The 57,671-nt window shown below is 72.8% G+C and carries 45 protein-coding genes and 2 pseudogenes (2 of these 47 running past the window's edge); 19 read left to right on the top strand and 28 right to left on the bottom strand.

What is annotated here, in order from left to right; translation table 11 throughout:
• The 7 genes and pseudogenes from KYY02_RS20995 to KYY02_RS20965 form a co-directional block, all read right to left on the bottom strand.
• Window positions 1-471, bottom strand: the 5' portion of a protein-coding gene (locus tag KYY02_RS20995) for a prolyl oligopeptidase family serine peptidase (RefSeq protein WP_371240091.1). Its footprint begins 1,494 nt before the window's first position; 471 of the gene's 1,965 nt are visible here — the first part of the coding sequence; it begins with the start codon at window positions 469-471; the stop codon falls past the left edge of the window.
• Window positions 472-475: 4 nt separating this feature from the next.
• Window positions 476-1,780: a M20/M25/M40 family metallo-hydrolase gene (locus KYY02_RS20990; protein ID WP_371240089.1), complete on the bottom strand. Its 1,305-nt coding sequence runs from the start codon at window positions 1,778-1,780 to the stop codon at window positions 476-478.
• Complete coding sequence (locus KYY02_RS20985; RefSeq protein WP_371240087.1) at window positions 1,773-2,606, bottom strand: M55 family metallopeptidase; 834 nt, start codon at window positions 2,604-2,606, stop codon at window positions 1,773-1,775. The genes KYY02_RS20990 and KYY02_RS20985 overlap by 8 nt, the downstream gene beginning before the upstream one ends.
• Window positions 2,607-2,708: 102 nt before the next feature.
• Window positions 2,709-3,433 (bottom strand): annotated as a pseudogene (locus KYY02_RS20980) (class I SAM-dependent methyltransferase).
• Window positions 3,434-3,569: 136 nt separating this feature from the next.
• The gene (locus tag KYY02_RS20975; protein WP_371240085.1) at window positions 3,570-6,053 is read right to left on the bottom strand and encodes a SpoIIE family protein phosphatase; all 2,484 of its coding nucleotides are present in this window, start codon (window positions 6,051-6,053) and stop codon (window positions 3,570-3,572) included.
• A gap of 145 nt (window positions 6,054-6,198) precedes the next feature.
• On the bottom strand, window positions 6,199-8,598 hold the full coding sequence (locus tag KYY02_RS20970) for an MFS transporter (RefSeq protein WP_371240083.1): 2,400 nt from the start codon (window positions 8,596-8,598) through the stop codon (window positions 6,199-6,201).
• A gap of 155 nt (window positions 8,599-8,753) precedes the next feature.
• Window positions 8,754-9,197, bottom strand: a complete 444-nt coding sequence (locus tag KYY02_RS20965) for an SRPBCC family protein (RefSeq protein ID WP_371240081.1) — start codon at window positions 9,195-9,197, stop codon at window positions 8,754-8,756.
• A gap of 170 nt (window positions 9,198-9,367) precedes the next feature.
• Between KYY02_RS20965 and KYY02_RS20960 the strand changes: the two genes are divergently transcribed.
• The 4 genes from KYY02_RS20960 to KYY02_RS20945 all read left to right on the top strand — a co-directional run bounded on the left by KYY02_RS20960 (window position 9,368) and on the right by KYY02_RS20945 (window position 13,126).
• Window positions 9,368-10,414 (top strand): Rv2578c family radical SAM protein, encoded by a 1,047-nt coding sequence (locus KYY02_RS20960; protein WP_371240079.1) that lies wholly within the window; start codon window positions 9,368-9,370, stop codon window positions 10,412-10,414.
• Between the two features lie 148 nt (window positions 10,415-10,562).
• On the top strand, window positions 10,563-12,143 hold the full coding sequence (locus KYY02_RS20955; protein ID WP_371240077.1) for an alpha/beta hydrolase: 1,581 nt from the start codon (window positions 10,563-10,565) through the stop codon (window positions 12,141-12,143).
• A 54-nt stretch (window positions 12,144-12,197) separates the two neighbouring features.
• Window positions 12,198-12,596: a RidA family protein gene (locus KYY02_RS20950; protein WP_371240075.1), complete on the top strand. Its 399-nt coding sequence runs from the start codon at window positions 12,198-12,200 to the stop codon at window positions 12,594-12,596.
• 20 nt (window positions 12,597-12,616) lie between these two features.
• Window positions 12,617-13,126 carry a GNAT family N-acetyltransferase gene (locus tag KYY02_RS20945; RefSeq protein ID WP_371240117.1) on the top strand — a complete coding sequence of 170 codons (510 nt, stop codon included), beginning with the start codon at window positions 12,617-12,619 and terminating at the stop codon, window positions 13,124-13,126.
• Here the strand turns inward: KYY02_RS20945 and KYY02_RS20940 are convergent.
• The gene (locus KYY02_RS20940) at window positions 13,123-13,698 is read right to left on the bottom strand and encodes an adenylosuccinate lyase (RefSeq protein WP_371240073.1); all 576 of its coding nucleotides are present in this window, start codon (window positions 13,696-13,698) and stop codon (window positions 13,123-13,125) included. The genes KYY02_RS20945 and KYY02_RS20940 overlap by 4 nt on opposite strands.
• Window positions 13,699-14,050: 352 nt before the next feature.
• Between KYY02_RS20940 and KYY02_RS20935 the strand changes: the two genes are divergently transcribed.
• The 9 genes and pseudogenes from KYY02_RS20935 to pssA all read left to right on the top strand — a co-directional run bounded on the left by KYY02_RS20935 (window position 14,051) and on the right by pssA (window position 25,170).
• A complete protein-coding gene (locus KYY02_RS20935; protein WP_371240071.1) occupies window positions 14,051-15,856 on the top strand; it encodes a 3-hydroxyacyl-CoA dehydrogenase family protein in 1,806 nt (601 codons plus the stop codon).
• Window positions 15,857-16,019: 163 nt separating this feature from the next.
• Window positions 16,020-16,835 carry a TetR family transcriptional regulator gene (locus tag KYY02_RS20930; RefSeq protein ID WP_371240069.1) on the top strand — a complete coding sequence of 272 codons (816 nt, stop codon included), beginning with the start codon at window positions 16,020-16,022 and terminating at the stop codon, window positions 16,833-16,835.
• 402 nt (window positions 16,836-17,237) lie between these two features.
• Window positions 17,238-18,581, top strand: a complete 1,344-nt coding sequence (ccrA, locus tag KYY02_RS20925) for a crotonyl-CoA carboxylase/reductase (RefSeq protein ID WP_371240067.1) — start codon at window positions 17,238-17,240, stop codon at window positions 18,579-18,581.
• Between the two features lie 163 nt (window positions 18,582-18,744).
• Window positions 18,745-20,766 (top strand): annotated as a pseudogene (locus tag KYY02_RS20920) (ethylmalonyl-CoA mutase); the annotation flags it as partial.
• Entirely contained in the window at window positions 20,763-21,776 is a 1,014-nt protein-coding gene (locus KYY02_RS20915; protein WP_371240065.1) for an HpcH/HpaI aldolase/citrate lyase family protein, read from the top strand. The pseudogene KYY02_RS20920 and the gene KYY02_RS20915, both read left to right, overlap by 4 nt.
• 5 nt (window positions 21,777-21,781) lie before the next feature.
• A complete protein-coding gene (locus KYY02_RS20910; protein ID WP_371240063.1) occupies window positions 21,782-22,294 on the top strand; it encodes a MaoC family dehydratase in 513 nt (170 codons plus the stop codon).
• A 2-nt stretch (window positions 22,295-22,296) separates the two neighbouring features.
• Entirely contained in the window at window positions 22,297-23,502 is a 1,206-nt protein-coding gene (locus KYY02_RS20905; RefSeq protein ID WP_371240061.1) for an acyl-CoA dehydrogenase family protein, read from the top strand.
• 170 nt (window positions 23,503-23,672) lie between these two features.
• Window positions 23,673-24,329 (top strand): phosphatidylserine decarboxylase, encoded by a 657-nt coding sequence (locus KYY02_RS20900; RefSeq protein ID WP_073931230.1) that lies wholly within the window; start codon window positions 23,673-23,675, stop codon window positions 24,327-24,329.
• 22 nt (window positions 24,330-24,351) lie between these two features.
• Window positions 24,352-25,170, top strand: coding sequence for a CDP-diacylglycerol--serine O-phosphatidyltransferase (gene pssA, locus KYY02_RS20895; protein ID WP_371240115.1), 819 nt, complete (start codon window positions 24,352-24,354; stop codon window positions 25,168-25,170).
• 323 nt (window positions 25,171-25,493) lie between these two features.
• Here the strand turns inward: pssA and KYY02_RS20890 are convergent, their stop codons facing one another.
• Window positions 25,494-26,612, bottom strand: a complete 1,119-nt coding sequence (locus tag KYY02_RS20890) for a glycerate kinase (RefSeq protein ID WP_371240113.1) — start codon at window positions 26,610-26,612, stop codon at window positions 25,494-25,496.
• Window positions 26,613-27,257: 645 nt separating this feature from the next.
• On the opposite strand from KYY02_RS20890, the gene KYY02_RS20885 reads away from it, so the two are divergent.
• Both KYY02_RS20885 and KYY02_RS20880 read left to right on the top strand, forming a co-directional pair.
• Window positions 27,258-27,761 (top strand): NUDIX domain-containing protein, encoded by a 504-nt coding sequence (locus KYY02_RS20885; RefSeq protein WP_371240059.1) that lies wholly within the window; start codon window positions 27,258-27,260, stop codon window positions 27,759-27,761.
• Window positions 27,762-27,820: 59 nt separating this feature from the next.
• Window positions 27,821-28,546, top strand: a complete 726-nt coding sequence (locus tag KYY02_RS20880; RefSeq protein WP_371240057.1) for an SIR2 family NAD-dependent protein deacylase — start codon at window positions 27,821-27,823, stop codon at window positions 28,544-28,546.
• 8 nt (window positions 28,547-28,554) lie between these two features.
• On the opposite strand, the gene KYY02_RS20875 is transcribed toward KYY02_RS20880, so the two are convergent.
• The 3 genes from KYY02_RS20875 to KYY02_RS20865 form a co-directional block, all read right to left on the bottom strand.
• On the bottom strand, window positions 28,555-29,037 hold the full coding sequence (locus KYY02_RS20875; RefSeq protein ID WP_371240055.1) for a methylated-DNA--[protein]-cysteine S-methyltransferase: 483 nt from the start codon (window positions 29,035-29,037) through the stop codon (window positions 28,555-28,557).
• Window positions 29,038-29,059: 22 nt separating this feature from the next.
• Window positions 29,060-30,529, bottom strand: a complete 1,470-nt coding sequence (locus tag KYY02_RS20870) for an AlkA N-terminal domain-containing protein (RefSeq protein WP_371240111.1) — start codon at window positions 30,527-30,529, stop codon at window positions 29,060-29,062.
• A 68-nt stretch (window positions 30,530-30,597) separates the two neighbouring features.
• Entirely contained in the window at window positions 30,598-32,550 is a 1,953-nt protein-coding gene (locus tag KYY02_RS20865; RefSeq protein ID WP_371240053.1) for a heavy metal translocating P-type ATPase, read from the bottom strand.
• Window positions 32,551-32,584: 34 nt separating this feature from the next.
• Between KYY02_RS20865 and KYY02_RS20860 the strand changes: the two genes are divergently transcribed.
• Window positions 32,585-32,944 (top strand): ArsR/SmtB family transcription factor, encoded by a 360-nt coding sequence (locus KYY02_RS20860; protein WP_371240051.1) that lies wholly within the window; start codon window positions 32,585-32,587, stop codon window positions 32,942-32,944.
• Here the strand turns inward: KYY02_RS20860 and KYY02_RS20855 are convergent.
• From KYY02_RS20855 to KYY02_RS20795, 13 genes are all read right to left on the bottom strand, one after another.
• The gene (locus KYY02_RS20855; protein ID WP_371240049.1) at window positions 32,925-33,779 is read right to left on the bottom strand and encodes a DUF72 domain-containing protein; all 855 of its coding nucleotides are present in this window, start codon (window positions 33,777-33,779) and stop codon (window positions 32,925-32,927) included. The two genes, KYY02_RS20860 and KYY02_RS20855, sit on opposite strands and share 20 nt — an antisense overlap.
• Before the next feature lie 41 nt (window positions 33,780-33,820).
• Complete coding sequence (locus KYY02_RS20850) at window positions 33,821-37,738, bottom strand: glycoside hydrolase family 2 TIM barrel-domain containing protein (protein ID WP_371240047.1); 3,918 nt, start codon at window positions 37,736-37,738, stop codon at window positions 33,821-33,823.
• Window positions 37,739-38,103: 365 nt separating this feature from the next.
• Window positions 38,104-39,402 (bottom strand): RICIN domain-containing protein, encoded by a 1,299-nt coding sequence (locus tag KYY02_RS20845; RefSeq protein WP_371240045.1) that lies wholly within the window; start codon window positions 39,400-39,402, stop codon window positions 38,104-38,106.
• Window positions 39,403-40,132: 730 nt separating this feature from the next.
• Complete coding sequence (locus KYY02_RS20840; RefSeq protein WP_371240043.1) at window positions 40,133-40,645, bottom strand: O-acetyl-ADP-ribose deacetylase; 513 nt, start codon at window positions 40,643-40,645, stop codon at window positions 40,133-40,135.
• A complete protein-coding gene (locus tag KYY02_RS20835) occupies window positions 40,642-42,051 on the bottom strand; it encodes a phytoene desaturase family protein (protein ID WP_371240041.1) in 1,410 nt (469 codons plus the stop codon). Before KYY02_RS20835 ends, KYY02_RS20840 begins: the two co-directional genes overlap by 4 nt.
• 99 nt (window positions 42,052-42,150) lie before the next feature.
• The gene (locus KYY02_RS20830; protein ID WP_371240039.1) at window positions 42,151-42,996 is read right to left on the bottom strand and encodes an inositol monophosphatase family protein; all 846 of its coding nucleotides are present in this window, start codon (window positions 42,994-42,996) and stop codon (window positions 42,151-42,153) included.
• A gap of 100 nt (window positions 42,997-43,096) precedes the next feature.
• Window positions 43,097-44,926: a gamma-glutamyltransferase family protein gene (locus KYY02_RS20825; RefSeq protein ID WP_371240037.1), complete on the bottom strand. Its 1,830-nt coding sequence runs from the start codon at window positions 44,924-44,926 to the stop codon at window positions 43,097-43,099.
• Between the two features lie 67 nt (window positions 44,927-44,993).
• Window positions 44,994-46,325 carry an MFS transporter gene (locus KYY02_RS20820; RefSeq protein ID WP_371240035.1) on the bottom strand — a complete coding sequence of 444 codons (1,332 nt, stop codon included), beginning with the start codon at window positions 46,323-46,325 and terminating at the stop codon, window positions 44,994-44,996.
• A 3-nt stretch (window positions 46,326-46,328) separates the two neighbouring features.
• Window positions 46,329-47,177 (bottom strand): ABC transporter ATP-binding protein, encoded by an 849-nt coding sequence (locus tag KYY02_RS20815; protein ID WP_371240033.1) that lies wholly within the window; start codon window positions 47,175-47,177, stop codon window positions 46,329-46,331.
• Window positions 47,174-48,226, bottom strand: a complete 1,053-nt coding sequence (locus KYY02_RS20810) for a FecCD family ABC transporter permease (RefSeq protein ID WP_371240031.1) — start codon at window positions 48,224-48,226, stop codon at window positions 47,174-47,176. Before KYY02_RS20810 ends, KYY02_RS20815 begins: the two co-directional genes overlap by 4 nt.
• Window positions 48,223-49,266, bottom strand: coding sequence for a FecCD family ABC transporter permease (locus KYY02_RS20805; protein WP_371240029.1), 1,044 nt, complete (start codon window positions 49,264-49,266; stop codon window positions 48,223-48,225). The genes KYY02_RS20810 and KYY02_RS20805 overlap by 4 nt, the downstream gene beginning before the upstream one ends.
• Window positions 49,263-50,312: an iron-siderophore ABC transporter substrate-binding protein gene (locus KYY02_RS20800; RefSeq protein WP_371240027.1), complete on the bottom strand. Its 1,050-nt coding sequence runs from the start codon at window positions 50,310-50,312 to the stop codon at window positions 49,263-49,265. Before KYY02_RS20800 ends, KYY02_RS20805 begins: the two co-directional genes overlap by 4 nt.
• 225 nt (window positions 50,313-50,537) lie before the next feature.
• Window positions 50,538-51,308 (bottom strand): helix-turn-helix transcriptional regulator, encoded by a 771-nt coding sequence (locus KYY02_RS20795; protein WP_371240025.1) that lies wholly within the window; start codon window positions 51,306-51,308, stop codon window positions 50,538-50,540.
• Between the two features lie 178 nt (window positions 51,309-51,486).
• Between KYY02_RS20795 and lplAB the strand changes: the two genes are divergently transcribed.
• The 3 genes from lplAB (at window position 51,487) to KYY02_RS20780 (ending at window position 54,594) form a co-directional block, all read left to right on the top strand.
• The gene (gene lplAB, locus KYY02_RS20790) at window positions 51,487-52,551 is read left to right on the top strand and encodes a lipoate-protein ligase LplAB (protein WP_371240109.1); all 1,065 of its coding nucleotides are present in this window, start codon (window positions 51,487-51,489) and stop codon (window positions 52,549-52,551) included.
• A gap of 182 nt (window positions 52,552-52,733) precedes the next feature.
• A complete protein-coding gene (locus tag KYY02_RS20785) occupies window positions 52,734-53,399 on the top strand; it encodes a hypothetical protein (protein ID WP_371240023.1) in 666 nt (221 codons plus the stop codon).
• A gap of 346 nt (window positions 53,400-53,745) precedes the next feature.
• Window positions 53,746-54,594: a CAP domain-containing protein gene (locus tag KYY02_RS20780; protein WP_371240021.1), complete on the top strand. Its 849-nt coding sequence runs from the start codon at window positions 53,746-53,748 to the stop codon at window positions 54,592-54,594.
• A 111-nt stretch (window positions 54,595-54,705) separates the two neighbouring features.
• Here the strand turns inward: KYY02_RS20780 and KYY02_RS20775 are convergent, their stop codons facing one another.
• The 3 genes in view from KYY02_RS20775 to KYY02_RS20765 are tightly spaced (at most 34 nt apart) and all read right to left on the bottom strand, a layout consistent with a single transcriptional unit that may run on beyond the window.
• Window positions 54,706-55,707: a TIGR03842 family LLM class F420-dependent oxidoreductase gene (locus KYY02_RS20775; protein WP_371240019.1), complete on the bottom strand. Its 1,002-nt coding sequence runs from the start codon at window positions 55,705-55,707 to the stop codon at window positions 54,706-54,708.
• A gap of 11 nt (window positions 55,708-55,718) precedes the next feature.
• The gene (hydA, locus tag KYY02_RS20770) at window positions 55,719-57,122 is read right to left on the bottom strand and encodes a dihydropyrimidinase (protein ID WP_371240017.1); all 1,404 of its coding nucleotides are present in this window, start codon (window positions 57,120-57,122) and stop codon (window positions 55,719-55,721) included.
• Window positions 57,123-57,156: 34 nt separating this feature from the next.
• A protein-coding gene (locus KYY02_RS20765; RefSeq protein ID WP_371240015.1) for an aspartate aminotransferase family protein crosses the window boundary here: on the bottom strand, window positions 57,157-57,671 show its final stretch. It continues 772 nt past the right edge of the window; 515 of the gene's 1,287 nt are visible here — the last part of the coding sequence; its start codon lies off the right edge, out of view — the gene reads right to left on this strand; it ends in the stop codon at window positions 57,157-57,159.

Genomic DNA, 57,671 nt, shown 5'->3' with positions numbered 1-57,671 from the left:
TACGTCGCTGGGGCCGTCGCCGGTGAACTCCTCCAGGACGCACCACACCTCGCCGCGCTCCGGCAGCAGCACCGGCTCGGCCCAGCGCAGCCCCTGCCCGACCGGGGACACGGGGGTGAGCGGGCGGGGCTCGCCGCCCGGCTCGTACCGGTAGAGGCGCTGGTCGGCGAAGTTCGCGAACACCACCAGCGGGACACCGCCTCGCACGACGCCGGCCCAGGGCCGGCCGCCGTACTCGATGACCCGGCTCCGCACGTTCCACGGCGCGGGCAGGACGGACTCCTCGGTGCCGTCGGCGTGCCGCCGCACCAGGCCGCGCCGTCCGGCCTCGGCGGGCCGGGGCTCGGTCCACCACACCTCGTCGCCGACGAAACCCACGAACTCGGGGCTGCCGTCGTGGGCCGCGGCCGTAACCGCGTCGATGGGCGAGGGCCACTCGCCGTACGCCAGGGTCCGCACCGTCTCCCCCACTCGCTCAGGCCGTCCGCAGGAACCGGTCGAGGACACGGACACCGAAGTGGAGCGCCTCGACCGGGACGCGCTCGTCGACCCCGTGGAAGAGGGCCTGGTAGTCGAAGCCCTCCGGCAGTTTCAGCGGCGCGAATCCGTAGCCGGTGATGCCCAGCCGGGAGAACTGCTTGGCGTCCGTGCCGCCCGACATGCAGTACGGCACCACGTGCCCCTCGGGCGCGAACTCCTGGACGGCGGCCCGCATCCGCGCGTACGTCGGCGAGTCCAGCGGCGCCTGGAGCGCCACCTCGTGGTGCTCGAACTCCCAGTCGACGTCCGGTCCGGTGAGCCGGTCCATGGTCGCGCGGAACTCGTCCTCGGCGCCCGCCAGATACCGTCCGTCGACGTGCGCCACGGCCTCTCCCGGAATCACGTTGACCTTGTAGCCGGCGTTCAGCATGGTCGGGTTGGCGCTGTTGCGGACGGTGGCCTCGACGAGCCTGCCCGCCGTGCCGAGCTTGTCCAGCAGGGCGTCCACGTCGGACAGGTCCGTCCCGATGCCGTACACCGCGGCGAGTTCGGTGAGCGCGGCCCGCACGGTCGGGGTGAGCCGCAGCGGCCACTGGTGCTCGCCGATGCGGGTGACGGCGGCGGCCAGGCGGGTCACCGCGTTCTCCTGATTGACCTTGGAGCCGTGCCCGGCCCGGCCGCGCGCGGTGAGCCTCATCCAGGCCGTGCCGCGCTCGCCGGCGGCGATCGGGTAGATCTGCCGCCCTCCGCCGTCGTGGAAGGTGAACGCGCCCGACTCGCTGACGCCCTCGGTGCAGCCCTCGAAGAGGTGCGCGTGCCGGTCGGCGAGGAATCCGGAGCCGTCCTCGGCGCTGGCCTCCTCGTCGGCGGTGAACGCGACGACGACGTCCCGCCGGGGCCGCACGCCCTCGCGCGCCCAGGCCCGCACCACGGCGAGGATCATCGCGTCCATGTTCTTCATGTCGACCGCGCCGCGGCCCCAGACGACCCCGTCGCGGACCTCGCCGGAGAAGGGGTGCACGCTCCAGTCGGCGGCCTCGGCGGGGACGACGTCCAGGTGCCCGTGGACGAGCAGCGCGTCGGCCGACGGGTCGGTGCCCTCCAGACGGGCGACGACGTTGGTGCGGCCCGGCGTGCGCTCCAGGAGCACCGGCTCGAGCCCCGCCTCGGCGAGCCGCGCGGCGGCGTACTCGGCGGCGGGCCGCTCCCTGCAGTCGCCCCCGCCCCTGTTGGTCGTGTCGATCCTGATCAGGTCGGACGTGAACGCCACGACCTCGTCCAGGGCCCGCTCGTCAGCCATACTGCTCCTCCACCGCGGCCGAGACGATCGTGGTGACCGCCTTGAAGGTGCGGATCCCGTCGTACATGGTCCCGCTGGTGTACGCCACTTTCCGCTCGCCGGCGCGGGTCACGCCCGGCACGACGGTGGCGGCCATCGCCAGGTGCTCGGCGTCGAACTCCACCGCGACGGTGAACGGCCCGCCGTCGACCGGCTCCCGGCGCACCGCCAGCGCGGCCGCCTCCCTGGCCGCCGCGCGGATGTCGGCGGCCGTGCGGGCCGGGGTGCGGCACACCGCCGCGTACCGGGACACGTGGTCCTTGACGGCGACCTTCAGCGCCTCGGGCGCGTAGCCGAGCGCGTCCTCGCAGGCGACGTCGTCACCGGTCACCAGGACCACCGGCACTCCGTACTCGGCGACCACGTGCGCGTTGAGCAGACCCTCGCTGGCCCGTACGTCGTCGACCCAGACCCCGGTGATGGAGTTGGCGAGGAAGGTGTGCGCGAGCACGCCCTCCATGCCGGCGCCGGCGTGGTAGCCGACGAACGCGATGCCGTCCACGTCGCCGTGCTGCACGCCCTCGACCATGGACAGGGCCTTGTGCCGCCCGGTGAGCATCTGCGCCCGCTCGTCCAGCTGTTCGAGCAGCAGGTTGCGCATGGTCCAGTGCGCCTCGTTGACCAGCACCTCGTCGGCGCCGCCGGCGAAGAACCCCTGCACGGCGGCGTTGACGTCCGAGGTGAACATGGACCGGCACCGCTCCCACTGGGGCGTCCCCGGCAGCACGTCGGCCGGCCAGGTGACACCGGTGGCGCCCTCCATGTCGGCGCTGATGAGGATCTTCATGCGGCACACGCTACGTGGTTCCGCCGGATCCCGGCCAGCCTGTGGACATCTCTCGCCGGTCCGGACCGGTGGAGGTCCCCGCGCCCTTCGCCGGGCGTTGTCCTACGCGGCGCGTCCGGTGACGGACCAGAGGGACGGCGGTGTGACACGGGTGCCGTCGGGGCCGCGTTCCGTGGTGGTCAGCGGCAGGGCGCCGCTCGCCAGCACGGCCAGTCCGGCTTCGGTCAGGAACTCGGGCACGGCCGCGTCGTCGACCTCGCCGGGGGTATGCCGTGCCGCAGGACCGGCGCGAGTCCGGACGGCGGCCCGCCGGGCCCGGTCGCGAGAGCCCGCAGGATCGCTCCTGCGGCCTCGGAGGGCTCGACGAGGAAGGCACGGCCGCGGTCGCCGACCACCGTGGCGATGCCGTCCACCAGTGCCTGCCGGTCGTCCGCCGCGCACTGGTGCAGCACACCGCGCATGTACACGTTGGCGTCGCCGAGTTCGGCCTGCAGGACCTGCGACTCGGCCTTCTCGGCGGCGTCCAGCCGCCGGTACGCCGCCCGCCCGTCCGGGTCGGCGCCGCGGGCGCGGTCCAGGGCCGCGGCGGAGAGGTCGGCGCCGTGGACGTACGGGAGGCGGTCGGCGAGGAAGCGGGTCTGGGTGCCGTTGCCGCACCCCAGGTCGATCAGGGGCAGACCGGGGTCGGTCAGGCGCGGTTCGAACACGGCGAGATGACGGACCGCGGTGAGGACGGGTTCCGCGTCCCAGAACACGGCTCCCGGCTCCTTCGGCGTCGCACGCCGGAAGCCCTCCCAGGCCTCCCGATACCGACTGGTCACGCTCATGCCCGACTCCCCGGGGTGCGACGCCGCCCCGTGCGGCGGGCCGGTACGGTGTACCGCGCCCCGAGCGCGCGGACAAGCACGCGGCGCGTTCCTCCGCGACTCGTTCGCCCCGGAGTGCGCCGTGCTCCACCGGCGCTCAGCGCCGTCGCGGCAGCGTCAGCTCGAACCACACGCTCTTGCCGGCCGTCGTCCGGCTGGTGCCCCACTGGCGGGCGAGGGTGCTGACCACGCGCAGTCCGCGCCCGGACTCGTCCTCCGGCCGCGCGTCGACCAGCGTCGGCAGTTCGTGGTCGTCGTCCTCCACCTCGCACAGCAGCGTGTCGCCGCGCACCAGCCGCAGGGCGACGGGGCGGGCGTGGGAGTGCAGCACGGCGTTGGTGACGAGTTCGCCCACCATCAGCTCGGCGCTGTCGACGAGCTTCGGCAGCCCCCAGTCGTACAGCTGCTCGCGGACCGCCGTGCGGGCCCGTCCGACCTCGGACGGCTCGGGGACGAGCCGCCATTCGGCGACGTCCTCGGGTCCGATGCCGCCGAGACGGGCCATCAGCAGGGCCACGTCGTCCTTGCGGTCACCCCGTCCCGCTTCCGAGGACGTCGCGGCGAGCGCGCGGACGATGGTGTCGCAGGCGTCGTCCATGGAGGCGGCCGGATGGGCGGCGGACTCGCACAGCGCGGCCAGCCCGACACCGATGTCCTCGCCGCGCACCTCGACCAGTCCGTCGGTGCACATCACCAGCCGGTCGCCGGGCTCCACGGGTACGCGCACCGCTTCGAAGGGCACTTTGCCGACGCCGACGGGCGCCCCGGTGGGCAGGTCGAGCAGTTCGCCGCGTCCGTCGGCGGCGCGGACCAGGACCGGCGGGACGTGTCCGGCGTTGGCGAGGCTCAGCTCGCCCGCGATGGGGTCGTAGACGGCGTACAGACAGGTCGCGAGGTGGGTGTCGCCGAGCCGCTGGGCCAAGTCGTCCAGGTTGCGCAGGAGTTGCGCGGGCGGCAGGTCCAGCGCGGCCATGGTCTGCACGGCGGTGCGCAACTGGCCCATCATCGCCGCTGAGTTCAGTCCGTGCCCCATGACGTCGCCGACGACGAACGCGGTGCGGGCACCGGGCAGCTTCACCGCGTCGAACCAGTCGCCGCCGACCCGTCCGAGCAGGGTGCCCGGCAGATAGCGGGTGGCGATGTCGCAGCCCGCCATGCGCGGCGGGATGTGCGGCAGCATGCTGTCCTGGAGCGTCTCGGCGACGTTCTCCTGGTAGGTGTACATGCGCGCGTTGTCGAGCACGAGGCCCGCGCGGGCGGCGAGTTCGGCGCCGGTGACCCGGTCCATGTCGTCGAAGACCTGCCGCTCCGGATGGCGCAGCAGGATCATGAAGCCGAGGACGGCGTGGCGTGCCTTCAGCGGGACGACCAGCATGGAACGGCCGGTGATCAGCGGCCGGATGTCCCGCTTCTCGAACTGCGAGGCGATGGCGTGGCCCATCTCCTCGCTGATGCGGGGCACCAGGACGGGTTCGCCGGTGGTCATGCACCGGAAGAACGGGGTGTGCGCCGGGAAGGACATGGCCTCGCCGACGGGCACGACGTCGTCCCAGCGGCCGGGTTCGTCGGTGTGCTCCAGGGCGACCCGGTGCCACAGGGTGGTGGTGTCCGGCACGCCCTCGTCGAACCCCTCACCGGAGACGACCTGTTCACGCAGGTAGGTGCCGGCCACGTCGGTGAAGCGGGGCACGACCGCCTTGCTGACCTCGACGACGGTGCGCGCCAGGTCGAGGGAGGTGCCGATCCGGGAGCTGACCTCGTTGAGGAACTCCAGGCGCTCGCGGACGGCGGCGTACTCGAGGTCCTCGCCCTCGTCCCGCAGTTCCTCGGGCACCGGTTCGCCGGCCGCCGACACCCGGGCGGCCCGCTCACGGCGTTCGCGGCGTCCGGCACGCCGGGGCACGCCCCAGTCCGGGGTGACCGGCACCCGGTCGTTCTGACTGAACTCCAGGATGGGGTAACCCAGCTCGAGGACCTGTCCGACGATGCGGGTGCTGTCGCCGACGCTCATGCCGGGGAGGATCTCGGGGAGCCTGCGGGCGAGGTCCTCGGCGCCGGGGAAGTCGGTGTGCAGGGCGAAGCCGGGCGTGATGCGTTCCGACACCCCGGCGCCGTCCGTGCGCAACCCGTCCGCGTCGGCGGCCAGCACCAGCAGCCGCTCGCTTCCCGGGCCCACCAGCGGGTAGGCCCACCACAGTACGTCGACCCGCCCGGCCCCGTCCGCGGCGAGCCGGGCTCGGCCCGCGGCCGGGTAGGACAGCCCTCCACCGAGCGAGGCGCCGAAGCCGGGGCCCGGACCGTCACAGGCGGCGTACGTCCCGTACGGGGCGGCCTCCTCGTCCTCGGGTTCCTCGGGCAGCGCCCCGGACACGGGCAGCAGGTCGACCGCCGGACGGCCGAGCGCCTCCTCCTTGGTGAGGGAGAACAGACGTCGCGCGCCCCTGCTCCAGTGGGAGACGAGCCCTTCGCGGTCGACCACGACCACGGCCAGGGGGATGCGGCCGGCGCCGTCCTGCCCGGTCGCCGCGCCGTCCCCCGCCCGGCGATCCGGAGGTGCGTCCCGCTCGGTGCCACGGTCCATGGCCCAGGCCCTCTCTCCCCCGGCTGTGCAAGATCTGTACCGCCGGTCACCACCGTACGGCCGCGGTCGGGCGCGATGTGCGCCAACGCGGGAATTGCCCGCCGGTGCTCGCACCGGCGTGCGTTCCCGCGCGTGACCGACCGTTTCAGTCCTCGTGCCCCAGCTGGAGGTCGCGTTCCGTGCGCCCTCCGCCGGCCACCTGGAGCACGGTCGCGACCGGCGGGTAACCGGCGGCGATGACGGTGTACTCGCCCGACGCCAGGTCGACGAACCGGAAGGTGCCGTCGGGGCCGGTGGTGAGGGTGTCGACGACGTTGCCCGCCGCGTCCAGCAGGGTCACGCGCGCCTCCTCGACCGGCCGCCCGCCGCCGGCCCGCACCGTGCCGCGCAGCACCGCGCCGCCGGCCAGCTCGACGTCCTGGCGAGTCTCGCGGGCGGCCTGGACGGTGACGGGGAGGGCGGCCGGACGGAAGGCGGGCGCGCTCGCGGCGAGCGTGTACTCGCCCGCCACCAGCTCGCTGATGACATAGCCGCCCTCCCTGCCGCTGCGGGTGCTCGCGACGACCTCCCCGTGGACGTTGGTGAGCGTGACGGCCGCGTCCCGCACCGGTGTGCCGTCGGCGGTGACGACAGTGCCGGCCAGACGGCCCGCGCCGCCGAGGACGACGTCGAGTTCGACGGGCCGTTCGCCGACGGTCACCGAGACCGCCTGCGGCTGGTGGCCGCCCGCGGCGGCGATCAGGACGTACGAACCCGGGCCGGGGGTGGCCAGCGCGTACCGCCCGTCCTCGCCGCTCGCGCCCCGTCCGGTCTGCTGTCCGGAGACGTCGATGAGGGTGAGCGCCGCGCGCGGTACGACGGTCCCGTCGGGGTGCTGCACGGTCCCGCAGACGGGGACGCCGCCGGTGTGGGCCGAACGGGCGTGCGGCACGCGTGCGGTGGAGCGGGGTGCTTCCTGTACCGGGTCGGCGGTGGGGGCGTGGTGGGACACCAGTGGTCTCTCCTTGAGGAAGAAGGCGATGAGCAGGCCGAGGACGAGCACCGGCACCAGGTGGAGGAAGATGCGCGGCATGGCGTCGGCGTAGGCCTGCACGTAGGCGTCGCGCAGCTCGGGCGGCAGCGCGTGCACCAGCTCGGGGGTGATCGACTCGGCGTCGGGCGGGGCTCCCGCGCCGGCGGGCAGGCGGTCCTCGAGCGCGTCGGTGAGCCGACCCGCGAAGAGGGCGCCGAAGACGGCGGCGCCGACGCTGCCGCCGATCTGCCGGAAGTAGGTGTGGGCGCTGGTGGCGGTGCCGAGATCGGCGGGGCGCGCGGAGTTCTGCACGGCGAGGACCAGCACCGGCATCACCATGCCGATGCCGGCCCCGAGGACGGCCGTCCAGATGCCGTAGTGCAGCCGGGGGGTGCCGGTCTCCAGGCGGGACAGCAGCCACATCCCGACGGCGCAGAGGGCGGTGCCGACGACGGGGTGCCACCGGTAGCGGCCGGAGCGGCTGACGAGGTGACCGGAGACGATCGAGGCGCCGACGATCCCTCCCGTCATGGGCAGCATCAGCAGTCCGGACCCGGTGGCGGACACCCCGTCGACCATCTGCAGGTACGTCGGCAGGTAACCGGCGACGCCGAACAGGGCGACGCCGGTCACCAGGCCCACCAGGCCGGTGACGTTGAAGACGGAGTCCCGGAACAGCCGCAGCGGGACCAGGGGTTCGGCGGCGAAGCGCTCGACGACGAGGAAGAGGACGCCGGCCGCGGCGACGCCCGCGCCGAGTCCCAGGACGACGCGGGAGTTCCAGGCGTACGTGGTGCCGCCCCAGCTGGTCAGCAGCACCAGGCAGGTGGAGGCGGCGGTCAGCAACAGGGTGCCGAGGACGTCGAAGCGTCCCCGGGCGGCCGGTTTGGGGAGTCTGAGCACCAGGGCGACGACGACCATGGTGACGACGCCGAACGGCACGTTGACGTAGAAGCACCAGCGCCACGAGAGGTGATCGGTGAAGTAACCGCCGAGCAGCGGCCCGGCGACGGACGCGAGGCCGAAGGCGGCGCCGACCAGCCCCATGTACCGGCCGCGTCGGCGCGCGGGCACGATGTCCGCGATGATCGCCTGGACGCCGATCATCAGGCCGCCCGCGCCGACGCCCTGCACCGCGCGGTAGGCGATCAGCTGGTCCATGGTCGACGCGCGGCCCGCCAGCGCGGAGCCGACGACGAACACGAGGATCGCGAACTGGAAGACGCCCTTGCGACCGAGCAGGTCGCCGAGCTTTCCGTAGACCGGCAGTCCGACGGTGGCGGTGAGCAGGTAGGCGGTGATCGCCCAGGACATCCGGTCCAGGCCGTGCAGTTCGCCGACGATCCGGGGGAGCGCGGTGGCGACGATCATCTGCTCCAGGGCGGCGAGCAGCAGCGCCGTCATCAGCGCGAGGAGGACCAGCCGGACCCGGCGCGGGCTCAGGTCCGGCTCGACGACCGGCACCGGGGGCGGCGGGCCCCCGGCCGGCGGTGCCGCGACCGGCTCGTCCTGCGTCAGAGTGATCCCGCCCACGTGCCGCTCCCCTCGTCGCACCGCCGGACAACTCCCGCGTGAAAGCGACAACTACGGGCAAGCACGGCGAGTTACGGGACAGGGAAGGGCCACAACGAGATCACTCGAACCGGTGAGGAACCAACTCCGCACGCCTCACGAGAGGTTGCCGCCTCTCACTGCTCGACCTCCGCGGCCAGCCTGGCCAGCAGGGCGTCGTGGATACGGACGAGGCCCTTGGGCGCGAAGGTCTTCTCGAAGAAGCCGCCGATGCCGCCGGCGCCGTTCCAGACGGTGGTCACGACGACGCGGGAGCGACCGTCACCGGCCGGGGTGACCCGCCAGGTGGTGACCATGGAGGAGTTGCGGTCCTTCTCGACCAGTTCGCCGTCGGTCGGCTCGGTGACCTCCAGGAGGCAGTCACGGACGCGCTTGCTGGTGGCCTGGAGCTTCCAGTGCACGAGGGTGCCCTCGCCGTCGCCGCCCTCGCGGACCTCGTACTCGCTGAACTGCTCGGGCAGCACTTTCGCGCGGGTGCCGCTGTAGTCGGCGAGGGCGTCGAACACCGTCTCCGCGTCCGCCGCGACGATCCGCTCCGTAGTGGCTTCGACCTGCGCCATCGCTTACCTCCAGGGCATGGGTTCTCAGGGTCGGGGCAAGCCAACCACCCCCGCGTGCGGCCGCCCAAATCGGGGCTTCGGATGTGGTCGGAGGGTGGCCGGAAATGTCGTCCGCACGATCACGGGAACGCTTGTTCTATTCTGTGGCGCAGCGACACCGAGGAGGCGTCATGCGCTGGGAGAACCTCTCACCGGGCTCCGAACACAGCCGGGCCGACACCGTGCTGTTCGGCGCGGAGGCGGTCACGACCCGCACCTTCGACGCCCCGGAGTTCCGTGGCGTCACCTTCCACGAGGTCCGGGCCCGCTCGATCGTCAACCGGGTGCCGGGGGCCTCCCGCATGCCGTTCGAGTGGACGGTGAACCCCTACCGGGGCTGCACGCACGCGTGCGTCTACTGTTTCGCGCGCAGGACCCACAGCCGTCTGGGCCTCGACACCGGTCTCGGCTTCGACAGCCAGATCGTGGTCACGGTGAACGCGCCCGAGCTGCTGCGCCACCGGCTGGCCTCCCCCGGCTGGCGGGGCGAGCACATCGCGATGGGCACGAACGTCGACTGCTACCAGCGGGCGGAGGGCCGCTACCGGCTGATGCCGGGCATCCTCGCCGCCCTGCGCGACCACGCCAACCCGTTCTCGATCCTCACCAAGGGCACGCTGATCCTGCGGGACCTCCCGCTGCTGAAGGAGGCCGCCCGGGTGACCGACGTGGGCGTCTCGGTCTCGGTGGGGTTCACCGACGAGGGGCTGTGGCGGACGGCCGAGCCGGGCACCCCTGCCCCGGAACGGCGGCTGGACGTGGTCCGGACGTTCACCGGGCACGGCATCGACTGCGGGGTCCTGATGGCGCCGGTGATCCCGTTCCTGGGCGACCGCCCGGACCAGTTGCGGGCGGCGGTGCGGGCGGTCGCGGCCTCGGGCGCCACCTCCGTCACCCCCCTGGTGCTGCATCTGCGGCCGGGCGCCCGCCAGTGGTTCATGTCCTGGCTCGGGCGGCACCATCCGTATCTGGTGGCCCGCTACGAGCGGCTGTACGCGGACGGCGCCTACGCCCCGAAGTGGTACCAGCGCCGCATCACCCGCCAGGTGCACGAACTGGCCGAGGAGTACGGCATCGGCCCCGCCCGGGCGGGGACGCCCCGCCGGATCCGCGCCGTCGGGCCCGCCGGGCCGGCCGGGCCCCCGGCGGTCGAGCCGACCCGACTGACGCTCCTTTAAGAGCGTTTAAGAGCGTTCGAGCGCATCCGGCGACCCGATCGGGTCAAGAATCGCCAGAACGGGTTCGGATGGGGCCCCATACCGGGACGATGCCGCGTGAACCGTGAGCCCGCGGTCCGCCGCACCTCCGTCCTGGGAGGACCCCGCCATGAGAAAACGCGCAGCCGTGCTGTGCGGTGCCGCCGTCGTCCTGGCCGGATGCCTCACGGCCGCGCCCGCCGAGGCCGGCTCCCCGCGCGCCGCGAAGACCCCGCACGCCGCGAAGCCGGTGTGGAAGGAGTGCGGCACCGACGACTACCCGACGCTGCAGTGCGCGTCCGTCGAGGTGCCGCTCGACCACACCGACCCCGCCGGGCGGAGGATCACGCTCGCGCTGTCCCGCGTCCCGCACACCGCGGAGCGGTACCAGGGCCCCCTGGTGGTGAACCCGGGCGGCCCCGGCGGCAGCGGTCTGACGCTCGCCGGGTTCGTCGCGGCGGCGCTGCCGAAACGGGTGGCCGCCCAGTACGACGTCATCGGTTTCGACCCGCGCGGGGTGGGCGCGAGCGAGCCGGCGCTGGACTGCGCACCGGGCCACTTCGGCCCGGTGCGCCCGGACCCGGTGCCGACCTCGCCCGAGGTCGAACGGGCGAACCTCGCGCGCGTGCGGTCGTTCGCCGCGGCCTGCGGACGCGAGTACGCCGATCTGCTGCCGCACATCGACACGGACAGCACGGTGCGCGACCTGGACGCGATCCGGCGGGCGCTGGGCGCGGAGAAGCTCAACTACTTCGGGTACTCCTACGGCACCTACCTGGGCGCCGTCTACGCCAAGCGGTTCCCGGAGCGGGTGCGGCGCCTGGTCCTGGACTCGGTCGTCGACCCCACCAGGGTCTGGTACGACGCCAACCTCGACCAGGACCACGCCTTCGACGACCGCCACCGCGCCTTCATGGCCTGGGTCGCCGAGCACGACCCGGCGTACGGGCTGGGCACCGACCCGGAGAAGGTCGAGGCCGCGTGGTACGCGATGCGCGCGGCGCTGAGGAAGGACCCGGCCGGCGGGAGGGTGGGCGCCGCCGAACTGGAGGACACCTACCTCCCGGGCGGCTACTACAACGGCTACTGGCCCTACCTCGCGGAGGCGTTCTCGGCGTACGTGAACCAGCGGGACGCCGAACCGCTGATCGAGGCGTACGAGAACTTCGGCGCGAGCGACGCCGCCGCCGGCAACGGCTACAGCGTCTACACCGCGGTGCAGTGCCGGGACGCCGCCTGGCCGCGTGACTGGCGGCAGTGGCGCAAGGACACCTGGGAGGTGTACGCGCGGGCGCCCTTCATGGCCTGGAACAACGCCTGGTACAACGCGCCGTGCGCGTTCTGGCCGGCCGGGTCGCTGCGGCCGGAGCGCGTCCGCAACGACGGGCTGCCGCCGGTGCTGCTGTTCCAGGCGACGCACGACGCGGCGACCCCGTACCAGGGCGGTGTCACCGTCCACCGGCTGCTGGCGCGCTCCAGCCTGGTGGTCGAGTCGGGCGGCGGCAACCACGGCATCACGCTGAGCGGGAACGCCTGCCTGGACCGGCATCTGACGGCCTACCTGACCGACGGGACCGTGCCGCGCGGGAGCGGCGGCGAGGCCGACGCGGTGTGCGCGGCGCTGCCCGACCCCGAGCCGCTGACGTCGAAGGCGGCGCCGACGACGGCGCGCGGTTCGACGCTGCACGGTCTGCTCGGCTTCCGGAGCTGAGGCATGACGACCCCTCGGGGCGGGTTGTAGTACCCCATGGTCCATCATGAACGCATGAGCGCCCTGACCCGCATCCCCGCCCCCGACGGTGTGGCCCCCGCCGCCCAGTACACCCACGTGGTGACGGGCACGGGCCGCTTCGTCGTCGTCTCCGGCCAGCTCGCCCTGGACGAGGACGGCGAACTCGTCGGCGCGGGCGACGCCGGGGCCCAGGCCCGCCAGGTGTTCGAGAACCTGCGGCGCTGCCTGGCCGCCGCCGGGGCGACCTTCGACGACGTCGTGAAGCTCACCTTCTTCGTGACCGACATGGCGCACATGCCTGCCATCCGCGCGGCCCGCGCCGAGCACATACCGGACGACCGGCTGCCGGCCGCGTCCGCCGTGCGGGTCGCCGGGCTGGTCCGCCCGGAGTTCCTGATGGAGATCGAGGCCTTCGCCGTGGTGGGAGCGTGAGCGGGCTCGTGCTGCGGCCCATGACCGCCGACGACTGCGAGGCCGTCGCCGGGATCCGGACACGCGGGTGGCAGCACGCGTACCGGGGTCTCGTCCCGCAGCCGTACCTCGACGGCCTCGACGCCGGGGCCGACGCCGAACGGCACCGCGCCCGTCTGGCCGACGGCGACGGCACTGTGGTGAACCTGGTCGCCGAGGCCGACGGCGGCGAGCTCGCGGGATGGGCCGCGTTCGGTCCGTACCGGGACGGCGACGTGCGTACCGAGGACGCGGAACTGTACGCCCTCTACCTGCCTCCCGAGCGCATCGGCCAGGGCGTGGCACGGACCCTGCTGACCGAGGTGACCCACCGCTGCGCCGCCGCCGACCACCCGCGCATACGTCTGTGGGTCCTCGGGGGCAACGCCCGCGCCCGCCGTTTCTACGAGCGGGCGGGGTTCGGCGCGGACGGGGCGGAGGAGTCCTTCGAGGTGGACGGGGTGGTGGTGCCCGAAGTGCGGTACACGAAGGAGCTCACCGGGCGGCCCTAGCGCGGCCGGGGGATCCGGGCCAGCGCGTGCACGGCCGCCTCGGCCAGCGCCGGATGGGCGAGGGCGTCGTCGAGCACGGGCACGGCGCGCGGGTCGCCGAGTTCGCCCAGCCCTTCCACGCAGGCCAGCGCGACCCGGCGGTACGGGTCGTGGGGGCGCAGACGCCGCCGCAAGGTGGTGATCAGGGCCGGGACCGCCTCGGGAGCGCGCAGTGCGGTCAGCAGGCGGACGGGGTACAGGGCGTAGGCGACGCGGAGTTCGTTGGTGGCGAGGGCGGCGGCGGCGCGGGCGGTGCGCGGGTCGCCGAGGCGGGCCAGGGCGTGGGCGGCGGAGGCGCAGCGCGGCGGGTCCCGGTGGTTGAGGAGCAGCACCAGCGCCTCGAAGGCCCGCCGGTCCCCCGCCACCCCCAGCCGGAACGCGGCCAGTTCCCGCGCCCACAGCGGCTGCCCGGCTTCGGTGAGGACGCCGGCCAGGGTGTCGAGGTCGTCCGTGTCCAGGAGACGGTCGTACACCGTCGATCCGCCAGCCTCCGTCCGTAAGCGTTCCGTGAGCGATCGCAGCTCTTCGTCCATGGTGCAGAGGTTAGGGGTGTGCGGGGCCCTTCGGGACGTACCTCACAAAGCCGAGGGCTGGTGCGCTCGTTACCCGCGGGTTAAGCTCAGACGAGCGAGTTACCCACTCGCGATCCTCCTCATGGCGGTCTGGTGACGCGGCCGCCCTGAGTGGCAGTCGGTTCGGTACCCCGTGTACCGCAGTACGGCTCGGCCCCGGGACAGGGCCGGCCGGGCGGGCCGTCGTCCACCGACGGCACCGGGCGTGTGCGCTCGCAGCCCGGACCCCGCCCGCATCCCGCACGCGCCCGGTGCGCCCTTCGGTGCATCGGGGCGTGGCTCCCGTCGTCACCCTCATTCCTGGAGTCCCGCGATGGCCACTCCCCTCTCCGACACCCCTCTGTCCCCGCTCCGGACCGTCGCCGTGGTCGGTCTCGGCACGATGGGCACCGGCATCGCCGAGGTCCTGGCCGGCGCCGGCCGCGATGTCATCGGCATCGACATCAGCGAGGCCCAGACCGCCCGGTGCGTCGCCGCCCTGGAGGCCTCCACCGCCCGCGCCGTGGAGCGCGGCCGGCTCACCGAGGAGCGGCGTGCGGACCTCCTCGCCCGCGTGACCACCTCCACCGACCTCACGGCGGCGGCCGACGCCGACCTGGTGATCGAGGTGGCGCCGGAGTCGTACGGGATCAAGCAGCAGATCCTCCGTGAACTCGACGGGATCGTGGGGCCGAGGACCCTTCTGGCGACCGGTACCAACGCCCTGTCCGTCACGCGTCTCGCCGCCGAATCGGCCCGCCCCGAGCGGGTGCTGGGCATGCACTTCTTCAACCCGGCGCCGGCGATGAAGCTGGTGGAGGTCGTCTCCTGCGTGCTGACCGCCCCCGCGGCCGTCACCGCGGTCACCGATCTCGCGCTGGACCTGGGCAAGGAGCCCGTGGCGGTCGGCGACCGGCCCGGATTCGTCGCCGACGGGCTGCTGTTCGGCTACCTCAACCAGGCCGCCGCGATGTACGAGGCCAACTACGCCTCCCGGGAGGACATCGACGCCGCGATGCGGCTGGGCTGCGGACTGCCCATGGGCCCGCTGGCACTGCTGGACCTGATCGGCGTCGACACCGCGCGCACGGTCCTGGAGGCCATGTACGCCGAGTCCGGTGACCGGCTGCACGCCCCGGCCCCGATCCTCAAGCAGCTCAGCGAGGCGGGCCTGACGGGCCGCAAGGCGGGGCGCGGTTTCTACACGTACGAGGCTCCGGGCAGCAACGCCGTCGTGCGGGACGCCCTGACCCCGCCGGAAGGCGGCTCCCCCACCGCCGGCCGTCCGGTGCGTTCGGTGGGCGTCGCGGGCTCCGGCACCATGGCCTCCGGTATCGCCGAGGTCTTCGCCAAGGCCGGCTACGAGGTGGTCCTGGCCGCCCGCAGCGCGGAGAAGGCGCAGGGCGCCAGGGCCCGGATCGGGAAGAACCTGGCGCGCTCGGTCGACAAGGGCCGGATGACCGCCGGGGCCGCCGCCCGGGCCCTGGAGCGGGTGCGTCCGACGGGCGCGTACGACGACTTCGCCGACGTCGATCTCGCGGTCGAGGCGGTCGCCGAGGACCTGGACGTCAAGCGGCAGCTGTTCACGACGCTGGACAAGGTCTGCAAGCCGGGCGCGGTCCTCGCCACCACCACCTCCTCCCTCCCGGTCGTCGCCTGCGCCCGTGCCACCTCGCGCCCGCAGGACGTGGTCGGCATGCACTTCTTCAACCCCGCGCCGGCCATGAAACTGGTCGAGGTGGTGCGTACGGTGCTGACCGCCGACGACGTGCACGCCACCGTGCACGAGGTCTGCGGCACGATCCGCAAGCACGCCGTGGACTGCGGCGACCGGGCCGGGTTCATCGTGAACGCGCTGCTGTTCCCGTATCTCAACAACGCGATCAAGATGGTGCAGGAGCACTACGCGTCCCTCGACGACGTCGACACCGCGATGAAGCTGGGCGGCGGCTACCCGATGGGGCCGTTCGAGCTGCTCGACGTCGTCGGCCTGGACGTCTCGCTCGCCATCGAGAGGGTGCTGCACCGCGAGTTCCGCGACCCGGGTCTCGCGCCGGCGCCGCTGCTGGAGCACCTGGTGGCCGCGGGCTGCCTCGGCCGCAAGACCGGCCGCGGCTTCCGCGAGTATGCCAAGCGCTGAGCGGCGCCCCGGCGACCGGTTCGAGGGCGGTGCGCAGTGGGGCGGGCTGCTGGGCCCCGACCGGTTCCCGCCACCGGCCCGTAGCGTCCCTCCCCCGCCCGGTAGGGGCGGGGGAGCCTGCGGTCATGCGCACCGAGCTGCGCACATGCAGTACGTTCAGGGCATGTCCCAGCCCGCCAAGTCCGCACGTACACCAGCCACGACCGAGCAGCAGCCGGAAAGCGCCGCAGGCTCCCGTGCCGCCGCCCAGCGGCTCAGAATGCGCCGGGAACTGGCGGCCGCCGCGATGGAGCTGTTCGCGACCAAGGGGTACGAGGCGACCACCGTCGACGAGATCGCGGCCGCCGCCGGGGTCGCCCGCCGCACCTTCTTCCGTCACTTCCGCTCCAAGGAAGAGGCGATCTTCCCCGACCACGACGACACCCTGGTCCGCGCCGAGGCGGTGCTCAACGCCGCCCCCGCACACGAGCATCCGCTCGACACGGTGTGCCGCGGCATCAAGGAGGTCATGAGGATGTACGCGGCGCGGCCGGAGATCTCGGTCGCCCGCTACCGGCTGACGCGCGAGGTGCCCACCCTGCGCGAGGCGGAGATCGCGTCGGTGGCCCGCTACGAGCGCCTGTTCACCCGCTATCTGCTCGGTCACTTCGACGAGCACGCGCACGACGACGACGCCAACGACGACCCGCTGCTGGCGGAGGTCGCCGCGTCCGCCGTGGTCACCGCCCACAACCACGTGCTGCGACGCTGGCTGCGGGCCGACGGGCAGGGCGACGTGGAGGCCCAGTTGGACCACGCCTTCGCGATCGTCCGCAAGACCTTCGGCAGCGGGATCATGGCGGGCCGGCGCACCGCGCCGCCGAAGCCGCCGACCGTCTCGGCGTCCGCGCACGGCGAGGTCCTGGTGACGGTCGCCCATGTGGACGCCCCGCTGGACGAGGTGATGCGGACCATCGAGCAGGCGCTCAAGCAGCGCTGAACAGCCCTCGAGGAGCGCGGAACAGACCGCTCGACGCTGTGATGACGGCCACCCCACCGGGTGGCCGTTTCGCCATGTCAGGAGCGCTTTTCACGCCCGTTTCCGGGCCGGTTCGATCGATCATCGCTCACCTGATGGGTAAAGGTTTCACCTGAGCCAAAGTTCTGGCACGCAGTGCCTTGCCGGATGACACGGCGTGCCATACGTTGAAGATGTCCGGGCGAGTCCCGGCGGGCCCACCGCCCGCACGCCCGGACGCCTGCGTCACAGGCAACCTCCCGCGCACACCAAGCGCTGCCGAAGCACCACCGCCGGACCGACGGCATCCCCGACCCCTCAGCAGCACACCGACGTAACCCTCAGCGCCCCTCCCTCAGGGCGCTCATCGCCGGAGGCAACACCGTGACCGTGAAGGACATCCTGGCCGCGATCCAGTCGCCCGACTCCACGCCGGAGGACTTCGCCGCCCTGCCGCTCCCCGAGTCGTACCGCGCGATCACCGTGCACAAGGACGAGACGGAGATGTTCGCGGGCCTCGAGACCCGTGACAAGGACCCCCGCAAGTCGATCCACCTCGACGACGTGCCGCTGCCCGAACTGGGGCCGGGCGAGGCCCTGGTGGCCGTCATGGCCTCCTCGGTCAACTACAACTCGGTGTGGACCTCGATCTTCGAGCCGCTGTCGACGTTCGGCTTCCTGGAGCGTTACGGCCGGCTCAGCGAACTCACCAAGCGCCACGACCTGCCGTACCACATCATCGGCTCCGACCTCGCGGGCGTGGTGCTGCGCACCGGCCCCGGCGTCAACGCCTGGCGCCCCGGCGACGAGGTCGTCGCCCACTGCCTCTCCGTCGAGCTGGAGTCCAGCGACGGCCACAACGACACGATGCTCGACCCCGAGCAGCGCATCTGGGGCTTCGAGACCAACTTCGGCGGCCTCGCCGAGATCGCACTGGTGAAGTCCAACCAGCTGATGCCCAAGCCGGACCACCTCAGCTGGGAGGAGGCCGCCGCGCCGGGCCTGGTCAACTCCACCGCGTACCGGCAGCTGGTGTCCCGCAACGGCGCCGGCATGAAGCAGGGCGACAACGTCCTCATCTGGGGCGCGAGCGGCGGACTCGGCAGCTACGCCACCCAGTTCGCGCTGGCCGGCGGCGCCAACCCGATCTGCGTCGTCTCCAGCGACCAGAAGGCGGACATCTGCCGGTCGATGGGTGCCGAGGCGATCATCGACCGCAACGCCGAGGGCTACGAGTTCTGGAAGGACGAGAACACCCAGGACCCGAAGGAGTGGAAGCGCTTCGGCAAGCGCATCCGCGAACTCACCGGCGGAGAGGACATCGACATCGTCTTCGAGCACCCCGGCCGCGAGACCTTCGGCGCCTCGGTCTTCGTCACCCGCAAGGGCGGCACCATCACCACCTGCGCGTCGACCTCGGGCTACCTGCACGAGTACGACAACCGCTACCTGTGGATGTCCCTGAAGCGCATCATCGGCTCCCACTTCGCCAACTACCGCGAGGCGTGGGAGGCCAACCGCCTGATCTCCAAGGGCAGGATCCACCCGACGCTCTCCAGGACGTACCCCCTGGAGGACACCGGACAGGCGGCGTACGACGTCCACCGCAACCTGCACCAGGGCAAGGTCGGCGTGCTGTGCATGGCGCCCCAGGAGGGCCTGGGCGTGCGCGACCACGAGAAGCGCGCGAAGCACATCGACGCCATCAACCGCTTCCGCGACATCTGAGGGCCGGGAGATGACAGAGCGTCGGACCGCGCCCGCGGCGCAGGGCGCGCCGTCCACGGCGGAGCCGCCGGCCGGCCCGGCGGAGGAGACGGGGACAAGGGGGCGCAGTGACCACGGGCCGGGGAACCTCGGCACCGGCACGGAGCGCCCTGCGTCGCAGGCGCAGAAGGGGAAGGACCGTCCGTGGCTCATGCGGACGTACGCCGGTCACTCGACCGCCGAGGCGTCCAACGAGCTGTACCGGCGCAACCTCGCCAAGGGACAGACGGGGCTGTCGGTCGCGTTCGACCTGCCGACCCAGACCGGGTACGACCCCGACCACATCCTCGCCCGCGGCGAGGTCGGCCGGGTCGGCGTGCCGGTCGCGCACCTCGGTGACATGCGCCGGCTGTTCCAGGACATCCCCCTGGAGCAGATGAACACCTCGATGACGATCAACGCCACCGCCATGTGGCTGCTGGCGCTCTACCAGGTCGTCGCCGAGGAGCAGGGCGCGGACGTCAGCCGGCTCCAGGGCACGACCCAGAACGACATCGTGAAGGAGTACCTGTCCCGGGGTACGCACGTCTTCCCGCCGGGCCCGTCGCTCCGCCTCACGACGGACATGATCGCGTACACGGTCTCCCGCATGCCGAAGTGGAACCCGGTCAACATCTGCAGCTACCACCTGCAGGAGGCCGGGGCCACGCCGGTGCAGGAGATCGCGTACGCGATGTCCACCGCGATCGCCGTGCTCGACGCGGTGCGCGACAGCGGGCAGGTGCCCCGGGAGCGCATGGGCGACGTGGTCGGCCGCATCTCCTTCTTCGTCAACGCGGGCGTCCGCTTCGTCGAGGAGATGTGCAAGATGCGCGCCTTCGGCCGCATCTGGGACCAGGTCACCCGCGAGCGGTACGGCATCGAGAACCCCAGGCACCGCCGCTTCCGCTACGGCGTCCAGGTCAACTCCCTCGGGCTGACCGAGGCGCAGCCGGAGAACAACGTCCAGCGGATCGTGCTGGAGATGCTGGCCGTCACCCTCTCCAAGGACGCCCGCGCGCGTGCCGTGCAGCTGCCGGCCTGGAACGAGGCCCTGGGCCTGCCCCGCCCCTGGGACCAGCAGTGGTCGCTGCGCATCCAGCAGGTCCTGGCGTACGAGAGCGACCTGCTGGAGTACGACGACATCTTCGCGGGGTCGAAGGTGATCGAGGCGAAGGTGGGCCAGCTGGTCGCGGACTCGCTCGCGGAGATGGAGCGGATCGAGGGGATGGGCGGCGCGATGGCCGCCGTCGAGTCCGGTTACCTCAAGTCCCGGCTGGTGTCCTCGCACGCCGAGCGACGGGCCCGGATCGAGTCGGGCGAGGAGAAGGTCATCGGTGTCAACGCCTTCGAGGACACCGAGCCGAACCCGCTGACCGCCGACCTGGACACCGCGATCCAGACGGTCGACCCCGCGGTGGAGGCCCGGGTCGTCGCCTCGCTGCGGAGCTGGCGCGACACCCGCTACCAGCCGCCCTTCAACCACCCGCGCCCCTGCAAGGCGCTGGAGAAGCTGAAGGAGGCCGCGAAGGGCGCCGACAACCTCATGGAGGCCACCCTGGAGTGCGCCCGCGCCGGCGTCACGACCGGCGAGTGGGCCGGGGCGCTGCGCGAGGTGTTCGGCGAGTTCCGGGCTCCGACCGGTGTCTCCTCCGCCCCGGTGGCGGTCGCCGCCGAGGAGGGCTCGGCCCTGTCGGAGGTCCGCCGCACGGTGGAACGGACGGCCGGGGACCTCGGCGTCGGCAAGCTGCGCTTCCTGGTCGGCAAGCCGGGCCTGGACGGGCACTCCAACGGCGCCGAGCAGATCGCCGTGCGGGCCCGCGACGCCGGGTTCGAGGTGGTCTACCAGGGCATCCGGCTCACCCCGGAGCAGATCGTGGACGCCGCCCTCGCCGAGGACGTGCACGCGGTGGGCCTGTCCGTCCTCTCCGGCTCGCACGCCCGGCTGGTGCCGGACGTGCTCGAACGGCTCCGTGCGGCCGGTGCCGCGGACATACCGGTGATCGTCGGTGGCATCATCCCCAGCGGTGACGCCGAACAGCTGCGGGCCGCCGGAGTGGCCGCGGTCTTCACCCCGAAGGACTTCGACATCACCGGGATCATCGGCCGCATCGTCGACGAGATCCGCACAGCGAACCGGCTCGACCCTCTGGAGGTCCCCGCATGACCGCCCACCCGTCGCCCACCACCGCTCTTCCGACGGACGGCTCCGCCGCACGTCCCTTCCACCGTCTGCGTCCCCGCCGCTCCTGTCTCGCGGTGCCGGGAAGCAACCCGCGCTTCCTGGAGAAGGCGCAGGGCCTCCCGGCGGACCAGGTCTTCCTGGACCTGGAGGACGCCTGCGCGCCGCTCGCCAAGCCTGAGGCGCGGCACACCGTCGTGAAGTTCCTCAACGAGGGCGACTGGACCGGCAAGACCCGCGTCGTACGCGTCAACGACTGGACGACGGAGTGGACGTACCGGGACGTCGTGACGGTCGTCGAGGGCGCAGGGCCGAACCTCGACTGCATCATGCTGCCGAAGGTCCAGGACGCCCAGCAGGTCGTGGCACTGGACCTGCTGCTGACCCAGATCGAGAAGACCATGGGCTTCGAGGTCGGCCGGATCGGCATCGAGGCGCAGATCGAGAACGCCCGCGGCCTGAACAACGTCAACGGGATCGCGCAGGCCTCCCCGCGCGTCGAGACCATCATCTTCGGCCCGGCCGACTTCATGGCGTCCATCAACATGAAGTCCCTCGTCGTGGGCGAGCAGCCGCCCGGCTACCCGGCGGACGCCTACCACTACATCCTGATGAAGATCCTGATGGCCGCCCGCGCCAACGACCTCCAGGCGATCGACGGCCCCTACCTGCAGATCCGCAACGTGGACGGCTACCGCGAGGTCGCACAGCGCGCCGCCGCCCTCGGCTTCGACGGCAAGTGGGTGCTGCACCCGGGCCAGGTGGAGGCGTCCAACGAGATCTTCTCGCCGTCACAGGAGGACTACGACCACGCCGAGCTGATCCTGGACGCGTACGACTACTACACGTCCGAGGCGGGCGGCAGGAAGGGCTCCGCGATGCTCGGCGACGAGATGATCGACGAGGCCAGCCGCAAGATGGCCCTGGTCGTCTCGGGCAAGGGACGCGCGGCCGGCATGCGGCGCACGTCGAAGTTCGAGATCCCGGAGGCCTGAGCGCGATGCAGTTCGGACGCACCTACGAGGAGTTCGAGATCGGCGCGGTGTACAAGCACTGGCCGGGAAAGACGGTCACCGAGTACGACGACCACCTGTTCTGTCTCCTCACGATGAACCACCACCCGCTCCACATGGACAGCAACTACGCCGAGAGCACGACGGACTTCGGCAGGAACGTGGTGGTCGGCAACTACGTCTACTCACTCCTCCTCGGCATGTCGGTGCCCGACGTCTCCGGCAAGGCGATCGCCAACCTGGAGGTCGAGTCGCTCAAGCACGTGGCGCCGACCTTCCACGGCGACACGATCTACGGCCAGACCACCGTGCTCGACAAATGGCCGTCGACGTCGAGGAACGACCGCGGCATCGTCCACGTCGAGACCCGGGGCCACAAGCAGGACGGCACGCTGGTGTGCGTGTTCCGCCGCAAGGTGATGGTGCCGACCGGGACGTACATCAAGGAGCGCGGCGGCGAGCAGCCCGGCCGCCCGGAACCGAAGCAGCAGGAGAAGTAGCCATGGCGCGACTCGCCCGGACCGCCGGTCTGACCGACGTCCAGCAGGAGATCCTCTCCACCGTCCGCGACTTCGTGGACAAGGAGATCATCCCGGTCGCCACCGGGCTGGAGCACCGCGACGAGTACCCGCAGGCGATCGTCGACGGCCTGAAGGAGCTCGGCCTGTTCGGCCTGATGATCCCCGAGGAGTACGGGGGCCTGGGCGAGTCGCTCCTCACCTACGCGCTGTGCGTGGAGGAGATCGCCCGGGGATGGATGTCGGTGTCCGGCATCATCAACACGCACTTCATCGTGGCGTACATGCTCAAGCAGCACGGCACGCAGGAGCAGAAGAACCACTTCCTGCCGAGGATGGCGGCCGGCGACGTCCGGGGCGCCTTCTCGATGTCGGAGCCGGGCCTCGGCTCCGACGTGTCGGCGATCACGTCGAGGGCGGTGAAGGACGGCGGGGAGTACGTCCTGAACGGCCAGAAGATGTGGCTGACGAACGGCGGCACGTCGTCGCTGGTGGCCGTTCTGGTGCGGAGTGACGAAGGACACCCCGAGGGCACCGCGCCCCACCGGTCGATGACCACCTTCCTGGTGGAGAAGGAGCCGGGCTTCGGCGAGGTCCGCCCCGGCCTGACCGTCCCCGGCAAAATCGACAAGATGGGTTACAAGGGGGTCGACACGACCGAGCTCATCATGGACGACCTGCGGATTCCCGCCGATCGGGTGCTCGGCGGGACCACCGGCCGAGGTTTTTACCACATGATGGACGGGGTCGAGGTGGGCCGCGTCAATGTGGCGGCGCGTGGTTGCGGTGTCGCTCGGCGTGCCTTCGAGCTCGGCATCCGGTACGCCCAGCAGCGTCACACCTTCGGCAAGCCGATCGCCCAGCACCAGGCCGTCCAGTTCAAGCTGGCCGAGATGGCTACCAAGGTGGAGGCCGCGCATGCCATGATGGTGAACGCAGCGCGCAAAAAGGACTCCGGGGAGCGAAACGACCTCGAGGCAGGGATGGCGAAGTACCTCGCCTCCGAGTACTGCAAGGAGGTCGTGGAGGACGCCTTCCGGATCCACGGCGGCTACGGCTTCTCCAAGGAGTACGAGATCGAGCGCCTCTACCGGGAGGCGCCGATGCTGCTGATCGGTGAAGGCACCGCTGAGATCCAGAAAATGATCATCGGCCGCCGACTGCTCGAAGAGTATCGATTCCAGGGCTAGATGTCCGGATACGGGGTGTTTTCTTGGAGAAGATGATCACACCCCGTATGCGCTCTTCGGCCGCCGACTCGGCTGACTGCCTTACCCAGTTACGGCTCGGAACCGCTACGATCGCCGGAAAGCCGCCGTCCCCCGCAAGTGCGCGGCATCATCCGCTACGAAGGTCATCCATGCCCCACAGCCAAACCTCTGCACACCGCGACAGCCTCGCCGGCGTACGCCTCGCGCGCGGAGCATCGCCGTGGCTTCTGCCGACCGTCGCCACCGCAGCCGTCAGTCTGCTCCGCTCCCGCCGCTCGGGTGCCGCCAAGGCCGTCGCCGTCCCCGCCACCGCCCTGGCGGCGGGGATGCTGTGGTTCTTCCGCGACCCCGAGCGTGAGATCGCCCAGGGCAGGGTCATCTCGCCCGCCGACGGTGTGGTGCAGAGCATCATGCCGTGGAAGGACGGCCGTACCCGCGTCGCCATCTTCATGAGCCCGCTCAACGTCCACGTGAACCGGGCCCCGCTGTCCGGCACGGTGACGTCGGTCGAGCACATCCCCGGTGGCTTCGTTCCCGCCTTCAACAAGGAGAGCGAGAACAACGAGCGCGTCGTGTGGCACTTCGACACGGAGCTCGGCGACATCGAGATGATCCAGATCGCCGGCGCGGTGGCCCGCCGCATCGTCCCCTACGTGCCTCAGGGCACCAAGGTCGAGCAGGGCGAGCGCATCGGTCTGATCCGCTTCGGCTCACGCGTCGACATCTACCTGCCGGAAGGCGTGGAGGTGGCCGTCGAGGTCGGTCAGAAGACCGTGGCTGGGGTGACTCGCATTGACCGTGGTTGATCCCGAGACACAGGCCGGGTGGGTGCCCGAGGCCGACGAGGCGGACGACGAGGAGGAGATGCCCCTCTCGCTCCGCCTGTCGATAGCGGACACCCTCACCCTCGGCAACGCCACCTGCGGCTTCATGGCGGTGTACTTCACCACCACCGGCATCCTGATCCCGCACCTCCAGGGGAGCCAGGAGACCGGCATGGCGCGCCACAGCGCGGCCACCGCCGTCATCCTGATGCTGTGCGCGGCGGTCTTCGACCTGTTCGACGGCCTGGTGGCGCGCAAGCTGCGCTCCTCGCCGATGGGCGCCGAGCTGGACAACCTGTCCGACCTGATCAGCTTCGGGCTGGCGCCGGCGTACTTCGTCCTGGTCTACGGCATGGTCGCGGACGACGCGCACCAGAGAGTGGCCGCGGTCGGGGCGATCGTGGTGCTGCTGGCGGTGGTGCTGAGGCTGGCGCGGTTCTCCTGCGTCACGGTGAAGGACGGCACCTTCCAGGGCATGCCGTCGCCCTTCGGGGCGCTGACGGTGGTCTCGATCGTGCTGCTGGAGCTGCCGTTCGTGGCGACGCTGCTGGCGATCATCGGTACGGCCTGGCTGATGGTGAGCCGGGTGGAGTACCCCAAGCCGCGGGGCCGCCTCGCGGTGGCGATGCTCTCCTGGATCGTGCTGTCGATGGGCCTGCTGGCGGCGTGGGCGTTCGACGCGCCGAGCGGTCAGATGCTGCTGCAGACGGGCTGTGCGCTGCAGCTGGTGATGGGGGCGGTGATCCCTCTGTTCGCGACGGCGCGTCGTGTGAACACTTTCCGCGACAACCGCCGTGAGGCGCGGGCGGCGCAGCTTCCGTAACGCGTGCGTTCGACGGGCCCCGGACCCGGGTCGGGTCCGGGGCCCGTCCGTCTCGCTCCCGGTGTGGCCGCCGGCCTCACCGGGGGCTCCGCCCCCGGACTCCCGGCCCTCGCCCGCCCGCCACCCGGCTCGGTCGGCTGAGGAGGGACCGCCGGACCCACCGGTGACGCGACCGAGCCGCGATTCGGCCGCGGCTCGGGAGGCCTCGTCCGGCCCCGCCCGTCCAGCCGTCCGGCGTTCGGGGACCGGGCCCGTTCGGGGCCGGAAGGGGGCCCGAGGGCGCAGCCTCCAGGGCCGGGAAGGGGCGGAGGAGGGCTCCGGCCTCAGCTCAGGAAGTCCCGCGCGATCCGCTCCGCCGTGCGTTCCAGGACCGGTCCCGCCTCCGCGATGCACTTCGCCACGTCCGGTTCGAGGTCCGTCAGGGCGTACGCCCGCCGGATCCCCGCCCGCCCCAGGACCTCCGGCGGCAGCGCGAGCCGTCCGCACACCGCGACCACCTCCCTGCCCGCCGCGCGCGCCGCCGCGGCGACACCCGCGGGGGCCTTCCCGTGCAGCGTCTGCTCGTCCAGGGACCCCTCCCCCGTGATCACGAGATCCGCCCGCTCCAACGCCGGCGCGAAGCCGAGCACGTCCAGCATGACCTCAATGCCGGGACGGAACCCGGCGCCCAGCAGCAGCGCGCCGAACCCGATGCCGCCCGCCGCGCCCGCCCCCGGAGACGCGGCGCACGCGGCGGCCTTCGCACCCGCCACCCCCTCCAGCACCTTCACGAAGTGCGCGAGCGCCGCGTCCAGCGTCTCCACGTCCTCCGGCGAGGCCCCCTTCTGCGGGCCGTACACCGCCGGCGCCCCCTGGGGCCCGGTCAGCGGATTGTCGACGTCACTGGCGAGCACGAACTCCACCGACGACAGCCGCGGGTCCAGTCCGGACAGATCCGCCGACGCCAGCTCCGCGAGCCCTCCGCCTCCCGGCGCCACCGGCTCGCCGTCCGCCGTCACGAACCGCGCGCCCAGCGCGGACAGCATGCCCGCACCGCCATCGGTGGTGGCGCTTCCGCCCACCCCGAACACGACGCTCCGCGCCCCCGCGTCCAGCGCGGCCCGCAGCAGTTCCCCCGAGCCGTACGTCGACGCCGTGAGCGGCGCGAACACCCCGGCCGGCAGCCGCTGCAGCCCGCTCGCCTCGGCCATCTCCACGACGGCCGTGTCACCGCGCAGCGCGTACGCCGCGGTCACCTCGTCCCCGAGGGGACCGGCGACCCGCACCTCCCGCCGTTCGAACCCGGCCGCGACCGCCGCGGCCACGGTGCCGTCGCCGCCGTCGGCCACCGGCAGCGCCTCGACCTCCAGGTCCGGTACGACCCGGCGCAGCCCGGCCGTCACCCGCCCGGCGACCTCGACGGCCGTCAGCGACCCCTTGAACTTGTCCGCGGCGACGAGCACCCGCTGTGCCGACCGCGTCGTACGAGTGCCGCTCCCTGCAGCGTCCGCCACTTGCATTCCCCTCGTTCTCCGGGCCTCGCGCACATGTCAAGGCCAGTCGCGCCGCTGTGACCTTAACCGTCGGGCACGGCGGCCGCCATGCCCTGCCCAGCCCGTGGAACAGCCCGTGGAACCACCCCGGACCGGGTAGACCGGGTCCCATGGGCACTGTGCACACGGGGCCGGGACTCGCCGACCGCGTCCTCGGGGGCCGGCTGGGCCGGATCACGGGCAACATGCTCGGCAAACCGGTGGAGCAGGGCGAGGTGTGGACGCGTGAGCGCATCGACCGCTACCTGCGGCGGACGGACGCCCTCCCCCTGACCGACTACCTCCCCGGTCCGCCGACCGGGAGCGAGGGCCTCGACCTGCGCCCCGAGTGGCGGTCCTGCGTCCGCGGCCGCGTCCACGGCAGCTGCCGGGACGACGACGTCGACTACGCGATCCTCGGCCTCGGCCTGCTGGAGACCCACGGCTTCGCCTTCAGTACCGAGCAGGTGCGTGCGCCTCCGGCGTCGTCCGGGCACCGACGTGTGCTGCCGTGCGCCCCGCGGGCCCGGCTCCGTCCCCGCGGCGGCGCCCGGCGCCGCGGTTACCCTTCCGGGCATGACCACCACCGAACCCGTCCAGGACTACGCCGCCTACATCGCCTCCCTCCCCCGTGTCCTCGCCGGCGCCGCCGTCCTCCTGCGGGACGCGCAGGGGCGGGTGCTGCTCGTCGAGCCGAACTACCGGGAGGGGTGGGTGCTGCCCGGCGGGACGGTCGAGTCGGACGACGGGGAGAGCCCGCGGGAGGGGGCGCGGCGGGAGACGGCCGAGGAGATCGGGCTGGACCGGAAGCCGGGGCGGCTGCTGGCGGTGGACTGGGTGCGCGGGCCGGGCCGGCCGCCGGTGGTGGCGTACCTGTACGACGGTGGCGTGCTCGGCGCGGACGACCTCGCGGCGATCCGGCTGCAGGAGTCGGAGCTGCTGTCCTGGCGGCTGGTGCCGCGCGGGGAGCTGGCCGAGTACCTCCACGGCTCCCTGGGCCGCCGGGTGTCGGCCGCGCTGGACGTCCTCGCCGAGGGTTCGGGCACCGCGGAGCTGGAGGACGGGTACCGGGTGCGCTGAGCCGACGCGGGGCGATATCCGCTCGCCGGGCCGGTGCCCCGCGGCCTACCCTCGGCCGCATGAGCAAGCCTCTCGTCGCCCTTCTCACCGGTGCCGGTGTCAGCACGGACTCCGGCATCCCCGACTACCGCGGGCCGAACGGACTGTGGCGCCGTGATCCCGGGGCCGAGAAGCTCGTGACGTACGAGTACTACATGGGCGACCCGGAGATCCGCCGCCGCTCCTGGCGGATGCGGCGCGCGAACTTCGCGCTCGCCGTCGAGCCGAACACCGCGCACCGCGCCGTGGTCGAGCTGGAGCGCTCGGGCGTGCCGGTGCGGGTGATCACGCAGAACGTGGACGGGCTGCACCAGCTCGCCGGGATGCCGGACCGCAAGGTGCTCGAACTCCACGGCACGGTGCGGAGCGTGGTGTGCACCGAGTGCCGTGCGCGGGGTTCGATGGAGGACGCCCTCGCCCGGGTCGAGGCCGGTGAGGACGATCCGCCGTGTCCGGAGTGCGGCGGCATCCTCAAGCCGGCGACGGTGATGTTCGGCGAGCACCTCGATCCCGTGGTGCTCGGCGAGGCGGCGGCGATCAGCAAGGCGTGCACCGTGTTCGTCGCCGCGGGCACCAGCCTCCAGGTCCACCCCGCCGCCGGACTCGCGGAGGTGGCCGCCGGCCACGGAGCCCGCCTGATCGTCGTCAACGCGGAGCCCACCCCGTACGACGACCTCGCCGACGAGGTGATCCGTGAGCCGATCGGCACCTCACTGCCCGGGCTGCTGCGCCGGATCGCCGCCTAGAACGCCGCCTAGAACAAGGCGGTTCCGCGTTCGAAGTCCAGCAGGCGCTGTTTGCGCTCCAGGCCGCCGCCGTAGCCGGTGAGGCCGCCGCTCGCGCCGATGACGCGGTGGCAGGGCACGATGATGCCGACCGGGTTGCGGCCGTTGGCGAGGCCGACCGCGCGGGAGGCCTTGGGGTTGCCGAGGGTGTCCGCGAGTTGGCCGTAGGTGCGGGTCTCGCCGTAGGGGATGCACGCCAGCTGCTCCCAGACCCGGCGTTGGAACGGGGTGCCGTGCAGGCGGAGTTCGAGGGTGAACTCCTTCAGCTCGCCCGCGAAGTACGCCTCCAGCTGTTCCTCCGTCTCGGCGAAGGGGGTGTCGTCGGGGGCTCCGAAGGCCTCCTCCGGTGGGCGGTGGCGCTGATCGGTCATGTAGAGGCCGCACAGGACGCCGTCGTCGGCGACGAGCGTCAGCGGGCCGTAGGGGCTGTCGGTCACGGTGTGCTGCTTCATCGGCTTGGGGTCCCTGGTTCCTTCATGCCGGCAGGAAGTTGACGGGGTGGCTGTCCGTCGCCCACAGGTACTGGACCGCGTACGCCCGCCAGGGCCGCCAGGCCGCCGCGCGTGCGGTGAGGGCGGCCGGGGTGGAGGGCAGGCCCAGTTCGCGGGCGGCGCGGCGGACGCCGAGGTCGGTGGGGAGGAAGGCGTCGGGATCGCCGAGGGCGCGCATGGCGATGACGTCGGCCGTCCAGGGGCCGAAGCCGGGGAGGGCGAGGAGCAGGGCGCGGGTCTCGGGCCAGTCGCTGTCGGCGCCCAGGTGGAGGTCGCCGTCGGCGAGCCGACGTACGAGCGTGGTGAACGTGGTGCGGCGGGTACGGGGCATGGCGAGGGTCTCGGGGTCGAGCTCGGCCAGCGCTCCGGGGGACGGGAAGAGGTGGGTGAGGCCGCCCTCGGGGTCGTCCACCGGTGTGCCGTGCGCGGTGACCAGGCGGGCCGCGTGGGTGCGGGCGGCGGCCGTGGAGACCTGCTGGCCGAGGACGGCCCGGACGGCGAACTCCGCCGCGTCGACCGTGCGCGGCACGCGGCGGCCGGGTGCCTTGTCGACGAGGGGTGCGAGGACCGGGTCCGCGCGCAGCTGCTCGTCGACGGCGACCGGGTCGGCGTCCAGGTCGAGCAGGCGGCGGCAGCGGCTGATGGCGACGGTGAGGTCGCGGGGGTCGCCGAGGGAGAGGCGGCAGGCGATGTGGTCGGGGTGCGGGGTGAGCGCCACGACGCCGTGGCCGTACGGCAGGCGCAGGGTGCGCCGGTAGGCGCCGTCCCGCCACTCCTCCACGCCGGGTACGGCGGTCGCGGCGAGGTGGCCGAAGAGGTTGCCGGGGTTGAGCGGGGCGCGGAACGGCAGGCGCAGGCAGAGCACTCCGGGGGTGGTGAGGGGGGTGTTCCCCGGTGCCCGGGTGCGCAGTTCGCCCGGGGCGAGCGCGTAGACCTCGCGGACGGTGTCGTTGAAGGCGCGGACGGAGGAGAAGCCGGCCGCGAAGGCGATCTGTGCCATCGGCAGGTCCGTCGTCTCGATGAGCAGCCGCGCGGTCCGGGCGCGCTGGGCCCGGGCGAGCGCGAGGGGGCCCGCGCCCAGCTCGGCGAGCAGTTGGCGTTCGACCTGCCGGGTGCTGTAGCCGAGCCGGGCGGCGAGACCGGGCACGCCCTCGCGGTCGACGACGCCGTCGGCGATCAGCCGCATGGCACGGGCCACCGCGTCGGCCCGCTGGTCCCACTCCGGTGAGCCGGGGCTGGTGTCGGGCCGGCAGCGTTTGCAGGCCCGGAACCCGGCCTGCTGGCAGGCCGCCGCGCTCGGGTGGAAGACCATGTTCCCGGCCTTGGGCGGAACCACCGGGCAGCTGGGCCGGCAGTAGATGCCGGTGGTCAGGACGGCGGTGAAGAACCAGCCGTCGAACCGCGCGTCCTTCGACTGCACGGCGCGCACGCAGCGCTCGGTGTCGGTGTGCATCCCCTTCTGCATGCCTCAAGGATCGGGCACGGCCGGCATCCGGGTCTGGCAGGAATCCGACATCGACGTCACGTGTCCTGCGGCTGCCCGGATCGCCAGGCCGACTCGCGGAGCAGCCGCAGCCCGTTCAGGCCGACCAGCACGGTGGAGCCCTCGTGGCCGGCGACGCCGAGCGGCAGGGGAAGGTGGCCGGTGAGGTCCCACAGGACGAGGCCGGTGATGGCCGTGCCCGCGATGACGAGGTTCTGCACCACGAGCCGGCGGGCGGTGCGGGAGAGCCGCACGACCGCGGGGACGGCCGCGAGTTCGTCGCGTACGACGACCGCGTCCGCCGTCTCCAGGGCCAGGTCGGAGCCCGCGCGGCCCATGGCGATGCCGGCGTGGGCGGTGGCGAGGGCGGGCGCGTCGTTGACGCCGTCGCCGACGAAGAGCACCTTGCGGCCGGCCGTCTGGAGGTCCCGTACGGCGTGCGCCTTGTCCTCGGGGAGGAGGCCGGCGCGGATGTCCGTGAGGCCGGTCGCGGTGGCGACGCGGGCGGCGGCGTGGACGTTGTCGCCGGTCAGGAGGGTGGGGGCGGCGCCGGTGAGGGTCGTCAGGGCGGAGGCGGCGGCCGGGGCGTCGGGGCGGAGGCGGTCGGTGAGGGCGAGGGTTCCGACGGGGGCGCCGTCGCAGGTGACGCGGACGAGGGTCTCGCCGTGCTCCGCCTCCGCGGGGTCGGCGCGTCCGACGGTCACCACGGTCCCGTTGACCGTGGCGGTGATGCCGCGGCCGGGTGCGGCGGTGAACTCCGTGGCGGGGGCGAGGGGCAGGCCGCGGTCCTGGGCGGCGCTCACCACGGCGCGGGCCAGCGGGTGCTCGCTGGAGTGCTCGGCCGAGGCGGCCAGGGCGAGGAGGGCGTCCTCGTCCAGGCCGGAGCCGGGCAGCGGGCGCACGGCGGTCACCTCGGGGGCGCCCTCGGTGAGGGTGCCGGTCTTGTCGAGGGCCGTCGCGTCGATCTCGCCGAGGCGTTCCATGGCAACCGCCGACCTGACGAGGACGCCGTGGCGGCCGGCGTTGGCGATGGCGGAGAGCAGGGGCGGCATGGTGGCGAGGACGACCGCGCACGGCGAGGCGACGATCATGAAGGTCATGGCCCGGAGCAGGGCGTCGGTGAGGTTCTCGCCGAAGGCGAGCGGGACGCCGAACACCGCGAGGGTGGCGACGACCACGCCGACGGCGTACCGCTGCTCGATCTTCTCGATGAAGAGCTGGGTCGGCGCCTTGGTGCGGGAGGCCTCCTCGACCAGGGCGACGATGCGGGCGATCACCGAGTCCTCCGGGTCGCGGCCGACCCGGACGCGCAGGGCGCCGGTGCCGTTGAGCGTGCCGGCGAAGACGTCGTCGCCGGGGTGTTTGACGACCGGCAGGGACTCACCGGTGATGGTGGCCTGGTCGGCCTCGCTCACGCCGTCCAGGACGGTGCCGTCGGCGCCGATGCGTTCCCCGGGGCGGACCAGCAGGACGTCGCCGACGGCGAGTTCGGCGGTGGGCACGGTCTCCTCGCCGCGCTCGGTCACACGGGTCGCCGTCGTGGGCGCGAGGTCGAGCAGACCGCGTACGGAGTCGGCGGTGCGGGCGGTGGCCAGTGCCTCCAGGGCGCCGGAGGTGGCGAAGATGACGATGAGCAGGGCGCCGTCGAGGACCTGTCCGATCGCGGCGGCGCCCAGCGCGGCGACGATCATCAGCAGGTCGACGTCGAGGGTCTTCCCGCGCAGTGCGCGCAGTCCCTCGAGGGCCGGTTCCCAGCCGCCGCACGCATAGGCGACGGCGTACAGGGCCCCGCCGGCCCAGGACGGCGCACCGCCGAGATCGGCGGCGAGCCCGGCCAGGAAGGCGACGAGCGAGGCGAGCGCCCACCGCGCTTCCGGGAGGGCGAGGACACGGGTGCGGCGGCGCGTCGGCGGGGCGTCGGCGGACGACCGGGGCGCGGGGGCGAGAGTCACGGACACCCGGCCACCATACAGGAACACATGAAGACTCATTCATGCGTTCATATGCGATGAGTAGGATGTCCGCATGGGTCATGGAGCCGTCATCCCGCGAGACGACGCCGAGCGGGTTCGCCTGGACGCGGACAACGTCGCGAAGGTCGCCACCACGCTCCAGGCCCTGTCCACGCCCTCCCGGCTGCTGATCCTCGCCCGGCTGCGCGAGGGCCCGCTGCCCGCCACGGAGCTGGCGGCGGAGGTGGGCATGGAGCAGTCGGCCTGCTCGCACCAGCTGCGGCTGCTGCGCAATCTGGGCCTGGTGGTCGGCGAGCGCCGGGGCCGCTCCGTGGTGTACGCGCTGCACGACGACCATGTCGCCGGACTGCTCGACCAGGCCGTCTACCACGTGGAGCACCTGCGGCTGGGGATCAGCGACACGGCCGGGTGAGCAGCTCCCGCATGGTCTCGGCGGCGCGTACGGCGGCGTCCGCGCAGCAGTTGTTGAACAGCACGTGCAGCTCGTCCGTCCGCTGTGCCGCGCGGCGCAGCCGGGGGACCCAGGCGGCGAGCTCGGCCGCGTCGTAGTCGTGGCGGAAGCGGTCCTCCTTGCTGCCCCTCCCCCACGCCCTGTTGCGGCCGTGGAACCGCACGACGGCGAGGGCGGGGCGGCTGACGGGCGCGACGGGCGGCAGGGAGCCGGTGAGCCCCTGGGCCATGTCCACGCCGACGGCCGTCGCGTCCAGCGCGGACAGCAGCGCGAGGGTGTCCTCGGCACGCCCCGCCTCCCACCACGCCGGATGCCGGAACTCGACGGCGAGCGGCCAGCCGGCCGTGCGCTGCGCGCACTCCTCCAACGTCCGCTCGGCCGGGGCGCCGGGCGCGAACCAGGGCGGGAACTGGAACAGTACGGCGCCCAGCCGCCCGGCCGCGCGCAGCGGCTCGACCGCCTCCGCGAACCTCCCCCACACCTCGTCCAGCAGGGCGCCGTCCACCGGCCGGTCCCGCAGGTCGGCGGGGAGCGCCTGCGGCCGGGTGGGGTGGCCGGTCAGCAGCGAGAACGCCTTGACGTCGAAGCGGAACCCGTCCGGCGTGCGCTCCACCCACAGCTCGCTGTTGCGGCGGCGGGGCAACGCGTAGTAGCCGGAGTCCACCTCGACGACGGGCAGCCTGGAGGCGTAGTGCCGCAGCCGCCCCTCGGCGCCCCGCCGGCCGCGCGGGTACCAGCCGCTCGCCACGAGCATGCGGTCCGTCCACGAACAGGCCCCGACCAGAATGTCACCCATGGGAGCCCGGTTACCCCGGGCTCCCGGGAGTGTGTCCTCCCCTACTCGGTCGCCGTGGGCCGGCGCGAGGCCGCCGTCGCCCCGTCCACGTCCGACAGCGGGCGCAGGCGGTAGGTGTACGCGTAGTCGCGGTCGGCGAAGAGCTTGAACTCGTCGTGGGTGTGCGCGCCCCAGCTGTCGTCGCCGCCGACGCCCATCTGGCGGTGGTTGACCCGCAGGACGACCGCGTCCCGCGGCGTCAGCTGGTAGTCGTGCCGGACGCCGGCCGACAGGTCCTCGGGGGTGAAGTGGGAGGCGTTGATCTCCAGGAGGGGTTCGCCCGACACCAGCAGGCCGCGCCCGCCGCCGTCGGTCAGGGCGGCCCAGCGGACGTCGGTCCTGTTGCCGTTCTCCTGCGGGCGGATGTAGGGGGTCCACTGGCCGGCCACGGTCGACCTGTGACGGCCCACGTCGGTACCGGTGTTGCGGTCCCAGTGGTTCTCCTCGGGGCCGCGGCCGTAGTAGTGCAGGCGGTCCAGGCGGCGCGGCAGGAACAGCAGCGTGCCGACCTCCGGGATGTACGGCAGGTTCGCCGCGCCCGGGTGCAGGGTGTTGTCGACCTTGATCTCGCCGTTGCCGAACACCGTGTAGGCGGTGGTGTACGCCGACTCCACGGTGGTGGGCAGCGTGCCGCGGACCGTGATCTCGACGGCCCGCCCGCCGAGGGCCCGCACGGCGACGTCGGTGACCTTCCGCCGGGCGCCGGCGTCGCGCCAGGTCCGGTTGCGGATGTGCTGGCCGTTGCCGCGGTCGTTGTCGGTGGGCGCCCGCCAGAAGTTGGGCACCGGCCCGGAGGTGATCAGGCGGGCGCCCATCGCCTCGTAGGAGGTGATGGTGCCGCTGCCCTTGTCGACGGTGACCGAGAAGCCCTTGCCGGTGATCCGGACGTCCCTCTCGCGCTCCTCGTGGCGCAGGGCCGGGACGCGCGACAGGGGCACCGGGGTCACGGCCGGGCTCGCGGCGCCGAGCGGGAGCTGTTGCCGGGCCACCTCGAAGCCCGCCTCGGCCCACTTCGTGGACTCCCGTGTGGTGAAGGAGAGGTGGAGGAAGTACTCCGTACCCGGGGCCGGGTTTTTCGGCAGGCGCACGGGCAGGGTGATGTCCTTCCCGGACAGCGGCGGCACGTCCAGCTGGTCCCGGGTCAGCCGTCCCCTCCGTACGACCTCGCCGTCGGCGACGAGCTCCCAGCGCCCGTCGAAATCGCGGAGGCCGGTGAACAGGTACTCGTTGGTGAGGGTGACCGCGCCGGGGGCGCCGCCGTCGAAGGTGCGGGCGGCGCCGATCGCCTGGTAGACGCGCTTGACCTCGGCGGCCTTGCCGGTGTGGCCGCGGTCGGCGGTGACGATGCCGTCCGCGAGGAAGGCCCCGTCGTTGGGGTTGTCGCCCCAGTCGCCGCCGTAGGCGAGGAACCTCCTGTCCGGGGGCCGCTTCGTCACGGCCTCGACGGTGGCGGCGTCGAACCAGAACCGCACACCGTCGTCGCCGGGTCCCCGGTCGTCCGAGGCCAGTTCGGCGGCGGTGAGGGCACGCGCGTAGACGCGGGCGCGGCGGACAGTGCCGCTGAACTCCCGGGTCTGGTTGTCGGCGTCGGACGCGAGGGCGAGCGGCGCGGTGGTGCTGCCGGGGCGCCGGGTGGTGGTCCGGGTCCCCCTCACCGCACCGTCGGCGTACAGGGTCAGCGTCCCGGTGTCCGCGTCGAAGACGCCCGCCACGTGGTGTTCGCGGCCGGTCCAGTCGTCCGGCAGCGTCCAGCTCGCGGTAATCCACTGACCGCCGGAGTGGATGAAGAACTCCAGGGTGCCGTCGGTCTGCTTGAGCGCGTACTGGGTGTCGCCCTTGGTGAGGACGGGCTGGTGGTAACCCGTCACGCCGGGGGTGATCCACGCCTCCAGGGTCAGCGAACCCGTGAGGTCGAGGCTGTCGTCGCGTTCGAAGACCGTGATGCCGGACAGGCCCTTGTCACGGTCGAGGCCGCCGCGGGCGGCGAGGATCTCGCCGCGCAGGCCGGCCGGTCCGGCCTCGGTGAGCAGGGTGCGGGCGGGGACGGGCGCGTAGAGGGACTGGTCGGCGAAGTCCCAGATCCAGCCGCCCTGGAGGACGTCGTGGCGGCGGACGACGTCCCAGTACTTCCTGAAGTTGCCGTTGGAGTTCCCCATCGCGTGGGAGTACTCGATCATGACGTACGGCCGGGTGTCGGCGGTGTCCTTCGCCCGCTGCTCGACACGCGCGGGGCTCTCGTACATCCTCGAGCGGATGTCGCTGATCCCCGGCCGGTCGTCGCCCTCGTACTGGATGACGCGGGTGGGGTCGTAGGAGCGGATCCAGTCGTGCATGGCGGTGAAGGTGGTGCCGCCACCGGCCTCGTTGCCGAGCGACCAGATGACCACCGAGGCGTGGTTCTTGTCGCGGTGGACCATGTTCCGGGCACGGGCGACGCAGGCCGCCGTCCACTGCGGGTGGTCGCCCGGGTACTCGGAACGGACGCCGTGGGTCTCGAGGTTGGTCTCGTCGACCAGGTAGAGGCCGTACTCGTCGGCGAGTTCGTACCACAGCGGGTTGTTGGGGTAGTGCGAGGTGCGGACGGAGTTCATGTTCATCCGCTTGATGAGCGTGATGTCCTCGACCAGGTCCTCGCGGGTGAGGGCGGTGCCGCGGGCCGGGTGCATCTCGTGACGGTTGGTGCCGCGGAAGGAGACGGGCTTGCCGTTGATCCGCATCAGTCCGTCCTCGATGGCGAACTCGCGGAAGCCGACGCGGTGGGACAGGGTCTCGACCACCTCGCCGGCCGGGTCGCGGAGCCTGAGGACGGCCGTGTAGAGCTCCGGGTGCTCGGCCGACCACAGCCGGGGCTCCGGTACGGCCTTCGAGGCCCGTACGGTGACGTCCTCGCCGGCGCCGGCCGTGCCGAGGTCGGCGCTCTGCTCGAGCGGACGGGACCAGACGGCGTGCCCGCGCGCGTCGTACAGCCGGGTCTCGACGGTGTACCGGCCCGCCCCGTCGCCGCCGTACGCCCGCACGCTCGCGGTGACCGCCAGTTCGGCCTGTGTGTACGTGCCGTTCAGCGGGGTGTCCAGCTTGAAGTCGCGCAGGTGCACGGCCGGGGTGGAGTACAGGTAGACCGAGCGGAAGATGCCGCTCAGCCGGATCATGTCCTGGTCCTCCAGCCAGTCGCCGTCGGCGTAGCGGTACACCTCGACGGCGATCTGGTTGGTGCCGGACCTGAGGTGGTCGGTGATGTCGTACTCGGAGGGCGTGTAGGAGTCCTCGTCGTAGCCGACCAGTTCGCCGTTGATCCACACGTAGTGGGCGGACTTGACGCCCTCGAAGTGGAGGAAGGTGCGGCGGCCCGTCCAGTCGCGCGGGACGGTGAAGGTGCGCCGGTACTGGCCGACCGGGTTGTACCGGGTCGGGGCGGCGGGCGGCCGCGGGTCCTCGCCGCGGCCGTTGGGACCCCAGTACGGATAGGTGATGTTCAGGTAGACGGGGAAGTCGTGGCCGTGCAGCTGCCACACGGACGGGACCGGGATGGTGTCCCAGTCGCCGTCGTCGGTGTCGGTGCGGTGGAAGTCGGCGTCCCGGTCCTCGGGACGGTCGGCGTAGGCGAACTTCCAGGTGCCGTCGAGGCCGATCCGGTAGGGCGAGCGGGTGCGGTCGGCGGCGAGGGCCTGGCGCACGTCCGCGTACGGCATGAGCGTGGTGTGTGGCGGCTGGGTGCCGAGCCGGAAGACGCCGAAGTCGTTCCACTCCGGGGGCGCGTCGGCCGCCGCCCGCCGGCCGGCCGCGTGCGCGGCGACGGGCGAAGCGGACAGGGCGAGGGCGCCGAGCACGGCGGCGCCGGACTCCAGGAGGCGTCGGCGGCTGACGACCGGCGGTCCCCCGTGGGGGGACCGGCCGGCGGGGGACGTGTGCGGGTGCGGCATGACCGTGGCCTTCCTCGGTACGACAGAGCACTGCACGGACTGAGGGCACGTCGGACTCCTCCTCGACGCGCCGCCGAGGGAACGGCGTCGCGTCAAGGAGGGGATCACAACTGCTGGTGACGGAGCGACTACCGAGCCAGCCACACCCTAGGACTCGGACACAAACGAAGCAATGACCTCGTCGGACTCTGTTCGTTCCTGGTGGTTCGACCGGCGCCTCCGGGTGTCCCCCGTCCGGAACGGCCCGGTCGCGCCACGGACGTGCACCCGTCTCCCCGCAGCCGGAGGGTGCCTCACGGCGCCCCGTACGGCGCCGGTCCGCGGCGGTGAGGAGTCACCGGCGCGGGAGCGCCCGGGGGACGGGATCAGCCGCGCCGCCAGGTCTGGTTGGCGGTGCCGGTGCAGGGCCACAGCTTGACCGGCGTGCCGTCGGCCTCCTTGCCCCACCACACGTCGACGCACTTGTCGCCGGCCTTGAGCGACACCAGGTCCTCGGTGCTGTTGATCTTGAACTTCTGTCCGCTCGACCCGTCGCACCGCTGCAGCAGGACGGCCGTTTCCTTCTCCACCGACCCACCGTCCAGCCCCATGCACAGGTCCTCACCGATGCGCAGGGTCCTGTCGGTGTTGTGGAAGGACCAGGTCTGGGTGCCTGCCGAGGCTCCACAGGGCTGGATGACCAGTTCCGCCCCGGCCCTCCGGGAACTCGCGGTGAGGCACTTGCCGGTGTCGGCGCTGACGATCCGGGCGGTGGCGACGGTGACCGTCGTGTCCGCCTTCCTCTCGGCCTGCCGGACCGGCTCCTTCGCCGCGTCCTCCTCCTTCTTCCCCTCCGTGACGGCCTGCGGGCTTGCGCCGGTGACGGAGCCGGAGCCGTCCGGGGACGCCTTGCCGTCGCCCTTCGCCTCCTCCTTGCCGCCCTCCGCCCTCCTCCCGTCCTCCGTCTTCCTCCCGTCCTTCTCGTCGTCGCCTTCCCCGCCCTTCGACGAGTCCGCCGGAGCGTCGTCCTTCGAGGGCTCCGCGGCGTAGACGCCCGGCTGCTGCTGTTCCTCCCGACCGTCGAGCAGCGCCCGGGAGTCGGCAGCCGCGTCGGCTCGTCCCCCGGGTCGCTCGTCGCGGTCGCCACCGGTCATGACCAGCAGCGGTACGGCGAGCAGGATCACCCCGGCGATCCCTGCGGCGGCCAGCACGGGGGCCTTCGGCCGCCCCGGCGCACCGTCGCCGTCGCCGCTTTCCCTCCCGGCCCCGCGGGCGCCGCCGAGTGCGGCAGCCAGTCCGGACGAGGAGGCTGCGGTGCGGGCCGACGTGGCGGTGCTCGCCGCCGCCTCCGGCCGTTCCCCGCGGTCCGTGCCCGGTTCCGCGGCCTCTTCCCGCGCCTTCGGCCCGTTCGCGGCCGAGGCCGTCCCGGCCCCAGCGGTGGCGGTGGCGGTGGAGGGGGTTTCCGTCCCGCCCCGGCCGGTCCCGTCGGCCCTCGCGGCGCCTTCGACGACGGCGGCGGTGGCGCTCGCGGTGGCCGCGCCGCGGCGCGGGGCGGGCCGCAGCACGGCCTGCTCCACGTCGTCGCCCACCGGGGACAGCACCACCGCTCGACGGACCGGTGACCCGCCGTCGGTGCCGGCCGGACGGGCGGACTCGCCGCCGACCGGCCTGTTCTGCCGTGACATTGCTCGTTCTCCTTCGGTCTCACGGTTGTCCGCCGCATGACGGCCGCATGCTCGCGGCGCCCTGCGGCCGGGGCGCGGTGCCGGGTGCGGAACGCCCCAGGCCTCCCCCTGGGGGGACGGGCACGACACGGTCCGGGGCGGTCGCCCCCTCAGCGCCCGGCGGTCGGCTGTCCGCCCGGCCGGGGGTACGGCTCCGGGCCGCAGGGGAACGGATGGGCCGGCCTCGCGCCGTCCCCGTTCCCACCGAGCACCACAGCGCGCGTGGCGCCGCGTCCTCGCCTCCACGACGACGGAATCGGATCGGTTCACGGCCACTGCGGCACCGTAGTGGGGTCAGATGACCGGCAAGGCGTCCGGGACGTCACCCCACCGGCCCCCGCGCGTCTCCTCCTGGTCATCTTCTCGCCGTCCCACGGCACGCCGACGGGTCCCGCCGGTGGCGCGACCGGGGCCGCGGCGGCCTCGGCGCCCGCCGGGCGGCACTGGCGACGAGCAGCACGAGGACGGCGGTGGGGAAGGGCCGGGCGGCGGTGCCGTGCCGGTGTCCTGACTGCACGGGATCTCCTTGGGAACGGGCGACTCGTCGTGAGCCGACTCCGTCACTGCTTGGGACGTGCGGTGGGGACACCGGGTTCACAGGCGGGCCGGCCGCCGGGGGCGTCCGCCCCCGCCAGGGGCGCGCGGCGACCGCACCGCTGCGGGGGCCTTCGCGAACCCGCCCTGGTTCCCGTCAGCCGAGTCGCCGGGCGAACGCTTCGTACGCCCGGTCGTCGAAGAGGACGAACCTGACCTCTTCGACGGCGGTCGGCGTGTTCCGCACCGTCTCCACCGCGATGCGGGCCGCGTCGTCCATCGGCCACCGGTACACGCCGGTGGAGATCGCCGGGAACGCGACCGTCCGGGCTCCCAGCTCGTCGGCCACGCGCAGCGACTCCCGGTAGCAGGAGGCGAGCAGCGCGGGATCGCTGTCCGGTCCCTGGTGCACCGGGCCGACGGTGTGGATCACCCAGCGGGCGTCGAGGCGGCCCGCGGTGGTGGCGACCGCCTGTCCGGTGGGGAGGCCCTTGCCGTACCGGGAAGCCCGCAGGGCGCGGCATTCGGCCAGGATCTCCGGCCCGCCCCGGCGGTGGATCGCGCCGTCCACGCCTCCCCCGCCGAGCAGGGACGAGTTGGCCGCGTTGACGATCGCGTCGGCGCTGTGGTGGGTGATGTCGCCCTGGACGAGCGTGATCGTGGTGGTCATGTCCGGCGCAGCCTCCTCCACACGGCCTTCGCCGCGTTGTGTCCCGACATGCCGTGCACACCGGGGCCGGGCGGGGTGGCCGACGAGCAGATGAACACGGCCGGATGCGGGGTCGCGTAGGGGAACAGGGAGAGTCCGGGGCGCAGCAGGAGCTGGAGTCCGGAGGCCGCGCCGGAGGCGATGTCGCCGCCGACGTAGTTGGCGTTGCGGGCGGCGAGTTCGGGCGGTCCCGCGGTGGCGCGGGCCAGGACGCGGTCGCGGAAACCGGGGGCGTAGCGCTCCAGTTGGCGCTCGATGGCGTCGGTGAGGTCGCCGGTCCAGCCGTTCGGCACATGCCCGTAGGCCCAGAATACGTGCTTGCCGGCCGGGGCCCGGGTGGGGTCGGCGACGCCGGGCTGCACGGTGATGAGGAAGGGCGCGTCGGGGGCGCGGCCCTCGCGGGAGACGGCGCGCAGGGCGGCGGCGATCTCGTCGCTGTCCGCACCGATCTGCACGGTGCCGGCCGTACGGGCCTGAGGCGCGGTCCACGGCACGGGGCCGTCCAGCGCGTAGTCGATCTTGAAGACGCCGGGACCGTAGCGGTAGTTCGCGTAGTGGCCGCCGAAGCCCGCGATGCGGGCCAGGGCGGTGGGCGAGGTGTCGAAGACGTACGCCCGAGCCGGCGGCAGGTCGTCGAGGCGCTTGACCTCGTAGTCGGTGTGGATGCTGCCGCCGAGGTCCTCGAGGTACGCGGCGAGGGCGTCGGAGACGGCCTGGGAGCCGCCCCGGGCGACGGGCCAGCCGCGGGCGTGCGCGGCGAGGGCGAAGACCAGCCCGACGGCGCCGGTGGCGAAGCCTCCGAGGGGGGCCATGACATGGGCGACGAGGCCGGCGAACAGGGTTCGGGCCCGTTCGTCGCGGAAGCGGCGCGTGAGCCACGTCGACGGGGGCAGGCCGACCAGGCCGAAGCGGGCGAGGGTGACCGGGTCGCGGGGCAGCGCGGTCAGCGGCAGCGACATGAAGTCGCGGGCCAGGACGTCCCACTTGGGCAGGAAGGGTTCGACAAGGCGGCGGTAGGCGCCGGCGTCGCGCGGCCCGAAGGAGGCGGCCGTCTCCCCGACCGACCGGGACAGCACGGCCGCCGTGCCGTCCGGGAAGGGGTGCGCCATGGGGAGTTCCGGGTGCAGCCACCGCAGTCCGTAGCGTTCCAGGGGCAGGGCGCGGAACGCTGGTGAGCTGACGGCGAGGGGGTGGGCGGCGGAGCACGGGTCGTGGCGGAAGCCGGGGAGGGTGAGCTCCTCGGTGCGGGCGCCGCCTCCGACGGTGTCCTTCGCCTCGAACAGGGCCACCGAGAAGCCGCGCCGGGCCAACTCGACGGCAGCGGTCAGCCCGTTCGGCCCCGCGCCCACCACGACCGCATCGAGCATCGACGGCACCTTCGGACTCCTTCGTCAGCCGACGGCCACTGGGGGATCAGGATATGCCGGGCCGCCGGCGCTCTCCCGGGGCCTCCGGCGGGGGCGGTGTCAGGCTCCGTCCGCCAGCAGTTCCACCACCCGGCGGGCCGTGGCCGCGTCGCGGGCCGCGGTGAAGGGCAGGGTGTTGCCGCCCCTGATGTCGAAGGGCTCGCCCGTGCGGGTGAGGTGGGCGCCGCCCGCCTCCTCCACGAGGAGCAGACCGGCCGCGTGGTCCCACGCGGCTTCCCAGCTGAACGCGGTCGCGTCGGACTCGCCGCGGGCGATGGCCAGGTACTCCAGGCCGGCCGAGCCGCAGTCGCGGGGCGCCACGCCGTCCGTCCACAGGCCGAGCAGGGCGCGCTTCTGCTCGTCCGTGGTGTAGTCCGGGTGGGAGGTGGCCACGCGCAGATCGCGGCCGGGTTCCGGGGAGCCCGCGCGCAGCCGCTCGCCGTCGAGGTGCGCGCCCCGTCCCCGTACGGCCGTGGCGAACTGGTCGCGGACGGGGGCGTAGGTCCAGGAGGCGTGCACGACTCCGCCCCGTGCGAGGGCGACCAGGGTGCAGAAGCCGGTGTCACCGTGCACGAACTGGCGGGTGCCGTCGACGGGGTCGACGATCCACACCGGCGCCTCGCCCCGTATCGCCTCGTACGACGCCGGATTGGCGTGCACCGCCTCCTCGCCGACCACGACCGAACCGGGCAGCAGGGCGGCGAGCGCGTCCGTGAGGTACAGCTCGGCGTTGCGGTCGGCGTCCGTCACCAGGTCGTGCGGGCCGGCCTTGAGGTCCACCTCGTGGTCGGCGAGCCGCCGCCAGCGGGGCACGATCTCCTTCGCCGCGGCCTCGCGGACCAGTTCCTCCACGTCGGAGGTGTGCCGGGCGAGAAACTCGTCGATGGTTTCGTTGTTCTCGATCATGTCTCCATGAGAGCACGCGCCACCGACAATCCCCACCCGTCCGGCGCACTCCCGGTGGAATCGGGATGAAAACGTGGTGCCCGCCCGCGGCGCCGTGGGCTCAGCGGCCCACCGCGTAGCCCTGCTGGCCGCGCGGGTTGGCCGCCGCGGAGAGGACGCCGGTGGCCGGGTCCCGGGCGACGGCGCAGAGCCGGCCCTCCGACCAGGCGTCGCCGACGATCACCTCGTGGCCGCGGCGGCGCAGCTCCGCCACCACCGCCGGGTCCGTGCGGGACTCGACGGTGACGCTGCCGGGGCGCATGCCGCGCGGGTAGAAGGAGCCGGGGAAACTGTCGTTGTGCCAGTTGGGGGCGTCGACGGCGCCCTGGAGGTCGAGCCCGCCGCGCACCCGCTCGCGCAGGGCGACCGCGAGGAGGAAGTGCAGCTGCCACTGGTCCTGCTGGTCCCCGCCGGGCGTGCCGAACGCCATGACGGGCACCCCGTCGCGCAGGGCCACGGACGGGGTGAGGGTGGTGCGGGGGCGGCGGCCGGGGGTGAGGGTGTTGGGGAGGCCCTCCTCCAGCCACGTCATCTGCAGCCGGGTGCCGAGCGGGAAACCCAGTTCGGGCACGACGGGGTTGGACTGGAGCCAGCCGCCGCTGGGGGTGGCCGCGATCATGTTGCCCCAGCGGTCGACGACGTCCAGGTGACAGGTGTCGCCGCGGGTGCCGCCGTCGGCGGAGACGTCGGGTTCGCCGGACACGGGGGACGTGGGGCTCCTGGCGACGGTGGGCTCGCCGACGCCCATCGGACCGGCGCCGGGCTCGTCGGTGGCCACCACGCGCGCGTGGGCGCTCAGCCGGGGGGTGCGCCCGCCGGGGCTGCCGGGCCGCAGGTCGTAGGAGGCGCGGGGGCCGATCCTGGTCCGCCGCTCGGCGTTGTACCCGGCCGACAGCAGGTCGCCGAGCGGCACCTCGGCCGCGTCCCCGTACCAGGCCTCGCGGTCGGCCATGGCGAGTTTGCAGCCCTCGATCAGCAGGTGCAGGTACTCGGCGGAGCCGTAGCGGGGCAGTTCCGGCGGCAGCAGGGCGAGTTGCTGGAGCAGGACCGGGCCCTGGCTCCAGGGGCCGGCCTTGCACACGGTCCAGCCGTTCCAGTCGTACGTCACCGGGGTCTCGTAGGTGGCGGACCAGCCGGCGAGGTCGGCGGCGGTCAGCGTGCCGGCGTGGCGCTCCCCGCTGGTGTCCATGGTCGGGCGCCCGGCCTGCCGGACCAGCGCCTCGGCGACGAACCCGGTCCGCCACACCTCCCGCGCGGCGTCGATCTGCGCCTCCCGGTCGCCCGCCCCGGCGACCTCGGCGAGCAGACGCCTCCAGGTGGCGGCGAGGACGGGGTTGCGCAGCAGCTCACCGGGGCGCGGGGGCCGGCCGCCGGGCAGGTACACCTCGGCCGAGGATGTCCACTCCGTCTCGAACAGTTCGCGTACGGTCTCGACGGTCCCGCCGACGCGCTCCACGGGCGGGTGCCCGTCCTCGGCGTACCCGACGGCGTACTTCAGGACGTCGGCGAGGGCCTTGGTGCCGTGGTCGCGCAGCAGGAGCATCCAGGCGTCGAAGGCGCCGGGCACGGCCGCGGCGAGCGGCCCGGTGCCGGGGACGAGGTCCAGACCGAGCCCCTTGTAGTGGGCGACGGTCGCCCCGGCCGGGGCGACACCCTGCCCGCACAGCACCCTCACCTCACCGCCGGCCGGTGCGAGCAGGATCGGCACCTCACCGGCCGGACCGTTGAGGTGCGGTTCGACGACGTGCAGGACGAAGGCTCCGGCCACGGCGGCGTCGTAGGCGTTGCCGCCGTCCTCCAGCACGGCCATCGCCGACTGCGAGGCCAGCCAGTGGGTGGAGGACACCATGCCGAAGGTGCCCTGGAGGGTGGGGCGGGTCGTGAACCGCATGTCTCACCTCGGTGTTCGCGCGAGCAGGCGACGTCGTCGAACCGTTCGGTCCTGAACAGTCGGCAGGCTACCGATCGGCACCGATGTCCTCGTGGTCCGGCGGGGACCCGATGTCCTCGTGGTCCGGCGGGGGTCCGGTGCCCTCGGCGGCGCGGCGGCGGGCGTCCTCGTCGGTGCGGGCGTCGTAGCTGATGAGCCTGGGCAGCGCGGCGGCGAGCAGGCCCACCGCGGCGACGCAGGCGAGGCCGCCGGTCCAGATCGCCGGGCGGGCGCCGGTCCAGCCGGCCATCGCCCCGGCGCGGACCTGACCGAGCTGGGGGCCGACGCTGTAGGAGAGGACCTCGATACCGGCGAGCCGGCCGCGCAGCCGGTCGGGGATGGTCTGGTTCCAGATGGTCGAGCGGCCCAGACCGCTCAGCATGTCCCCCGCTCCCGCCAGGCCGAGGAACACCAGCACCAGCCAGACGTTCGACGTCCAGCCGGCCGCCGCCATGGCCAGGCCCCAGCCGGCGGCGCCGAACACCACCAGCAGGCCGTGCCGCTGCGTCCGGGAGACCCAGCCGCTGGTCAGGCTCAGCAGCAGCGACCCGACGGCGCCCGCCGAGTACATCAGGCCCAGCGCCCAGTCGGCGTCGAGCTCGTCGGCGAGGAAGGGGAAGACGGTGTTGGGGAAGGCGAAGAACATCGCCGCCAGGTCCACCGTGTACGTGCCCAGCAGCACCGGCCGCGACCAGGCGTACCTGGCCCCTTCGGCGATGCCGCGCAACGACGGCTTGGCGGCGTGCTCGACGGGCGGCACGGGCGAGAGCCGGCGGCACATCAGGACCGACGCGCAGAAGCAGACCATGGTGGTGGCGTAGGCGGGGACGTTGCCCGCGTACGCCACCACGAGTCCGGCCAGCGCGGGTCCGCCGATCGCGCCCGCCTGCCAGCGCAGGGCGTTGAGCGCGGCCGCGGCGGCGAGCTGCTCGTGCGGGACGATCCGGGCCAGCAGCGAGTCCAGGGCGGGGCGCTGGAGTCCGGCGAGTGCCGCCACTCCGGCCGCCACCACGTACAGCGGCCACAGCATGGGGCGCGGCAGCAGCGCGTTCAGCAGCAGGACGAGGGCCAGCAGTCCGAGGCCCGCCTCGGTGAGCACGATGACCTTGCGCCGGTCGACCGCGTCCGCGAGTGCCCCGCCGTACAGGCCGAAGACCACCAGCGGCACCAGTTCGACGGCGCCCATCGCGCCCACCGCGAGCGGTGAGCCGGTCAGTTCCTTGATCTGGAGCGGCAGCGCGATCAGTGCCATCACGCTGCCGAGGTAGGTGACCAGACCCTGCACCCACAGGAGGCGGAAGTCGCGCGAGGAGCGCCAGGGCGTGAGGTCGGGGAGCACTGCACCGAGCTTATTGATCATGGTTCAGCGACTCCTGGCCGCGTGCTGCGGGGACGCGGCTTCGGCGTCCGCGGACGTCGAGTGGTGGCGTCCGATCGGGAGGACGAGGGGCTTGCCCGAGACCGGGTCCTCGATGACGCGGCTGTCCATGCCGTACACGGCCCGGACGGTCTCCTCGGTCATCACTTCCTCGGGTGTTCCGGCGGCGTGCAGTCGCCCGGACGCCAGGGCTACCAGCCGATCAGCATAGCGGGCGGCCAGATTGAGGTCGTGCAGGACCATGACGATCGTGGTGCCGCGGGTCCGGTTGAGGTCGGTCAGCAGGTCGAGGACCTCGATCTGGTGGCTGATGTCGAGGAAGGTGGTGGGCTCGTCGAGCAGCAGCAGGTCGGTCTGCTGGGCCAGCGCCATCGCGATCCACACGCGCTGGCGCTGGCCGCCGGAGAGCTCGTCGACCGCCCGGTCCACCAGTTCCGTCGTCCGGGTGACCTCCAGCGCGGCGGCGACCGCGGCGTCGTCCTGCGCCGTCCAGCGGGAGAAGGCCCGCTGGTGGGGGTGGCGGCCCCGGCCGACCAGGTCGAGGACGGTGATGCCCTCGGGAGTGACCGGTGACTGCGGCAACAGGCCGAGGGTGCGGGCGAGTTCCTTGGCGGGGGTGCGGTGGACCTCCTTGCCGTCCAAAAGGACCCGGCCCGCACGCGGAACCAGCAGCCGGGACATCGAGCGCAGCAGTGTCGACTTGCCGCAGGCGTTGGCGCCGACGATCACCGTGATCCGTCCGGCCGCGAGAGTCAGGTCCAGGCCCTCGATGACGGCGCGGTCGCCGTAGCCGAGTGCGAGGTCCTCGGTGGCGAGGGTGTGGGACGCGGTCACAGTGAGCCTCCGGCCCTGTTGGTGCGGATGATCAGGTGGACGAGGTAGGGGGCGCCGAGGACGCCGGTGACGACGCCCACCGGGTAGCGGGTGTCGAAGGCGTACTGGCCGGTGAAGTCGGCGACCAGGACGAGCAGGGAGCCGACCAGGCCGGCGGGGACTAGCAGGGAGCCGCCGGCTCCGGTGATCCGGGCGGCGATCGGGCCGGAGAGGAACGCGACGAAGGCGATCGGTCCGGCCGCCGCCGTGGCGAACGCGATGAGCCCGACGGCGGCGACGATGACCGCGACGCGGGTGTGCTCGACGCGGACGCCGAGCGCGGAGGCCGTGTCGTCGCCCAGGCTCAGCGCGCTCAGGTTGCGGCCCTGGAACAGCAGCACCGGGGCGAGCACCAGCACGGCCAGGACGGTGGGCACGGTCTCCGCCCAGGTGGTGCCGTTGAGGCTGCCGGTGAGCCAGCGCATCGCCGCCTGGAGGTCCCACTCGCCGGCCCGGGAGAGGACGTAGGAGGTGACGCTGTCGAGCAGGGCGGCGATGCCGATGCCGATCAGGATGAGCCGGGTGCCGGCCACCCCGTCGCGGAAGGCGAGGACGTACACCAGCAGCGCCACCCCGAGCGCGGCGGTGATGGCCAGCACGGACACCTGGGTCTCGCTCAGCGAGAAGGTGACGATGGCGACGGCCGCCGCCGCGCTCGCGCCCGCGCTGATGCCGATGAGGTCGGGGCTGGCGAGCGGGTTGCGGAGCATCGTCTGGAAGGTGACACCGGCCATGCCGAAGGAGAATCCGGCGGTCAGGGCGAGCACCGCCCGCGGCAGCCGCAGCGTACCGACGGTGAAGGACGCGCCCGGCACCTGCTCGCCCATGACCACGCGCAGCACGTCGGAGGCCGGGTAGAAGGTGTGCCCGGCCATGAGCGAGGTGACGAAGGCGGCGGCGGCGAGGAGCAGCAGGACGCAGACGATCAGCCGGCGCCGGTACGCGCGGCGGACCCGGACGCGGGTGACCGTGCGCTGCGCCGGCGGGACGGTGTCGACGGGGGTGCTCACAGGGATCTGACCTTCTGCCGGCGGACGATGTGGATGAAGAAGGGGGCGCCGATGATCGCGGTCACGATGCCCACCTCGATCTCGGCCGGCCGGGCCACGACCCGGCCCACCACGTCGGCGACCGTCAGCAGGACGGCACCGCTGAGCGCGGAGAACGGCAGTGTCCACCGGTGGTCGACGCCGGCCAGCAGGCGGCAGGCGTGCGGTACGACGAGTCCGACGAAGGCGATCGGCCCGGCGACGGCGGTGGACGCGCCGCACAGCACGACCGCGCCGAGCGCGGCGACCGCCCGCACGAGGGCCACCCGCTCGCCGAGTCCGGCGGCCAGCTCGTCGCCCAGGGCGAGGGAGTTGAGGGCGCGGGCGGAGGCCAGACAGATGACGAAGCCGGCCGCGAGGAACGGCAGGACGCTGCCGAGCTGTGCGTAGGTGGCGCCGCCGACGCCGCCGATCTGCCACAGCCGGAAGGTGTCGGAGATGTCGTTGCGCGGCAGGACGACGGCGCTGACCAGCGAGGCGAGCGCGGCCGCGGTGGCGGCACCGGCGAGGGCCAGCTTCAGCGGGGTGGCGCCGCCGCGCCCCAGCGAGCCGACGGCGTACACGAACCCTGCGGTCACGGCCGCTCCGGTCATCGCCGCCCAGATGTATCCGGACACCGACGCCAGGCCGAAGTACGCGACGCCGGTGACCACGGCGAGCGAGGCGCCCATGTTGACGCCGAGGATGCCGGGATCTGCCAGCGGATTACGGGTGACGCCCTGCATGACCGCGCCGGAGAGACCGAGGGCGGCGCCCACGGTCACGGCGAGGAGGGTGCGCGGTACGCGGTTGGCGACCGCCGCCTCCTCCAGGGTGCCCTCCGCCCCGCCGAGCGCCGCCCAGACGTCGGTCCAGGCGACGACGCGGGAGCCGAAGGCGAGGGAGGCGGTCATCACGGCGAACAGGACCGCGACGACAACGAGGAGCCAGGTGACGCGCACGCGCGCCGGGCGCCGCAGCAGGGCGGTGTCCGGCGCGGGCGGGGTCTCGGTGACGGTCACGCTGCCTTGTCCGCGGCCTCGGCGAGCGCCTTCACGTAGTCCTCCAGGACGTACGGAATGGCCAGCGGGGTCGGGTTGGCGGCGGTGGCCAGCGGGGTGCTGCCGGGCAGCAGGTAGAGGGAACCCCGCTCGACGGCGGCCAGCTTGGAGGTGAGCGGGTCCTCCTCGAGGGCCTTCAGCAGTTCGCCCTTGTCGTCCCCGTAGCCGGTGATGACGTCGACGTCGTTGAAGTCGTCGATGTGCTCGGCGCTCTTGGTGAGGACGAACTTCTTGGTCGACTCGGACGGCCCGGAGACGCTGGCGGGGATCTTCATACCGAGGTCGGTGAAGAACTGGGTGCGGGTGTCGTGGGTGGTGTAGAAGCCGACCTGGCTGACGTTCTTGGACGACACGTGCGTCATGAACATCGCCGTCTTCCCCTTTATCCGGGGGTACTTGGCGGCGGTCTTCTCGATCTGCCCCTCGAGGTCGGCGATCAGTTCGTCGCCCTCGTCGGCCAGTCCGATGGCCTTGCTGTTGAAGCGGATGATGTCGCGCCACGGGGTCGCCCAGGGGGCCTCGGGGTAGGCCACGACGGGGGCGATCCGGCTGAGGGTCTCGTAGTCCTGCTCGGTCAGTCCGGAGTACGAGGCGAGGATGACGTCGGGCCTGGTGTCGGCGACGGCCTCGAAGTCGATGCCGTCGGTCTCGTCGAACAGGACGGGTGTCCTGGCGCCGAGTTCCTCGAGCCGCTCCTCGGTCCAGGGCAGCACGCCGTCGCCGTCGTCGTCGCCGAAGTTGGCCTTGGCCATGCCCACGGGGACGACGCCGAGGGCGAGCGGGACCTCGTCGTTGGCCCAGTTCACGGTGGCGACGCGCTTCGGCTCGTCGGGGATGACCGTGGTGCCGAGAGCGTGCTTGATCGTCACCGGGAACTGGCCGGAACCCTTGGCGCCGGCACCGGCGGTGCCGCTGTCGTCATGGGTGTCGCCGGACCCGCCGCAGGCGGTGAGTCCGAACAGGAGGGCCGCCGCGAGGGCGATCGCGCGAAGGCGTGGGGTTCTCATCGACCGTGTTCCACTTTCGGTCCGGGGTGCCGGAGCCCACACCTGCGGACCGGAACCGGGGGCCGCGGGTTGTGGAGCGGGGCACCAGACTTGCTACAGCAAGTTAGGTAAGGCTTGCCTGAACAGCGTATGGAGTGGAAGCGCGCCGATCAATCGAGCTTTCTCGACAGCCCTTGTAGCGATCGGGACACGGAGCGGTGCGCGCTCCCCGGTGCGACGGGCCCGTCAGCGCGCCCGGAACCTGCCGGGAGTCATGCCGGTCGTCCGCCGGAACGCGGCCCCGAAGGCGCTCGCCGAGCGGTAGCCGACCGCGTCGGCCACCACGTCGACCTCGAAGCCGAGGGAGAGCAGGTGCACGGCGTGCTGGGCCCGCACCGAGGCGACCCAGCGGGCGAAGCTCGTGCCCGTCTCGCTCCGGAACGCGCGGGTGATCGTGCGGGCGCTGCACCCGAGGGCGGTGGCCCAGCCGGTCAGCGTGCGCTGGTCGGCGGGATCGGCCCGGACGACGTCCACGATCGGCCGCAGCAGCGCGGAGGTGGGCAGGTGCACCAGCAGCGCCCGGGGCGACGGGCGCAGGACGTCGAGCACCATCGCCTCGGCCACTGCCCTGGAGCGCGGCGGCAGGTCGGTTTCCCCGAGCCGCTCCAGAAGCAGCCGGAGCAGAGGGGTGATCTCCACGGCCACCGGCTCGTCGGGCAGTGCCGACCGTGTGCCGTGCCGGAAGAAGTGGGCGCGGTAGGAGGTCCCGGCGACCGCGGAGGCGGAGTGCAACTGCCCCGCCGGCATCCACAGCCCCAGCGTCGGCGTGATGCACCACACCTGGGAACCGACCACGGCGGTGGACGTGCCGTACTCGTTCCAGAGGAGTTCGTGCCAGGGGTGCGAGTGCTCGTTCCACGTGGTGTCGGCGGCGACGACCTCCTCGTACCCCTGGATCACGAAGGGCACGTCCCCCTCACCCGCGGCGAGTGCCGGCAGGTTCCTGATGACACGCATGCCATTCAGGCTAACCGGCGCTCCTCCCGCGCCGGCCGCCGGTCAGGAGGCGGGAACGGTCGCGAAGGCCCTGGTCAGGGCGGTGATGGCGGTGTCCACGACCACGCTGTGCGCGCCCGCGGGGAACATCACCGCCCCCGTCGGTGTTTGCCCCGGCGGTAGAACGAAAGGCGGAGCGGTGCACGGTGAGTACAAGGTTCCCGGCGGCAAATTGGTCGTCGTGGACGTGGACGTGGAGGACGGCGTGCTGCGCCGCGCGCGTGTGGCGGGCGACTTCTTCCTGGAACCCGACGAGGCGCTGGACGCCGTGAACCGTGCCCTGGACGGCGCCCCCGCCGACACCGACGCCGTCGGCCTGGCCGCGCGGATCGACGCGGCCCTCCCCGAGGGGACCGTGATGTACGGGCTCACCCCGGAGGGGGTCGGCATCGCGGTGCGCCGCGCGCTCGCGCACGCCACCGACTGGGCCGACTACGACTGGCAGGTGATCCACGCGGGTCCGCAGCCCCCCGCCCTGCACATGGCGCTGGACGAGGTGCTGACCGCCGAGGTCGCCGCGGGCCGGCGTCCGCCGACGCTGCGGGTGTGGGAGTGGGGAGCCCCCGCAGTGATCATCGGAAGCTTCCAGTCCCTGCGCAACGAGGTCGACGCCGAGGGCGCCCGGCGGCACGGCGTCGAGGTGGTGCGCCGGATCTCCGGCGGCGGCGCGATGTTCGTGGAACCCGGCAACACCATCACGTACTCGCTGTCGGTGCCGGAGGCGCTGGTGCAGGGGCTGTCGTTCCAGGACAGCTACGCCTACCTCGACGACTGGGTGCTCGGCGCACTCGGCGACATGGGCATCAAGGCCTGGTACCAACCCCTGAACGACATCGCCACCGAGGCCGGCAAGATTGCCGGTGCGGCCCAGAAGCGCGTGGTCGGCCCCGATGGCGGCCCTGGAGCCGTCCTCCACCACGTGACGATGTCCTACGACATCGACGCCGACAAGATGCTCGAGGTGCTCCGCATCGGCAAGGAGAAGATGTCCGACAAGGGCACCAGGAGCGCCAAGAAGCGGGTCGACCCGCTCCGCCGGCAGACGGGCCTCGCGCGGGAGCAGGTCATCGAGAACATGGTCGCCTCCTTCCGCAACCGCTACGGGCTGACCACCGGCGAAGTCACGGCGGAGGAGACGGCCCGCGCGGAGGAACTGGTGCGGACGAAGTTCGCCACCGAGGAGTGGACCGCGCGCGTGCCCTGACGGACGCAAATCACCTCTTCACGGGGATAATTGAGACAAGACGGCACAGCGGACGGTACGCCCCCGTCACCGCTCCCCTACGGAGCGAGTTGGCCCTTTCCGCACCACGACGATGCGTGTGACACTGACGTCCCGTCCGCTGTGCGGACTCCCTCCGCACCGTCCCCCACGAAGAGTGCGCCGTGCGTTCCTTTCCTCTGCCGGTCGCCCTGACCGCGCGCCTGTCCCCGGTCATCGTCCTCGCCGCGGCCGGCTGGGCACTGTCCTCCGGCCCGACGGACGCCCCGCAGGAGGCCGCGGACCAGCCGGCCGGGAAGACGGAGACCCCCTCCCCCTCCGTCCCTTCGCAGACGCAGGCGGTGAAGACGTACGACGCCGCGCCGGCGCCGTGCGGCAGCGTCGCCGAGGAGACCGTCGAGTCCCTTGTCCCGGGCGCCAAGGCGACCGGCAAGGAGATACCGTCCACGGACCCGGATCTGCGCCGCACCTGTTCCTGGAACGCGCTCAAGGGCTACGAGTACCGCTGGCTCGACGTCTCCTTCGAGGTGCTGGACTCGGACGAGGCGGCGGAACGGTCCTACCGGGGGCGGGTGGAGGACAGGAGCGGCGGGGGCGCGGTCCCCGGGCTCGGGGACGCGGCGTACTCCGTCGTGGACCTCACCACCGAGGACAAGCAGCAGACGCGTGAGGGCGTGGTGGTGGCCCGCGCCTCCAACGCCCTGGTGATCGTGACGTACAACGGCAGCGACTTCGAGTCGAAGGAGGCGCCGGGCACGGACGAGATCAACAAGGGCGCCATCAAGGCCGCGAAAGAGGCGGTGGCGGCGCTGGAGAAGGGACGGAATTGATTATTCCGTGACATCCGTCACTGCTGTCGACGATCTGCGCGGGTCGCTTAGTAGAAACCGCCCCGCCGACATGGGGGACTTGTCCGTCTTGCCGTGAATGCGGGAAGGGGCGGGGCGGGGGGCGTCCGGACGGGAGGCCGACGGCCGCCGCCTCTTCACGGCGGGAGGCTTTCTGACGGGACGGCAGGCGTCCCGAAGGTCCCGCCTCGGACCGGGTGGCACGCCCTCCGGCCCGCCGCAAGCCCCCCGCGGGTCTACGAAGCACGGTAGTAAGAGAACTCTTTGCGTCCGGTGCCGGAACCTCCCGAGAATGACCAGCCTCCGGACAGCAGAGGTGAGGTCACGCATGGGAAAGCATCGTCATCAGAAGCAGTACCGGCGGACGGTCGTCGCGGCGGTCGCCATGGGCGTCATAGGCATACCCTCGGTCGCCATGGCCTGTACGGACTGGTCCGGTGACGGACAGGGGCGGGGCCGGGACACGGCGTCCGGCTCCGAGGGCAGGTGGGGCGGCCCCGACTGGTACAGCCAGTGGAGCGGTCGGCAGCACGGCGAGTCCACCGCCCTGCCGTCGCACACGCCGATCCCCACCGCGAGCGCCTCGAAGTCCGGCACGCCGGAGCGCAGCGACACGGAGCCGTCGCACGAGCCCGGGACGAAGGTCCCCGAGGCAGCCGCCTCCAGGCCCACGACCGCGACCCCGAAGCCCACCACACCCGCCCCGAAGCCCACGACCGCGACCCCGAAGCCCACCACACCCGCCCCGAAGCCCACCGCCACCGCGCCGAGCCCGGCCGCGACGGACGCCGCCCGTGCCTCCGGAGCCGTCGCCGAGGTCGTGGAGCTCGTCAACGCCGAGCGCGCCAAGGCCGGTTGCTCCCCGGTGAAGGCGAACTCCACCCTGGCCAGGGCCGCGCAGGACCACAGCGAGGACATGGCGGCGAGCGGCACCATGTCGCACACCGGCTCGGACGGCTCCTCACCCGGCGACCGCATCACCCGCGCCGGCTACAGCTGGAGCACCTACGGCGAGAACGTCGCCTACGGCTACTCCACCCCCGAGCAGGTGATGACCGGCTGGATGAACAGTCCCGGCCACAGGGAGAACATCCTGAACTGCGGGTTCAAGGAGATCGGTGTCGGTCTCGCGCAGCCCGGCTCCTACTGGACCCAGGACTTCGGCACGGCACGGTAGCCCTCCGTACGCTCACGCGCGCCGGTGGCCCGCCATCGGCGCGACGTACCCGACGAGCGACGCCGCGGGACCCACCGCCCGGCCGTAGTCCGCTTCGGGAAGGGGCACCGGTCAGCGGCCGAGCGCCGGGATGATCTCCGCGCCGTACGCGTCGATCGTCGTCTCCTGCGCGTCGTGCATGTCGTACACGGCGAACTGGTCCACGCCCAGCTCGCGCAGCGCCCGCAGCTTCTCGATGTGCGCCCCGGGCGGGCCGAGCAGGCAGAACCGGTCGACGATCTCGTCGGGGACGAAGTCCGCGGACGGGTTTCCGGCCCGCCCGTGGTGGCTGTAGTCGTAGCCGCGCCGTCCCTTGATGTACGAGGTCAGCGCCTCGGGGACCAGGCCGGAGCGCTCGCCGTAGCGGGCGACCAGGTCGGCGACGTGGTTGCCGACCATGCCGCCGAACCAGCGGCACTGTTCGCGGGCGTGCGCCAGGTCGTCGCCGACGTACGCCGGGGCGGCGACGCAGACGGTGACGGACGCCGGGTCGCGTCCCGCCTCCACGGCCGCGGCGCGTACGGCCTTCACCATCCACTCGGTCAGGTACGGGTCGGCGAGCTGGAGGATGAAGCCGTCGGCCTTGCGCCCGGCGAGAGCGAGCGCCCTGGGCCCGTACGCGGCCATCCAGACGGGCAGCTTCCCGTCGCTCACCCACGGGATCCGCAGCGGCTCTCCGTCGACCTCGGCCTCGCGTCCTTCGGCGAGGTCGCGGATCGCGTCGATCGCCTCACCGAGGCGGGCCAGGGTGTCGGGCCTGCGCCCGGCGACGCGCATCGCGGAGTCGCCGCGGCCGATGCCGCAGACGGTGCGGTTGCCGAACATGTCGTTGAGGGTGGCGAAGGTGGAGGCGGTGACCTCCCAGGCACGGGTGCCCGGATTGGTGACCATCGGGCCGACCTTCAGTGTCGTGGTGCCGGCCAGGATCCGGCTGTAGATCACGAAGGGTTCCTGCCACAGCACGGCGGAGTCGAAGGTCCAGCCGTGGGTGAAGCCGCTCCGCTCGGCGCGTTTCATCAGGCTGACGACCCTCGAGGCCGGCGGGTCGGTCTGCAGGACGAGTCCGAAGTCCATGCGCGGCTCTCCTAGGTGAGGTACTGGCAGGTGGACCGCGGGGTGTAGACGCCGTGTCCGGCGCGCCCGGTGTACTCCCGGTCGGTGACGACGGGGACACCGCGCGAGAGGACGGTCTCGACGCGGCCGGTGACCCGCTTGCCCTCGTAGGCCGAGTAGTCGACGTTCATGTGGTGGGCGCCGGCGGAGATGACCTGCTCGGCGTGCGGGTCGTAGACGACGACGTCGGCGTCGGAGCCGGGCGCGATGGTGCCCTTCTTCGGGTACAGGCCGAACATCCTGGCCGGGGTGGCGCAGGCGATCTCGATCCAGCGGCGGCGGGAGATGTGCCCGTCGAGGACGGCCTGGTGGAGCAGGTCCATGCGGTTCTCCACGCCGGGGAGACCGTTGGGGATCCTGGAGAAGTCGCCCCGGCCGAGCTCCTTCTGACCCGCGAAGCAGAAGGGGCAGTGGTCGGTGGAGACCACCTGGAGGTCGTTGGTGCGCAGGCCCCGCCACAGCGCGGCCTGGTGCTCCTTCGGCCTCAGCGGGGTGCTGCACACGTACTTGGCGCCCTCGAAACCCGGCTCGGCGAGGTTGTCTGCGGAGAGGAACAGGTACTGCGGGCAGGTCTCGCCGAAGACGTTCAGTCCCTCGTCGCGGGCCCGCGCCAGCTCGGCGACCGCCTCCGCCGCGGAGACGTGCACGACGTACAGCGGGGCGCCCGCGACCTGGGCGAGCCGGATGGCGCGATGGGTGGCCTCGGCCTCCAGGAGGGCCTTGCGGACCTCGCCGTGGAAGCGCGGGGCGGTCTCGCCGCGGGCGAGGGCCTGTTCGACGAGCACGTCGATGGCGATGCCGTTCTCGGCGTGCATCATGATCAGCCCGCCGTTCCCGGCGGAGCGCTGCATGGCGCGCAGGATCTGGCCGTCGTCGGAGTAGAAGACCCCCGGATACGCCATGAACTGCTTGAACGAGGTGACCCCCTCTTCCACCAGGAGGTCCATCTCCTTCAGCGTCCCGGCGTTGACGTCCGAGACGATCATGTGGAAGCCGTAGTCGACCGCGCAGTTCCCCTCGGCCTTGGCGTGCCAGGCGTCCAGGCCCTGGCGCAGGGACCGGCCGACGCCCTGCACGGCGAAGTCGACGACCGTGGTCGTCCCGCCCCAGGCGGCTGCCCGGGTTCCGGTCTCGAAGGTGTCGGAGGCGGAGGTGCCGCCGAACGGCAGCTCCATGTGGGTGTGGGCGTCGACCCCGCCCGGGATGACGTACTTGCCGGTGGCGTCGACGGTCCGGTCGGCGGTGAAGGCGTCGGCGGCCGGGGTGCCGGAGGCGGCGAGGGCGGCGATGCGGCCGCCCTCGATCAGGACGTCGGCGTGGATCTCGTCGGAGGCGGTGATGACCAGGCCACCACGGATGACGGTACGGCTGCTCATGGTGCTCCCTCTCTACGAGCCCTACGGGCCGGTGCTACATCGTGCTCCTCAGGGCGCGCTCGAGGATCGCGGCGCCCTCCCCGGCCTCCGCGACGTTGAGGGACAGCGGCGGGGCGATGCGCAGGACGCTGGTGTCGTGGCCGCCGCCCTTGCCGATGAGCAGACCGCCCGCGCGGGCCGCCTCCAGGACGGCGGACGCGGCTGCCGGATCGGCCTCGTCGGTGCCGGGCTTCGTCAGCTCGATGCCGATCATCAGCCCGCGCCCGCGCACCTCGCGTACGGCGGGGACCTGGGCGGCGGCGGCCCGCAGCCGCTCGATGAGCATGCCGCCGACCCGGCGGGCGTTGCCCTGGAGGTCGTGCTCCAGCAGGTAGGTGAGGTTGGCCAGGCCGGCCGCCATGGTGATCTGGGTGCCGCCGAACGTCGAGATGCTGTTGGCGTCCAGGCAGTTCATGATCTCCGCGCGGGCGACGACCCCGCCGATGGACATGCCGTTGCCGATGCCCTTGGCGAAGGTCAGCATGTCGGGCGGCCCGCTGCGGCTGTGCG

It is taken from the genome of Streptomyces pimonensis (assembly GCF_041380215.1).
In the GTDB taxonomy this organism is placed as follows: Bacteria; Actinomycetota; Actinomycetes; order Streptomycetales; family Streptomycetaceae; genus Streptomyces; species Streptomyces pimonensis.
Note: the sequence above shows the minus strand (reverse complement) of the source record. Positions and strands in the feature narration are given on the sequence as shown.

Coding starts and splice junctions, on each gene's coding strand:
- KYY02_RS20840 (WP_371240043.1), bottom strand. CDS start 40,645: ATGACCACCACGATCACGCTCGTCCAGGGCGACATCACCCACCACAGC.
- KYY02_RS20935 (WP_371240071.1), top strand. CDS start 14,051: ATGGCCACTCCCCTCTCCGACACCCCTCTGTCCCCGCTCCGGACCGTC.
- KYY02_RS20910 (WP_371240063.1), top strand. CDS start 21,782: ATGCAGTTCGGACGCACCTACGAGGAGTTCGAGATCGGCGCGGTGTAC.
- KYY02_RS20875 (WP_371240055.1), bottom strand. CDS start 29,037: ATGAAGCAGCACACCGTGACCGACAGCCCCTACGGCCCGCTGACGCTC.
- KYY02_RS20945 (WP_371240117.1), top strand. CDS start 12,617: ATGACCGCCGACGACTGCGAGGCCGTCGCCGGGATCCGGACACGCGGG.
- KYY02_RS20930 (WP_371240069.1), top strand. CDS start 16,020: ATGTCCCAGCCCGCCAAGTCCGCACGTACACCAGCCACGACCGAGCAG.
- KYY02_RS20850 (WP_371240047.1), bottom strand. CDS start 37,738: ATGCCGCACCCGCACACGTCCCCCGCCGGCCGGTCCCCCCACGGGGGA.
- KYY02_RS20835 (WP_371240041.1), bottom strand. CDS start 42,051: ATGCTCGATGCGGTCGTGGTGGGCGCGGGGCCGAACGGGCTGACCGCT.
- KYY02_RS20905 (WP_371240061.1), top strand. CDS start 22,297: ATGGCGCGACTCGCCCGGACCGCCGGTCTGACCGACGTCCAGCAGGAG.
- KYY02_RS20880 (WP_371240057.1), top strand. CDS start 27,821: ATGAGCAAGCCTCTCGTCGCCCTTCTCACCGGTGCCGGTGTCAGCACG.
- KYY02_RS20900 (WP_073931230.1), top strand. CDS start 23,673: ATGCCCCACAGCCAAACCTCTGCACACCGCGACAGCCTCGCCGGCGTA.
- KYY02_RS20845 (WP_371240045.1), bottom strand. CDS start 39,402: ATGTCACGGCAGAACAGGCCGGTCGGCGGCGAGTCCGCCCGTCCGGCC.
- KYY02_RS20975 (WP_371240085.1), bottom strand. CDS start 6,053: ATGGACCGTGGCACCGAGCGGGACGCACCTCCGGATCGCCGGGCGGGG.
- KYY02_RS20985 (WP_371240087.1), bottom strand. CDS start 2,606: ATGAAGATCCTCATCAGCGCCGACATGGAGGGCGCCACCGGTGTCACC.
- KYY02_RS20870 (WP_371240111.1), bottom strand. CDS start 30,529: ATGCACACCGACACCGAGCGCTGCGTGCGCGCCGTGCAGTCGAAGGAC.
- KYY02_RS20955 (WP_371240077.1), top strand. CDS start 10,563: ATGAGAAAACGCGCAGCCGTGCTGTGCGGTGCCGCCGTCGTCCTGGCC.
- KYY02_RS20915 (WP_371240065.1), top strand. CDS start 20,763: ATGACCGCCCACCCGTCGCCCACCACCGCTCTTCCGACGGACGGCTCC.
- KYY02_RS20855 (WP_371240049.1), bottom strand. CDS start 33,779: ATGGGTGACATTCTGGTCGGGGCCTGTTCGTGGACGGACCGCATGCTC.
- KYY02_RS20940 (WP_371240073.1), bottom strand. CDS start 13,698: ATGGACGAAGAGCTGCGATCGCTCACGGAACGCTTACGGACGGAGGCT.
- KYY02_RS20865 (WP_371240053.1), bottom strand. CDS start 32,550: ATGAGTCTTCATGTGTTCCTGTATGGTGGCCGGGTGTCCGTGACTCTC.
- KYY02_RS20825 (WP_371240037.1), bottom strand. CDS start 44,926: ATGCGGTTCACGACCCGCCCCACCCTCCAGGGCACCTTCGGCATGGTG.
- KYY02_RS20795 (WP_371240025.1), bottom strand. CDS start 51,308: ATGCGTGTCATCAGGAACCTGCCGGCACTCGCCGCGGGTGAGGGGGAC.
- KYY02_RS20775 (WP_371240019.1), bottom strand. CDS start 55,707: ATGGACTTCGGACTCGTCCTGCAGACCGACCCGCCGGCCTCGAGGGTC.
- KYY02_RS20820 (WP_371240035.1), bottom strand. CDS start 46,325: ATGATCAATAAGCTCGGTGCAGTGCTCCCCGACCTCACGCCCTGGCGC.
- KYY02_RS20860 (WP_371240051.1), top strand. CDS start 32,585: ATGGGTCATGGAGCCGTCATCCCGCGAGACGACGCCGAGCGGGTTCGC.
- KYY02_RS20965 (WP_371240081.1), bottom strand. CDS start 9,197: ATGGCGCAGGTCGAAGCCACTACGGAGCGGATCGTCGCGGCGGACGCG.
- KYY02_RS20990 (WP_371240089.1), bottom strand. CDS start 1,780: ATGGCTGACGAGCGGGCCCTGGACGAGGTCGTGGCGTTCACGTCCGAC.
- KYY02_RS20780 (WP_371240021.1), top strand. CDS start 53,746: ATGGGAAAGCATCGTCATCAGAAGCAGTACCGGCGGACGGTCGTCGCG.
- KYY02_RS20950 (WP_371240075.1), top strand. CDS start 12,198: ATGAGCGCCCTGACCCGCATCCCCGCCCCCGACGGTGTGGCCCCCGCC.
- KYY02_RS20800 (WP_371240027.1), bottom strand. CDS start 50,312: ATGAGAACCCCACGCCTTCGCGCGATCGCCCTCGCGGCGGCCCTCCTG.
- hydA (WP_371240017.1), bottom strand. CDS start 57,122: ATGAGCAGCCGTACCGTCATCCGTGGTGGCCTGGTCATCACCGCCTCC.
- KYY02_RS20830 (WP_371240039.1), bottom strand. CDS start 42,996: ATGATCGAGAACAACGAAACCATCGACGAGTTTCTCGCCCGGCACACC.
- KYY02_RS20885 (WP_371240059.1), top strand. CDS start 27,258: ATGACCACCACCGAACCCGTCCAGGACTACGCCGCCTACATCGCCTCC.
- KYY02_RS20960 (WP_371240079.1), top strand. CDS start 9,368: ATGCGCTGGGAGAACCTCTCACCGGGCTCCGAACACAGCCGGGCCGAC.